This window comes from Arthrobacter sp. AG367 (assembly GCF_007828995.1).
Taxonomy (GTDB): domain Bacteria; phylum Actinomycetota; class Actinomycetes; order Actinomycetales; family Micrococcaceae; genus Arthrobacter.
The window spans coordinates 1,496,948-1,547,940 of the sequence record NZ_VIVE01000001.1; the positions used below are offsets into that span (position 1 = coordinate 1,496,948).

The 50,993-nt window shown below is 66.8% G+C and carries 40 protein-coding genes (1 of these 40 cut by a window edge); 14 read left to right on the forward strand and 26 right to left on the reverse strand.

Translation table 11 applies throughout. From position 1 onward, the window contains the following. Nucleotides 1-1,154: the 5' portion of a glycerol-3-phosphate dehydrogenase/oxidase gene (locus FB478_RS06925; RefSeq protein WP_056394166.1), read on the reverse strand. It extends 586 nt beyond the left edge of the window; 1,154 of the gene's 1,740 nt are visible here — the first part of the coding sequence; it begins with the start codon at nt 1,152-1,154; the stop codon falls past the left edge of the window. Between the two features lie 103 nt (nt 1,155-1,257). Continuing rightward, nucleotides 1,258-2,394: a GuaB3 family IMP dehydrogenase-related protein gene (locus FB478_RS06930; RefSeq protein ID WP_018769221.1), complete on the reverse strand. Its 1,137-nt coding sequence runs from the start codon at nt 2,392-2,394 to the stop codon at nt 1,258-1,260. A gap of 56 nt (nt 2,395-2,450) precedes the next feature. Here FB478_RS06930 and FB478_RS06935 point away from each other — a divergent pair, with 56 nt between their 5' ends. After that, the gene (locus tag FB478_RS06935) at nt 2,451-3,056 is read left to right on the forward strand and encodes a hypothetical protein (protein ID WP_144600002.1); all 606 of its coding nucleotides are present in this window, start codon (nt 2,451-2,453) and stop codon (nt 3,054-3,056) included. On the opposite strand, the gene FB478_RS06940 is transcribed toward FB478_RS06935, so the two are convergent. After that, a complete protein-coding gene (locus FB478_RS06940) occupies nt 3,053-4,912 on the reverse strand; it encodes an ABC transporter ATP-binding protein (protein WP_144600003.1) in 1,860 nt (619 codons plus the stop codon). The two genes, FB478_RS06935 and FB478_RS06940, sit on opposite strands and share 4 nt — an antisense overlap. 502 nt (nt 4,913-5,414) lie before the next feature. Here FB478_RS06940 and FB478_RS06945 point away from each other — a divergent pair. Continuing rightward, on the forward strand, nt 5,415-7,901 hold the full coding sequence (locus FB478_RS06945; protein ID WP_261377350.1) for a GH32 C-terminal domain-containing protein: 2,487 nt from the start codon (nt 5,415-5,417) through the stop codon (nt 7,899-7,901). A 68-nt stretch (nt 7,902-7,969) separates the two neighbouring features. On the opposite strand, the gene FB478_RS06950 is transcribed toward FB478_RS06945, so the two are convergent. Together FB478_RS06950 and FB478_RS06955 are read right to left on the reverse strand one after the other, a co-directional pair. Next, nucleotides 7,970-8,263 (reverse strand): putative quinol monooxygenase, encoded by a 294-nt coding sequence (locus tag FB478_RS06950; protein WP_018769217.1) that lies wholly within the window; start codon nt 8,261-8,263, stop codon nt 7,970-7,972. Between the two features lie 28 nt (nt 8,264-8,291). Further along, nucleotides 8,292-9,290: a LacI family DNA-binding transcriptional regulator gene (locus FB478_RS06955; RefSeq protein ID WP_056394177.1), complete on the reverse strand. Its 999-nt coding sequence runs from the start codon at nt 9,288-9,290 to the stop codon at nt 8,292-8,294. Nucleotides 9,291-9,454: 164 nt separating this feature from the next. Between FB478_RS06955 and FB478_RS06960 the strand changes: the two genes are divergently transcribed. The 4 genes from FB478_RS06960 to FB478_RS06975 all read left to right on the forward strand — a co-directional run bounded on the left by FB478_RS06960 (nt 9,455) and on the right by FB478_RS06975 (nt 13,472). Continuing rightward, complete coding sequence (locus FB478_RS06960; RefSeq protein WP_018769215.1) at nt 9,455-10,573, forward strand: substrate-binding domain-containing protein; 1,119 nt, start codon at nt 9,455-9,457, stop codon at nt 10,571-10,573. A gap of 24 nt (nt 10,574-10,597) precedes the next feature. Continuing rightward, nucleotides 10,598-11,644, forward strand: a complete 1,047-nt coding sequence (locus FB478_RS06965; protein WP_018769214.1) for an ABC transporter permease — start codon at nt 10,598-10,600, stop codon at nt 11,642-11,644. Then, nucleotides 11,641-12,435 (forward strand): ATP-binding cassette domain-containing protein, encoded by a 795-nt coding sequence (locus FB478_RS06970; protein WP_056394180.1) that lies wholly within the window; start codon nt 11,641-11,643, stop codon nt 12,433-12,435. The genes FB478_RS06965 and FB478_RS06970 overlap by 4 nt, the downstream gene beginning before the upstream one ends. 101 nt (nt 12,436-12,536) lie before the next feature. Continuing rightward, on the forward strand, nt 12,537-13,472 hold the full coding sequence (locus FB478_RS06975) for a carbohydrate kinase (protein ID WP_056394183.1): 936 nt from the start codon (nt 12,537-12,539) through the stop codon (nt 13,470-13,472). Between the two features lie 64 nt (nt 13,473-13,536). On the opposite strand, the gene guaB is transcribed toward FB478_RS06975, so the two are convergent. Together guaB and FB478_RS06985 are read right to left on the reverse strand one after the other, a co-directional pair. Then, on the reverse strand, nt 13,537-15,048 hold the full coding sequence (gene guaB, locus FB478_RS06980; RefSeq protein ID WP_018769211.1) for an IMP dehydrogenase: 1,512 nt from the start codon (nt 15,046-15,048) through the stop codon (nt 13,537-13,539). 227 nt (nt 15,049-15,275) lie between these two features. Beyond that, a complete protein-coding gene (locus FB478_RS06985; protein WP_395858338.1) occupies nt 15,276-17,354 on the reverse strand; it encodes an acyltransferase family protein in 2,079 nt (692 codons plus the stop codon). A 117-nt stretch (nt 17,355-17,471) separates the two neighbouring features. Here FB478_RS06985 and FB478_RS06990 point away from each other — a divergent pair, with 117 nt between their 5' ends. Further along, nucleotides 17,472-18,440 (forward strand): DUF389 domain-containing protein, encoded by a 969-nt coding sequence (locus FB478_RS06990; RefSeq protein WP_018769209.1) that lies wholly within the window; start codon nt 17,472-17,474, stop codon nt 18,438-18,440. Nucleotides 18,441-18,463: 23 nt separating this feature from the next. On the opposite strand, the gene FB478_RS06995 is transcribed toward FB478_RS06990, so the two are convergent. Continuing rightward, nucleotides 18,464-19,987, reverse strand: a complete 1,524-nt coding sequence (locus tag FB478_RS06995; protein WP_056394186.1) for an ATP-dependent DNA ligase — start codon at nt 19,985-19,987, stop codon at nt 18,464-18,466. Between the two features lie 56 nt (nt 19,988-20,043). On the opposite strand from FB478_RS06995, the gene FB478_RS07000 reads away from it, so the two are divergent. Beyond that, the gene (locus FB478_RS07000) at nt 20,044-20,646 is read left to right on the forward strand and encodes a dihydrofolate reductase family protein (protein WP_144600005.1); all 603 of its coding nucleotides are present in this window, start codon (nt 20,044-20,046) and stop codon (nt 20,644-20,646) included. A 68-nt stretch (nt 20,647-20,714) separates the two neighbouring features. Here FB478_RS07000 and groL read toward each other — a convergent pair whose 3' ends face one another. The 3 genes from groL to FB478_RS07015 all read right to left on the reverse strand — a co-directional run bounded on the left by groL (nt 20,715) and on the right by FB478_RS07015 (nt 23,331). Then, nucleotides 20,715-22,325 (reverse strand): chaperonin GroEL, encoded by a 1,611-nt coding sequence (groL, locus tag FB478_RS07005; protein WP_018769206.1) that lies wholly within the window; start codon nt 22,323-22,325, stop codon nt 20,715-20,717. A 79-nt stretch (nt 22,326-22,404) separates the two neighbouring features. Then, entirely contained in the window at nt 22,405-22,698 is a 294-nt protein-coding gene (gene groES, locus FB478_RS07010; RefSeq protein WP_018769205.1) for a co-chaperone GroES, read from the reverse strand. A gap of 252 nt (nt 22,699-22,950) precedes the next feature. Then, entirely contained in the window at nt 22,951-23,331 is a 381-nt protein-coding gene (locus FB478_RS07015; RefSeq protein WP_026265756.1) for a DLW-39 family protein, read from the reverse strand. 52 nt (nt 23,332-23,383) lie between these two features. Here FB478_RS07015 and FB478_RS07020 point away from each other — a divergent pair, with 52 nt between their 5' ends. Beyond that, nucleotides 23,384-24,613, forward strand: coding sequence for a class I SAM-dependent methyltransferase (locus FB478_RS07020; RefSeq protein WP_018769203.1), 1,230 nt, complete (start codon nt 23,384-23,386; stop codon nt 24,611-24,613). Nucleotides 24,614-24,617: 4 nt separating this feature from the next. Here the strand turns inward: FB478_RS07020 and FB478_RS07025 are convergent, their stop codons facing one another. Beyond that, on the reverse strand, nt 24,618-25,436 hold the full coding sequence (locus FB478_RS07025; RefSeq protein ID WP_261377351.1) for a shikimate 5-dehydrogenase: 819 nt from the start codon (nt 25,434-25,436) through the stop codon (nt 24,618-24,620). A 69-nt stretch (nt 25,437-25,505) separates the two neighbouring features. Next, nucleotides 25,506-26,954 carry a glycoside hydrolase family 3 protein gene (locus FB478_RS07030; protein ID WP_144600062.1) on the reverse strand — a complete coding sequence of 483 codons (1,449 nt, stop codon included), beginning with the start codon at nt 26,952-26,954 and terminating at the stop codon, nt 25,506-25,508. Nucleotides 26,955-27,340: 386 nt separating this feature from the next. Here FB478_RS07030 and FB478_RS07040 point away from each other — a divergent pair, with 386 nt between their 5' ends. Further along, a complete protein-coding gene (locus FB478_RS07040; protein ID WP_018769199.1) occupies nt 27,341-28,492 on the forward strand; it encodes a glutamate--cysteine ligase in 1,152 nt (383 codons plus the stop codon). Between the two features lie 118 nt (nt 28,493-28,610). Here the strand turns inward: FB478_RS07040 and tsaD are convergent, their stop codons facing one another. From tsaD to FB478_RS07070, 6 genes are read right to left on the reverse strand one after another with little or no spacing between them, the layout of a single operon-like run. Further along, a complete protein-coding gene (gene tsaD, locus FB478_RS07045) occupies nt 28,611-29,702 on the reverse strand; it encodes a tRNA (adenosine(37)-N6)-threonylcarbamoyltransferase complex transferase subunit TsaD (protein WP_018769198.1) in 1,092 nt (363 codons plus the stop codon). Then, complete coding sequence (gene rimI / locus FB478_RS07050) at nt 29,699-30,193, reverse strand: ribosomal protein S18-alanine N-acetyltransferase (RefSeq protein ID WP_056394254.1); 495 nt, start codon at nt 30,191-30,193, stop codon at nt 29,699-29,701. Before rimI ends, tsaD begins: the two co-directional genes overlap by 4 nt. A gap of 20 nt (nt 30,194-30,213) precedes the next feature. Next, nucleotides 30,214-30,885, reverse strand: a complete 672-nt coding sequence (gene tsaB, locus FB478_RS07055) for a tRNA (adenosine(37)-N6)-threonylcarbamoyltransferase complex dimerization subunit type 1 TsaB (protein WP_144600006.1) — start codon at nt 30,883-30,885, stop codon at nt 30,214-30,216. Then, the gene (tsaE, locus tag FB478_RS07060) at nt 30,879-31,493 is read right to left on the reverse strand and encodes a tRNA (adenosine(37)-N6)-threonylcarbamoyltransferase complex ATPase subunit type 1 TsaE (RefSeq protein WP_144600007.1); all 615 of its coding nucleotides are present in this window, start codon (nt 31,491-31,493) and stop codon (nt 30,879-30,881) included. Before tsaE ends, tsaB begins: the two co-directional genes overlap by 7 nt. After that, nucleotides 31,490-32,728, reverse strand: a complete 1,239-nt coding sequence (alr, locus tag FB478_RS07065; protein WP_144600008.1) for an alanine racemase — start codon at nt 32,726-32,728, stop codon at nt 31,490-31,492. The genes tsaE and alr overlap by 4 nt, the downstream gene beginning before the upstream one ends. Nucleotides 32,729-32,784: 56 nt before the next feature. Then, nucleotides 32,785-33,876: a PfkB family carbohydrate kinase gene (locus tag FB478_RS07070; protein WP_134163733.1), complete on the reverse strand. Its 1,092-nt coding sequence runs from the start codon at nt 33,874-33,876 to the stop codon at nt 32,785-32,787. A gap of 91 nt (nt 33,877-33,967) precedes the next feature. Between FB478_RS07070 and FB478_RS07075 the strand changes: the two genes are divergently transcribed. The 4 genes from FB478_RS07075 (at nt 33,968) to FB478_RS21325 (ending at nt 39,764) form a co-directional block, all read left to right on the forward strand. Further along, entirely contained in the window at nt 33,968-35,395 is a 1,428-nt protein-coding gene (locus FB478_RS07075; RefSeq protein ID WP_134163732.1) for a 6-phospho-beta-glucosidase, read from the forward strand. A gap of 76 nt (nt 35,396-35,471) precedes the next feature. Beyond that, nucleotides 35,472-36,737, forward strand: a complete 1,266-nt coding sequence (gene mshA, locus FB478_RS07080) for a D-inositol-3-phosphate glycosyltransferase (protein WP_018769191.1) — start codon at nt 35,472-35,474, stop codon at nt 36,735-36,737. A 156-nt stretch (nt 36,738-36,893) separates the two neighbouring features. Beyond that, on the forward strand, nt 36,894-38,570 hold the full coding sequence (locus FB478_RS07085) for a formate--tetrahydrofolate ligase (RefSeq protein ID WP_144600009.1): 1,677 nt from the start codon (nt 36,894-36,896) through the stop codon (nt 38,568-38,570). 591 nt (nt 38,571-39,161) lie between these two features. Beyond that, nucleotides 39,162-39,764 (forward strand): endonuclease domain-containing protein, encoded by a 603-nt coding sequence (locus FB478_RS21325; protein ID WP_261377352.1) that lies wholly within the window; start codon nt 39,162-39,164, stop codon nt 39,762-39,764. Nucleotides 39,765-39,987: 223 nt separating this feature from the next. Here FB478_RS21325 and FB478_RS07095 read toward each other — a convergent pair whose 3' ends face one another. The 7 genes from FB478_RS07095 to FB478_RS07125 form a co-directional block, all read right to left on the reverse strand. Next, the gene (locus FB478_RS07095) at nt 39,988-41,073 is read right to left on the reverse strand and encodes an inositol-3-phosphate synthase (RefSeq protein WP_018769188.1); all 1,086 of its coding nucleotides are present in this window, start codon (nt 41,071-41,073) and stop codon (nt 39,988-39,990) included. 159 nt (nt 41,074-41,232) lie between these two features. After that, the gene (gene mgrA / locus FB478_RS07100; protein ID WP_018769187.1) at nt 41,233-42,273 is read right to left on the reverse strand and encodes an L-glyceraldehyde 3-phosphate reductase; all 1,041 of its coding nucleotides are present in this window, start codon (nt 42,271-42,273) and stop codon (nt 41,233-41,235) included. A gap of 21 nt (nt 42,274-42,294) precedes the next feature. Further along, a complete protein-coding gene (gene treZ, locus FB478_RS07105) occupies nt 42,295-44,064 on the reverse strand; it encodes a malto-oligosyltrehalose trehalohydrolase (RefSeq protein ID WP_144600011.1) in 1,770 nt (589 codons plus the stop codon). Further along, nucleotides 44,061-46,388, reverse strand: a complete 2,328-nt coding sequence (gene treY / locus FB478_RS07110; RefSeq protein WP_144600012.1) for a malto-oligosyltrehalose synthase — start codon at nt 46,386-46,388, stop codon at nt 44,061-44,063. The genes treZ and treY overlap by 4 nt, the downstream gene beginning before the upstream one ends. Then, nucleotides 46,385-48,697, reverse strand: a complete 2,313-nt coding sequence (glgX, locus tag FB478_RS07115) for a glycogen debranching protein GlgX (protein ID WP_018769184.1) — start codon at nt 48,695-48,697, stop codon at nt 46,385-46,387. Before glgX ends, treY begins: the two co-directional genes overlap by 4 nt. Before the next feature lie 68 nt (nt 48,698-48,765). Beyond that, on the reverse strand, nt 48,766-50,349 hold the full coding sequence (locus FB478_RS07120) for an NAD(P)H-hydrate epimerase (RefSeq protein WP_144600013.1): 1,584 nt from the start codon (nt 50,347-50,349) through the stop codon (nt 48,766-48,768). Between the two features lie 15 nt (nt 50,350-50,364). Further along, a complete protein-coding gene (locus tag FB478_RS07125; protein ID WP_013601780.1) occupies nt 50,365-50,712 on the reverse strand; it encodes a holo-ACP synthase in 348 nt (115 codons plus the stop codon). Nucleotides 50,713-50,993: the final 281 nt, after the last annotated feature.

Sequence of the window (50,993 nt, forward strand, 5' to 3'; positions counted from 1 at the left end):
GCCACCACCACCAGGCCGGGGACAGGGTGTGCCACAACGTGCTCGCGGGACAGCTTGGCGGTTGAATCGTTTTCACCGGCAAGCAGCGGCCGGAGTCCGGCATAGACCCCTTCAACGTCCTCCCTGGTCAGCGGGCGCTTGAGCACCTGGTTGACGTGCTCCAGGACGTAGTCGATGTCCTTGCTTGAGGCCGCGGGGTGGGCCTTGTCCAGGTGCCAGTCGGTGTCCGTGGTGCCGATGATCCAGTGCCGTCCCCACGGGATGACAAAGAGCACCGACTTTTCCGTGCGCAGGATCAGGCCCACGGTGGATTGGAAGCGGTCGCGGGGAACCACCAGGTGGATGCCCTTGGAGGCACGGACCTTCAACTGGCCCCGGTCGGTCACCATGGCCTGGGTTTCGTCCGTCCAGACTCCGGTGGCGTTGATGACCTGCTTGGCCCGGATGCTGAATTGCGTCCCGTCCTCATGGTTCTCCACCTTGGCTCCGACCACCCGCTCGCCCTCGCGCAGGAAGTCCACCACCGCCATCTGGTTCACGGCGTGGGCGCCGTAGTACGCAGCGGTACGCACCAGGTTTGCCACGTATTTGGCGTCGTCCACCTGTCCGTCGTAGTACCGGATGGATCCCACGAAGGCATCATTCTTCAGGCTGGGGGCGGCGCGCAGGGTGCCGCGCTTGCTCAGGTGCTTGTGGAACGGCACGCCGCGGCTGTGTCCGCTGGAGATGGACATGAGGTCATAGAGCGCGATGCCGGCGCCCACGTAAGGCCGCTCGACAAACGGCTTGGTGAGCGGATACAGGAAGGGCACCGGGCGGGCAAGGTGCGGGGCGATTTCGGAGAGCAGCAGCCCGCGTTCCTGCAGGGCCTCCTTGACCAGGGCGAAGTCGAGCATCTCCAGGTACCGCAGGCCGCCGTGGATGAGTTTCGAAGACCGTGACGACGTGCCGGCAGCCCAGTCGCTTGCCTCGACGATGCCAACGCTCAGCCCCCGGGTCACGGCGTCCAAAGCGGCTCCCGCTCCGACGATGCCGCCGCCGACGATCAGGATGTCCAGTTCCCGGCCGGGTTCGGACGTGGCGCGCAACCGCTGGATGGATGCTTCCCTGGCTTCGGGGCCAAGGGCTCCGCCGTTTGCAGGAACACTCTTCATTGAACGCCTCCAGTGCCTCTAGTGCCGGTTGTAAACCCACACTACTTGCTGGCGGCGTGCTTTGGGCAGGGTGGGCGGCGCCCACCCTGCCCCGTCCAACGCGTCAGTTCCCTGCGTAGGGCGATACGACGACGTCGACCCGCTGGAATTCCTTGAGGTCCGAATAACCGGTGGTCGCCATGGAGCGGCGCAGCGCACCAATGAGGTTGGACGTGCCGTTGGTGTGGTGGCCGGGCCCGAAGAGGACTTCCTCCAGCGGACCCACGGTGCCGACGTTGGCGCGGTCACCGCGCGGCAGTTCCAGGTGGTGCGCCTCCTGGCCCCAGTGCCAGCCCTTGCCGGGTGCCTCTTCGGCGCGCGCCAGCGCGCTGCCCAGCATGACGGCGTCGGCGCCCATGGCGATGGCCTTGACGATGTCACCCGAGGTGCCCATGCCGCCGTCGGCAATGACGTGCACGTAGCGGCCGCCGGACTCGTCCATGTAGTCCCGGCGGGCGGCCGCGACGTCGGAAATGGCTGACGCCATGGGCGAGTGGATGCCCAGGGCGCGCCGCGTGGTGGTGGTTGCGCCGCCCCCGAAGCCCACCAGCACACCAGCCGCGCCGGTCCGCATGAGGTGCAGCGCCGGGGTGTAGCCGGCCGCCCCGCCCACGATGACGGGGACGTCGAGTTCGTAGATGAACTGCTTCAGGTTCAGCGGTTCGTGGTTCTTGGAGACATGCTCGGCGGAGACGGTAGTGCCCCGGATGACGAAGATGTCGACGCCTGCGGCCACGACCGTCTTGTAGTGCTCCTGGGTGCGCTGCGGGGTGAGCGATCCGGCCACGGTGACGCCGGCCTCGCGGATCTCGGCGAGGCGGGACGTGATGAGTTCCGGCTGGATGGGCGCCCGGTACAGCTCCTGCATCCTGCCAGTGACGGCTGGGCTGTTGGTTTCGTCCTGGAGCGCAGCGATTTCATCCAGAACAGACTGCGGATCCTCGTACCGGGTCCAGAGTCCCTCGAGGTCAAGGACGCCCAGTCCGCCCAGCTTGCCCAGCGCGATGGCCGTTGCCGGTGACATGGCGGAGTCCATCGGGGCCGCGATCACCGGCATGTCGAACTGGTAGGCGTCGATCTGCCAGGAGACGGAAACGTCCTTGGGGTCGCGGGTGCGACGGTTGGGGACGATTGCAATGTCATCCAGGGAGTAGGCACGACGCCCACGCTTGCCACGGCCGATCTCGATCTCATAAGTCACTGCTCTAGGTTATCCCAGCAGCCCCGTTGGTCCCGGCCGGTGGCTACAGTGGCATGATGGGCAGACGCTGGATCTTCGACGGGCACATCGCCGGCATTGGCACCACATCCGGACTGCGCGCGGTGGTTGGCATGTGGCAGGAGTCCCCTTTCGGGACCTTCTCGGACGTCATGGTGCAGGAACCCTCAGGTCACCGCCTGCTGCTTGCGCCGTCCGCCGACGTTGCCGGCTTCATAGCGTCGACCTACAGCTTTGATGAGGTGCGCATGGTGGACGTTGCTGCCGGACTGTCCGGCGGCGCGTTGGCGGTCGACGCCGGGCCGCTGGCAATCCAGGCAGTCACCGGGGCGAGGACCTACCTCGGTTCCGCGCTGAAGGCACTTCCCAGGCGACTTGCAGTCCATCCACGCTGGCTCTCCGCAGTCAGTCCGCTGGCCGCCCTGGCAGCCCGCGGTGCCCGCACCTACGGCACGGCGGGCAGCGGCAGGGCAGAGTTTTACGGGGTGACGGACCTGCACCACGTGACCTCCGCCGTCGTTTCATGGGAAGGCGCCGACGCCGGAGCGCTGGCCCCCATCCGGCCCGCCGTGACCTTCGGTTTCAGCAGCGTCCCGCCCAGGCCCAGTGTCGCGAGGGTGCGCACCACCATAGTGGAGGCCTAGTTTGCTGTAGGTTCCTCTACCGTCAGCTGGGATTCGAACATCCTGAAGTACCTGCCGCGCAGGGCCACCAGTTCCTTGTGCGTGCCCTGCTCCACGATTTCGCCGTCCTCCAGCATGTACACGACGTCGGCTTTCTCGATGGTGGCAAGCCGGTGGCTGATGGCGATGATGGTGCTGCTGCGGTCCGCGAAGAGCCGGGTGAAGATGCGGTGTTCGGCCAGGGCATCAATGGCGGAGGTGGGCTCGTCCATCACCATGAAGGACGCGTCCCGGTAGAAGTTCCTGGCCATGGCAAGGCGCTGCCACTGGCCGCCGGAAAGGCCGCTGCCCTTCCGGCCGCGCGGGTCCTCCATCCAGTTGCTGACGTGGTTGTCCAGGCCGTTGGGCAGCTTATTGATGAAGTCGAGCGCCTCGGCATCCGCGGCCGCCTTGCGGATGCGGTCATCGTCCCGCGGCGAGTCAACGTCGCCGAAGTAGATGTTCTCCGCCGCGGTGGCAAACTCGTATTTCAGGAACTCCTGGCTCAGCACCGCCAGGTGGCGGTGCCAGGAGGTGACGTCGACGGCGGCGAGGTCCACGCCGTCGAGCAGCACCTGGCCGGAGTCCGGACGGTAAAGGCCGGCCAGGATGCGGATCAGCGTGGACTTGCCGGCACCGTTCTCCCCCACGATGGCAATGTGCTGGCCTTGGCGGATGGTCAGGCTGATGCCCCTGATCACTTCGATGTCACTGCCGGTGTACGTGAAGCGGATGTCCTTCAGCTCGACTTCCTTCGGCGCTGCCAGCAACGGCGGCGCGTGCTCCGAGTGAACCGGCATTGCCATGAACAACTCGTAGTCCTTCAGGTTGGCGAGGTCTTCATCAATGGAGCTCAAGGAGGACACCAGGTTGTTTGCGGTGGACAGGGCGCGGCTGACGATCTGCTGCACATAGAGGAACTGGCCCACGGGCTGGGCACGGGCAATGATCTGACCCACCACCCAGATCAGCGACACCACCTCCGCACCGTACTGGAGTGCATCGGCGGCCAACTGCTTGGGGATGTAGCGCCGCTGGTAGTCAAGGCGCCGCCGCTCGTCTGCGTCCCGGAGCCGGGAGCGTAGGTCCATGAGGAAACCGACAATGCCATACAGCCGCATCTCGGCAATGTGCTGCGGCCGGAGGAGGTTGGTTTCAATCATCCGGCGTTGGCGGCGTGAGTCCACCTGCGTGTTCCAGTGCGCAATCTGTTCCCTGGACAGCTTGAACTGCAGGTACACGCTGGGCACGATCGCCACCAGGACGATCACGGCGATCCACCAGCTGACCAACAGCAGGGCGCCGATGGCCAGGATGACCGAGATGAGCTGCGTAAAGATAGCGGCAATGCGGTCCAGGACCCTTGCATAGGAGTCGGAGAACCGTTTGGCGCGGTCGTAGAGGTCCACGGTCTCTTTGTCGTCATAGCGCCAGAATTCGAGGGCGAGGAAGCGCTGATACATCTGGTCGCCCACAATGGCGCCCACCTTGAAGCTCATCAACTGCTGGATGTACCGGTCAACGCTGTTGAAGGCGCCCCAGAAGAGTCCCAGCGCCGCGGTGACAATGACGTAGACGATCGCAACGCGTCCGGCTCCGGCGTCGCCCGCGTAGGCTGCGGCCAGCGCGGTGGTGGTGAGGGACGCAAAGTAGGTGGTGACCAGGGGAAGAACGGCCGAGATCAGCGAGCCGAGCACCTTCATGATCACCGCGCCCGGGGATGCACGGAAACTGACCCGCAAGACCTGGGCCACGGCGCGGGCGTAAGGCCGTATGGCAAGCCGCCGGTGGGGTTCGCTCTTCGGGCTCAGTTCCGCCGGATGGCGTGATGGGGGCATGCCTCAAGCCTAGGGCGCCCACCGAAAGTTTGCGGTAGCCCGGAAGGGCGTTCGGCGCAGCCAACAACCGTTGCCGCAGGCCAGCTGGGGCTGGTTCTGCAGGTCCGTTCCCACCTCTTGCCCGCTGTCATGACAACGGTGTCTAGCTCCGTGCCGGTCAGACGGGCTCGAAAGCAGCCAGGTCCTTACCGATGCCGGCCGCCATAGTTCGTTGACTTGTCTCGTGGACTTAACCTACGCTCCGTCACGTATTGACATCGTTGTCTAAGTGAACGCGCGATGAAGGGCGACCTCAAAAATGCACAGAAAACAAAAGGGAAGCACGCGGCTCCTTTCGGCCCTGACGCTGACGGGTTTGATATTGACCGGAGCGTTGGCCGGCGCCGGACCTGCGATTGCAGGGAAGTCGGACGGGAATCCTCCCCCCGGGCCCACCACGGGCAGCACTTTGGGCCAGGAAACCTACAGGCCGGCGTACCATTTCTCGCCGGCCAAGAACTGGATGAACGATCCCAACGGAATGGTCTACCACAAGGGGATCTACCATCTTTTCTTCCAGCACAACCCGTCCGGAAACACTTGGGGCAACATGTCCTGGGGACATGCCACCTCCACTGACCTCGTTCATTGGCAGGAGCAGCCGCTCGCCATTTCCACGGATACCCAGGAGGACGTGTTCTCGGGCAGCGTTGTGGTGGACAAGAACAATACGTCCGGTCTGGGGACTACGGAGAACCCGCCGCTGATTGCGATTTACACCAGTGCCTACAAAGACGCCTCGCCGCACCGCGGGCTCCAGGCCCAGTCGCTGGCCTACAGCCTTGATGACGGACAAACCTGGACCAAATACAGTGCGGACCCGGTCCTGAACCGGAACTCCGCCAACTTCCGGGACCCAAAGGTGTTTTGGTACAGCACTGCCGAAGGCGGCTACTGGGTGATGGCGGCCGTTGAGGCCCTGGACCACAAAGTACTGCTTTACAAGTCAACCAACCTCAAGGACTGGACGGCCCTGAGCGAATTCGGGCCCGCCAATGCCACGGGCGGACTGTGGGAATGCCCCGACCTCTTCCCGCTGGCCGTTGACGGAGACCCGAACAACGTCAAATGGGTCATGGTGATCAATATCAATCCCGGCGGGGTGGCTGGCGGCTCGGCGGGTCAGTACTTCGTGGGCAGCTTCGATGGCGTCACGTTTACCTCGGAGACCACGAAACCCAGCGATGCGCTACCCTCCGGAACCCCCGTGGCGGGATTCAACGACGGCACATACAACGGGTGGGCCGTGAGCAATGAACCCGGCAACTGGAAGAACGGACCCTTCACTGACGCTCCGGCAGCCGGAACCCTGCCGGGCCAAAACCTCGTTGGCGGGTTCGTAGGCGCGGGCTTGGTAAATTCCTTCAACGACGGCGACTGGCCCCTGGGGTCCATGTCCTCGCCTGGCTTTACCGTAGACAGCGACTACATCAACTTCCTGGTGGGTGGAGGCCAGCATCCGCGGGCCTCCGACAAGCTGGACAATACGCCGCCGCCGGGAGACCTGCTGTTCAATGGCTTCGAGGTCCCGGACGGCACTACCCTCGCCGAAGCCGGCTGGACCGGCACGGGCGACCTCGCGCCGTCGTATCAGCCCGCCACGGCGGGAGGCGACTACTACATCGGCGCTAAACGCATCAACACCTTCGAAACAGGCGCGGCCCCGGGTGACGACCGGCAAGGCAGCCTGACCTCCCCCGAGTTCACGCTCTCCCGGAACTTTGTGAGCATGCTGGTGGGCGGCGGGCACCGTTCCCCGGAGTCCGGGCAAGTACTGGAGGCCCAGTTGCTGGTGGACGGGAACGTGGTGCGCACCCTGGCCGGGGACGACGCCGGCGCGCTCAACTGGAAGGGCTGGGATGTCTCCGAATTCGCGGGCAAGCAGGCCCGGCTTCGAGTCGTTGACCAGGCGACCGGCGGCTGGGGGCACCTCACCGCTGACCATGTCATGCTGACCGACCAGGCTGCGGTGCCGCGCTCGGACGAAACCACCGTGAACCTGGTGGTGGATGGCAAAGTGGTGCGCACAGCTACCGGTGCGAACAGTGAGGTGCTGGACTGGGCGTCGTGGAACGTGGCGGAATTCCGCGGCCGCCAAGCGCAGATCAGGGTCGTGGACAACAACCGGTTCGGCTGGGGACACATCCTGGCCGACGAGTTCACCGCTTCCCCGCAGCCGGCCCGGCCGCGCCTCAACAGTTATGACTGGCTGGACTACGGCCGCGACTACTATGCCTCGGTTTCCTTCGGCAACATGCCCGAAGATAAGCGGGTCATGCTCGGCTGGATGAACAACTGGGACTACGCCAACAGCATTCCCACTTTCCCATGGCGCAGCGCGATGTCGCTGCCCCGCGAGATCGGCCTGACGCAAACGCCGGACGGCCCGCGGCTGACGCAGCAGGCAGTGAAGCAGGTGGACGGGCTGGCCTCTGCACCCAGTTACCGGAATACCGCAGGCGGGACCATCACTCCCGGAACGCATGCCCTGCCTTCCGCGGCGTCGGGGGATGTGCAGCGGATCGATGTGACCTTCGCTCCCGGCACTGCGGCCAAGTCCGGGATCACCCTATTCGGAAACGGATCATCGTCCACAGCCGTCGGTTACGACGCCGCCACAAAAGAGGTCTATGTCGATCGCGCGAATTCGGGCAATGTCGGCTTCCATCCGCTGTTTGCCTCGGTCGATTCGGCACCGGTCAGCGTGGATGCCCAGGGAAATGTGACCCTCCGGATCTACGTGGACAGGTCCTCGGTGGAAGTCTTCGCCCAAGGCGGACTGCGGACAATCACCGATCAGGTCTTCCCTGCGGACGGAGCCAAGGAGGTAGCGCTGTTCGCCGAAGGCGGCGTTGCGCAGTTGAAGTCGCTCACCGTCACACCGATGAAACAGGCCATGTTCCTGGCGTCCCTCAAGGCGGTCAACGCCGGAGGGAAGGCCCGGGGCTGAGAAAGCAGGCTTCAGCATGCCCAGCCGGCGGCATCCGGTGGCCGGGCATGCTGAAGCCCCCGGCGAAACTATTCCACCGGCTGCAGCCAGGTCAGGACCGACCCGTCCTCTTCGATGTGCCGCGCCAGCTCGGCATTGAATGTGGCTCCGTATTCGGCGGTGATGTGCTCCTGGAAAGCGTCGTCGTCCCGGTACACCTCGAATACGAAGTACTCACGCGGGTTGGACTCCCGGGTATACGGAAGGAAATGTTCGTTGCCCGGCTCGCGGCGCACGCGCTCCGTCAGTTCCCGCATCATCTCCGCGACGCGTCCTTCGCTTCCGGGCTTGACGGTGAATTCTGCATACAGTGTTTTGGTCATGGGCTTGCTTCTTTCTGTTGTGGGTGGGTCAGTTCGACGGCGGCAGCTCGCCCGAGCCGCGCACGATCAGTTCCGAGGGGACAACATAAGCCTGGGGAGCGCTGTCGTCGCCGTCCATGCGGGCGAGCAACCGCTCAGCGGCGAGCTTCCCGATCCGGTCAGGATGCTGTGCGATGACGGTGATGCCCGGGTCCATCATGTCGGCGAGCGTGAAGTCGTCGAAGCCCACCAACGCCACCCGGTGGCTGGCTCCCCGTTCACGCAGTGCCCTCATGACGCCGAACGTCACGAGGTTCTGGCTGGAGAAGATGGCAGTAGGCGGGTTGTCGGACGCAAGGAGTTCGTGGGCAGCGAGCCGCGCTGATTCTTCGTCGTGCAGGCCATCGCGAACCGGAACAGAACCGGTGGCAACGCCCGCCCGGCCGAGTTCCTCCATGAAGCCCCTGCGGCGATCGCGGGCAGTCTGGATATCAGGGCGGTCACCCAGGTAGGCAAGTTTGGTATGGCCGTGCTTGAGGAGATGGGCTGCAGCCCGCGCAGAGCCGGCAGCGTTGTCGGTTACCACAGCGTCGGCCTCGATCCCCACCGGCTCGCGGTCGATGAAGACGAGGGGCAGGTCCCGGGAGTGCTCGGGGATGACGTAGGCCTGGCTCCTGGCAATGGGTGTCAGGACCATGCCATCCACCCTGCGCCCGAGGAACGCTCCCACCAGGGCCTTCTCCCGCTCGGGGTCGTCGTCGAGGCTTGCAGCGAACACGGCGATTCCGCGCTCGCCGAGGGCGTCTTCCAGTGCGCGGTGGATTTCGCTGCTGAAAGGGTTGGCAACGCTGGGCAGCAGCAACCCGATGGACAAGGTCTTTCGGCCGGCGCGACGCAGGCTCCCCGCCGCCATGTCCAATTGGTAGTGCAACTGCTGGGAAGCTCCCAGGACACGCTGGCGCGTGGCCTCCGAAACGCCGGGCTCGTCATTCATCACCCGGGAAACAGTCTTGATCCCAACGCCAGCCAAGGCGGCCACATGGCGCATGGTAGGTCGGTTCGTGCTGACCTCGGACTGGTAACGATTAGACATCGTTGTCAATACCTCGCTCTTCATCATCGATTCACACTTGACTCTACCCTGTGACATTGATTACATGAGCGATGACATCGTTGTCAGGCACGCTAAGTGCCCTGAGACCAGGAGATTCAATGTTGAGTTCCAAAACCCCGCGGCACACTGTTACTCGTTCCCTCGCCATCGGCGCAGTCCTGACCCTGGGCGCCCTCAGCCTCTCGGCCTGCGGGGGCAACTCTTCCGCAACAGGCTCCACCGACGGTACTTCCTCGGAGAAAATCGGTGTCTCACTGATCGTGAAGACCACGTCGAACCCGTTCTTCGTCTCCATGCAGGAGGGTGCGAAGAAGGCGGCTGCTACGGACGGCGTCGACCTCAAGCTCGCGGCAGGAAAGGCCGACGGCGACGAAGACACCCAGATCCAGGCAATCGAAAACGCCATCTCCAAGGGCGACAAAGGCATCCTCATCACGCCCAACGGCCCGTCCGTCGTCGACGCCCTGAAGAAGGCGAAGGACGCCGGGCTGTTCGTCATCGCACTGGACACCCCGCCGGACCCGGCCGATGCCGCCGACATCACCTTCGCAACCGACAACTTCGCCGCCGGCGAGCTGATCGGCAAGTGGACCGCGGCGCAGCTGGGCGGCAAGAAGGCCACCATCGCGCTGATCGACCTCTTCGACGACAAGGTTGTCTCGGTTGACTACAACCGCGACCAGGGCTTCCTGACCGGCCTGGGCGTTGACACCGCCGACAAGAAGAAGAACGGCGACGAAGCCAAGACCGGAAAGTACACCGGCGGCAAGGGCGGCGAGTACGAGATCGTGGGCAACCAGGCTTCGCAGGGCGCCGAGGACGGTGGCCGAACCGCCATGGAAACGCTGCTCTCCAAGAATCCGAACATCAACGTCGTCTACACCATCAACGAACCGGCCGCAGCGGGCGCCTTTGAAGCCCTGAAGTCTGCAGGTAAGGAAAAGGACGTGCTGGTGGTCTCCGTTGATGGCGGTTGCGCGGGCGTGAACAACGTCAAGTCCGGCATCATCGGTGCGACCGCACAGCAGTACCCGGTCAAGATGGCCGAACTGGGCGTCAAGGCAATCGTCGACCTCGCCAAGACCGGCAAGAAGCCCGAAAACTCTGCCGGCCTGGACTTCTTCAACACCGGCGTCGAACTGGTCACCGACAAGGCGGCTGACGGCGTCAAGAGCATCACGACCACGGACGCCACCCAGATCTGCTGGGGCAAGTAAGCCGGAACTGTGACAGGAGCAACGATGACCCAGCAACAAACCGCAGGCCCGCCGGTTACCGGGCCCACCGACCTGGCCGAGGAATTCCTCGACCGCCAAACTCCCCTTAGCCGCATCCGCAATGTGCTGCACCGCTACCCGGCACTGAGCCCGGCCATCGTCCTGATTGTGGCGGTGGTGGTGTTCGGCCTGCTCAATGACCGCTTCCTGCGGTTCGAGAACCTGTCCCTGATCACCCAGCAGGTGTCCGTCGTCGGAACCCTGGCCATCGCCCAGACCCTCATCATCCTCACCGCCGGAATCGACCTTTCCGTGGGCGCCGTGATGATCCTGGCCTCCATGGTGGTGGCGCAGTTGGCTGTGAACAACGGCATGCCAGGACCCATCGCACTGGTGGCGGGGCTCGTCGTCGGACTTGCCGCTGGGGCTGTCAACGGCTTCCTGGTGACCAGGTTCCGGCTCCCTCCGTTCATCGTGACGCTGGGAACCCTGAACATCTTCATCGCCCTGACCCTGCTCTACTCGGGCGGCTCCACGGTCCGTGGCTCGAGCATGCCGGGGCTCCTGACCTGGATGGGCAGCACGTTCCCCGTTGGGCCCGTTCGCATCTCCACCGGCGTGGTCATGATGCTCCTGCTCTATGTGGCGGTCGCCTTCATCCTGGGCAAGACGGCGTGGGGGCGGCACGTGTACGCAGTCGGCGATGACAAGGAAGCCGCCCGCCTGGCCGGTATCCCCGTCAACCGCGTCCTGATGAGCGTCTACCTCGCGGCCGGCGCGGTGCTGGCGATCGGAGCGTGGATCCAGATCGGGCGTACCAACGCAGCAAGCCCCAACGCCGGGGTGGACCTGAACCTGGACTCCATTACCGCCGTCGTGATTGGCGGGACCAGCCTCTTCGGCGGCCGCGGCTCCGTCTGGGGATCCCTCCTCGGTGCGCTGATCGTGGGCGTTTTCCGCAACGGGCTTTCCCTGGCCGGGCTGGACGTGCTGTTCCAAACCCTCGCCGTCGGCGTCCTCATCATCATCGCTGTGTCGATCGACCAGTGGATCCGAAAGGTGAAGTCATGACCTCCACCGGGATTGAATCCCCCAAGACCGAAACCCGGCAGCCGATCCTCCAGGCGCGGAACCTCGTCAAGACCTTCGGCAAGGTGGTTGGCCTTGACGGTGTCAGCCTTGAGCTGTATCCGGGCGAAGTGCTGGCCATCATCGGCGACAACGGCGCCGGCAAGTCCACCCTCATCAAGTGCCTCACCGGGGCCGAGGTTCCGGACTCGGGCGAGCTCCTGGTTTCCGGCCAGCCGGTGCACTTCAAGCGTCCGCAGGATGCCCGCGCGCATGGAATCGAAACGGTCTACCAGAACCTGGCGGTTTCGCCGGCCCTGGACGTGGCGTCGAACCTGTTCCTGGGCCGGGAGGAACGGGTGGCCGGACCGCTCGGGTCCATCTTCAGGGTCCTGGACACCAAGGGGATGCGCCGTAAGGCGAAGGAGGAGCTCAACCGCCTCGGAATTTCAACCCTTCAGGATGTCACCGTCCCAGTGGAGAACCTCTCCGGCGGACAGCGCCAGGCCGTGGCTGTGGCAAGGGCAGCAGCGTTCGGTTCCAAGGTGGTGGTGCTCGACGAGCCCACCGCGGCACTGGGCGTTCGGGAGTCGAACCAGGTCCTCCAGCTGGTCCGGGATCTGCGGGACCGCGGCCTTCCAGTCATCCTGATCAGCCACAACATGCCGCACGTGTTTGACGTTGCCGACAGGATCCACATCCAGCGTCTCGGCAAATGCGCCGCCACGATCACTCCGAAGTCGCACAGCATGACCGACGCGGTGGCCATCATGACCGGCGCCGCCACGGCCTGATCCGCGTTCGACCGCTTTCCTTCACTCCCCTTCCTGTTCGCGGACCTGCTCGCCTGCCCCGGGCGGCAGGTCCGCGCCCGTCTTCACGAAAGTTTGCTCCCATGCCCTACACCAGTGGCTCCGGCACCAGCGCCTCCACTCCCGATGTCATCGTGGTTGGCGAAGCACTCGTCGACGTCGTCCACACCTCCGAAGGAACGGCGGAGCACCCCGGCGGTTCCCCGGCCAACGTCGCCTACGGTCTGGCACGGTTGGGCGTGCGAACCAGCCTCCTGACCTCAATAGGCGACGACGAACGCGGCGCCCTGATCGAGCGCCACCTGGGCAGCGCCGGAGTTGCGCTGCTGCCAGGGTCGAAATCACCGGGCCGCACGGCTTCCGCCACCGCCACGCTAAGCGCTGACGGGTCCGCCAGCTACGAATTCGACGTTTCCTGGGAGCTGCCGCCGGTGCACCCCGCCACCTTTCCCAAGGTGCTCCACACCGGCTCGATCGCCAGCTTCCTGGCGCCCGGAGCCGGTTCCGTCAAGAGCCTCCTGGAACGGGCGCACCGTGAATGCCTGGTTTCCTACGATCCCAATATCCGCCCCGCACTCTTGGGCAGCCACGCGGAAGCCCTCGCTGTTTTCGAAGACCTGGCCCCCTTAGCGGACGTGCTGAAGCTTAGCGACGAGGATGCCCGGTGGCTCTACCCGGGGGTGACGTTCGAGGACGCCGCGGCGCGGATCCTGGAACTTGGTGCGGGCCTGGCTGTGGTCACCATGGGTTCAGCCGGCTCGCTGCTGGCAACACCCGCCACACGGGTGCACATTCCGTCCGTCCAAACGGTAGTGGCAGACACCATCGGAGCCGGTGATTCCTATATGGCGGCCCTGATCTACGGCCTGCTCTGCCGGAGCACCGATGGCTTGGCGCCGTCCGTCCTGGAAACCCTGGGCAGGATGGCATCCAAGGCTGCCGCGATTACGGTCAGCCGCCCGGGCGCCAATCCGCCCACCCTTGAGGAGCTGACGTCGGAACTGCAGCCGGCGGTATAGGGGCTTAAATGCGGAAGGAGGCGGGGAATTCCCCACCTCCTTCTGCAGCATTAAGCCACCGGGATCAGCGCGAACCGTAGTTCGGCGCCTCCACGGTCATCTGGATGTCATGCGGGTGCGATTCCTTGAGTCCGGCAGACGTGATGCGGACAAACTTGCCGCGGGCCTTCAGCTCCGGGATGGTCGGTGCCCCGGTGTAGAACATGGTCTGGCGCAGGCCCCCCACCAACTGGTACGCCACCGAGGACAGCGGCCCGCGGTAGGCAACGCGGCCTTCGATGCCTTCGGGGATCAGCTTGTCGTCGCCGGACACGTCCGCCTGGAAGTAGCGGTCCTTGGAGTAGGACGTGTTCTTGCCGCGGGACTGCATGGCGCCCAGGGAGCCCATACCGCGGTAGGACTTGAACTGCTTGCCGTTGACGAAGATCAGCTCGCCCGGGGACTCGTCACAGCCCGCCAGCAGCGATCCCAGCATGACGGTGTCGGCTCCGGCCACCAATGCCTTGCCGATGTCGCCCGAGTACTGCAGGCCGCCGTCGGCGATCAGCGGCACGCCGGCCGGCATGGCAGCCTTGGCGGATTCGTAGATGGCGGTAATCTGCGGGACGCCCACGCCGGCCACCACGCGGGTGGTGCAGATGGAGCCCGGACCAACACCCACCTTGATGCCGTCCGCGCCGGCGTCGATCAGTGCCTGGGCGCCTTCGCGGGTGGCAGCCTGGCCGCCGATGATGTCCACGTGGGCGGCCACGGGGTCGGACTTGAGCCGGCGGATCATGTCCAGCACACCCTGGGAGTGGCCGTTGGCGGTGTCCACGAACAGGGCATCGACGCCTGCGTCCACCAGGGCCATGGCCCGCTCCCAGCCGTCACCGAAGAAGCCGATGGCAGCACCCACGCGGAGCCGGCCCTCGTCGTCCTTGGTGGCCAGCGGGTACTGCTCGGCTTTGGTGAAGTCCTTGGTGGTGATGAGGCCCTTGAGCCGGCCCTGCTCGTCCACCAGCGGGAGCTTTTCGATCTTGTTGGTTGCGAGCTTGTGCGAGGCTTCCTCGCGGCTGATTCCCACGTGTCCGGTGACCAGGGGCATCTTGGTCATGACGTCGCTGACCAGCCGCAGCGGGAAATCGGACTCGGGGACAAAGCGGGTGTCGCGGTTGGTGACGATGCCCAGCAGGCGGTTGTCCTCGTCCACCACGGGCAGGCCGGAGACGCGGTAGTGGGCGCAAAGGTCATCAAGTTCCCGCAGCGTGGCCTCGGGACGGATGGTGAGCGGGTTGGTGATCATCCCTGACTCGCTCCGCTTGACCCGGTCCACCTGGTCAGCCTGGTCGGCGATGGACAGGTTGCGGTGCACCACGCCCAGGCCACCCTGGCGGGCCATCGCGATGGCCATGCGGGATTCCGTCACGGTGTCCATTGCGGCGGAGAGCAGAGGGGTCTGCACCGTGATCCGCTTGGAGATCCGCGAGGAGGTGTCTGCTTCGGACGGGATCACGTCGGTGTGGCCCGGCAGGAGCAGGACGTCATCGTAGGTCAGGCCGATGAAGCCAAAGGGGTTGTGTTCGGGCTCGGTCATGAGTGCGCCTCTTACCTTGGTTGCTGGGTCACGGGTAGGGGTTGCAGCCGATGACCAGCCCGTTATTACGGAACTGGCCTGTGCAGACGATCCTGCGGGACCACCGTGCAGGACGGCGTTCCGGGGGCAGAAAGTGTTGAGTAAATATTAGAACCTCGGCGCCGATCCCCCTATTCCACGCCGGTAATGTGAGCAACCGCACGCCCCCACCCACCCTTAGGGCCGGCTCAGCTCCAGCCGGTTGCAGCCAGCAGCCGCTGCTCGAACATGGGGATCATGGTCTCCACATAGGTTCTGGTCAGGTGGTTGTCGTCCTTGTAGACGTACACGTTCCCCACCACCGCAGGGCAAACGCCCCGGGCACAGATGAAGTCACTCATGTCCATCAGGTGCAGCCCGGGCAGCTTGCCGCGGTAGTTCTCCAGTGGCGATGGCTCCACCAGGGACTCGGCGAGCGATGGATTGCAGGCAGCCGCGCCGGCGCCGTTCCGTTGGGCGCACTGGGGCATGTTGAAGGTGAATCTCGGGTTGTCGCGGATTCCCACGATCTCGATTCCCGCGTCGGCGAACGGCTTGACGCCGTCAAGGTACCCCGGCACCTCCGTTTCGAACGGGGCATCCTCATGGGTCAGCGTTGCCACGGTGAACACCGCATCCGGGCGGTGTTCCAGGACGTAGGCGGAGCTGGCCTTGTTGTAGGCGTTGCATTCGGCATTCCTGGTCACCGATTCGGCGCCGAACCGGCATGCGGGCATCAGGAGGGTGACCAATTCCCACCCACGCGCGGCCGCCACGGGAGCCAGCGCTGCCAGGTACTGCTGGGCATGGGAGTCGCCCAGCACCACGATGCGCCGGGTGGACGGTTCCTCCGGAAGCTCCTGCCGGCACCCCTCCAGGATGGGATCGCCCGTGGCGTTGGCACCTGTGCAGGGCGAGTCGATCCCGGCCCAGTCGTTGTCCAGGGCGGTGGGTCCGGGGATGGTCCTGGCCCTGGGCGCGGGCGTGCTTTCGTTCTCCGGCGTGAGCGCCAGGGCCCCCGGCGTCAGCTCACGGGGCTGTGCCGCCGTCGCGCTTTCCTCTGCGGTGAGCGATGTCTGCCAAACCGCCACGGGACCAGCCAGCAAGGCACCGCAGGCAACAATGACGACGGCGGTCCGCCAGGCGCGAAGCTTGGGCCAATGCCAGTCGCGCAGCGGCTTTTCAACAAAGCGGGTGGTCAGGACAGCGAGCACGATGGAGGCAGCGACGATGCCCAGTCCCTGCTTGAGGTTGGGTGACTCCACGCCGGTGGCCGCGAGCGCCAGCACCAGGACCGGCCAGTGCCAGAGGTAGAGCGCGTAGGAGTTGTCACCCAGGGCGACGGCGGGGCGGCTGCTGAGGAGCCGGTCTACGCCGAACCGGCTGCCGGTTTGCCCTGCGATGATGATGGCCGCCGCGGCCAGTGTGGGCCAGAGTGCCACGTACCCGGGAAAGGACCGGTCGACGGTCAGGACCAGCCCGCAGGACACCATGGCTGCCAGTCCGGCCCAGCCCAGGGCCACCCGCACCACGCGGCCGGGCTTGACGTAGGGCAGCGCCAGTGCCAGCAACGATCCCAGCGCAAACTCCCAAAGCCGGGCGCGCGTATCGAAGTAGGCGTAGGCCTGGTTGCCGGCGGTCTGGTCAATGGAGTAGGCAAGCGACACCGCCAAAACCGTTCCAAAGACTGCGCCGAGCAACCCTCGGTAGGTCAGCCCCTGCAGGCGGGGAACCCGGCGCAGCCGGTTCAGCAACGCAGCGGTCGCGGCAAAGATCAGTGGCCACAGAATGAAGACCTGTCCCTGGATGGACAGGGACCAGAAGTGCTGCAGCGGACTGGCTCCGGCGTGGTCCTGCGCGTAGTAGTCCACTGCATTGTCTGCCAGGAGCCAGTTCTGCCGGTAAAGGAGGGACGCCCAGGCCTGGTCCAGCACCTGTGGCCAGCGGCCCTGCGGCAGGATCAGCCAGGTGCCTGCCAGCACTCCAAGGATCACCACGACGGCGGCCGGCAGCAGTCGCTTGAAAAGGTGCAGCCAGTGCGCCATCAGCTTGAAAGGGTGGCCGGATTCGGCTTTGCGGACGAAGGAAAGCGTGAGCAGGAACGCCGAGATCAGCAGGAAGATGTCCACGCCGCCGGACACGCGGCCCAGCCACACGTGGTACGCCACCACCATCAGGACAGCCAGGGCCCGGAGCCCCTGGACCTCGGGGCGGAAAGTGGGCTTCCGTTTCCTGTTCGCGGCACTGGACGGGGGTTCAGGTGCCTTCGACGTTTCCGTTATCGACACTAGAACCTCTCAGGACGCCCGCCAGCCAAAGCATCAAGCCTAGCCAAGGCGGTCAGCAACGGCCAGTCAACGCACTTGTTCGGACTATGCTGGGCCCAATCATTGAAGGGAGACGGCGTGGTTGTCCAACTGCGGATTTGCGTGCCCGGCGAGCTGTCCGCCGTGACGCTGAAGACGTGCCGGGACCAGCGGGGCGCGGCAGAGGTTGCGCTGGTTGCGGGTGCGTCGGTGGTCCCGGAAGGCGACGTTATCGAGGTCCTGATCGCCCGGGAGTCAGTGGAGGAACTCCTCGAGAAGCTGGAGATCCTGAAGGTCCAGGACGTTGGATCCATTGCCATGTCCACGCCGGAATTAGTCCTGTCAAAGAAAGCCGACCGGGCGGAGCGGGCCGCCCCCGGGGACGGTGCGGACGCAGTGATCTGGGACGACGTGACGCGGCAAACCGGAGAGGACTCCCGCCTGACATGGAACTTCCTCGCCTTCCTGGTGCTCGCAACCCAGCTTGCCGGGATCGGCATCGTGACGGACTCCCCCATCGCGATTGTGGGAGCCATGGCGGTAGGTCCCGAGTTCGGACCGCTGGCCGCCCTCGCCGTCTCGCTTGCCACCCGGCAGTGGAAGCTTGGCCGCCGTGCTGCCATTGCCCTGGGTGTCGGGTTCCCCGTGGCCATGCTGCTGGCGGCACTGACGGCGTGGCTGTCGGTGCCCCTCGGTCTCTTCCCGCGGGATGCCCTGGACAAGGGTTCCGCGGTGGAATTCATCTACCATCCGGGTCCGTATTCGCTGATTGTTGCCGTCCTGGCCGGCATCGCGGGAATGCTCTCCATCATCGGCCGGCGCTCCGCGGCCCTGATCGGGGTCTTCATCTCGGTGACCACCGTTCCGGCGGCAGGGTACGTTGCGGTGGCCCTGGTCCTGGGGGAATACCAGAAGGCTGCGGGCTCGGCGCTCCAGTTGCTGCTCAACCTCGTGGGCATCGTGGTGGCCGCCCTCGCGGTACTGCTTTTCTACCGCATGGTTTCCAGGCGCGTGCCGCACGGGGTGGCACGGAACCTGAGGCGCCAGCGGAGCGGGGCCCGCAACTAAGGAGCCTCCGCATTCACGGTGCGCTACGGCCGCAGCAGGGCGCGCAGGGTCTGGATCGTGTCTGCTTCGGCCGCAGCCTTGTCATCCCGGTAGCGCTTGACCCGGGCAAACCTCAGGGCGATGCCGCCGGGATAGCGCGGTGACTGCTGCACGCCGTCGATGGCGATTTCCACCACCGTGACCGGCTCAACCCACACCGTGCCGGCCGTGCGCCGCACCTCAAGCTCCTGGAACCTCTCCGTCTGCCATCGCAGCAGTTCGTCGGTGAGGCCCTTGAAGGTCTTGCCCACCATGACGTAGCCGCCGGGTTCTCCGAACTCCCCAGCGGGGTCAAGGGCGCCCAGGTGCAGGTTGGACAGCGTCCCGGTGCGGCGCCCGGACCCCCATTCGCAGGCGAGCACCACCAGGTCGTACGTCAGCACCGGCTTGACCTTTACCCAGTTGGCTCCGCGCCGGCCGGCCGCGTAGGTGGAACCGATGGCCTTCACCACAACGCCTTCATGGCCTGCGGCAAGCGCCTCCTGCGACACCCGTTCCGCAACGGCGGGATCGGCCGTGACCTCCCCCGGTATCCGGTGCTCCGGCGCGATCCGCTCGAGCTCACTGATCCGGGCGGACAGCGGCTCATCAAGCAGGTCCCGCCCATCGATATGCAGCACGTCGAAGAACCAGGGATGCAGCACCGTCTCACGCGCGGCATCCGCACCGAAGCGCGCCATGGTTTCCTGGAACGGCCGCGGGCCGCCTTCCTCGTCCAGGGCCAGGGTTTCGCCGTCAAGGATCACGTCCCGCAGCGGCAGCCCGCGAACCAGGTCCACCACCTCGGGGAGCCGGTGGGTGACGTCGGCGAGGTTGCGCGTGTAGATGCTGACGTCGTCGCCGGACCGGTGCACCTGGATGCGGGCGCCGTCGAGCTTGTATTCCACCGAGGCCTCCCCGGTCGCCTCCAGGGCTGCGCTGGGACTGGCCGCGGTGGCCGCCAGCATGGGCTGCACGGGGCGGCCAACCACCAGGCCGACGTCGTCCAGCTCGGCTTCGGTGCCCGTGATGGCCAGCAGGGCTGTTCCGCCCAGGTCGCCCGAAAGCATCGCAGCGCGCCGTACGGCGGCAACGGGCTTCCCGGCAGCGCGGGCAACGGCATCCGTCAGCACTCCCTCCAGGGCTCCTATACGCAGCTCGCCAAGCAGGACACCTGCAATGAAGGCCTGCTCAGAAGCAGTGGCTGCCGCCATCAGCGTCCGGAGGGTGGCCGCGCGCCCCGCGCCCGATCCGGTACCCGCCGTGGCAAGCAGCCGGTCCAGGGCAGCGTCGAGGTCGGCCAGGGTGAGGGTTGGTTCGACGGCGGGTTCCTCCTTGGCCGCCGCCACGGCACTCCATCCGACGCCCACGCGTCCCTGGCGGGGCTTGGCAACCAGCCAGCCCACCGCCGTCGGGATTTCCGCCGGCTCAAGCCGGCCCAGCAGCTGGGCCAGCGCATCCACCTTGGCCAGCCGGGAGCGGGTGGAGGTGACGGCCTCCGCGGTGTTGACGAGCTCAAGGAGCAGCATGGCACCATCCTGCCACGGCACTGGACAGGGCCGGAGCCCCGTTCCAGACTTGGTGGATGGGCAACATCGTCGCGAACCTGTTCATCACCCTGGACGGCGTCTACCAGGCGCCCGGCGGCCGCGAGGAAGACAGCGAGGGCGGGTTCAACCTTGGCGGCTGGCAGGCACCGGTCTCCGACGACGAATCCGGCGCCGCCATCGCGGCTGGAATAGCGCGGATGGATGCCCTGCTCCTTGGCAGGAAGACCTACGACATCTTTGCCGCCTACTGGCCCCAGCAGTCCGGGGACATCGCGGACACGCTCAACCGGATACCCAAGTTTGTGGTGTCAAGCTCCTTGTCCGATCCGGCATGGGCCGGCACCACCGTGCTGCCGGATGCCGCGGCGGCGGGCGGGCTCCGGGACGAGTACCAGCAGGTGCACATGTTCGGCAGTGGCGTCCTCATCCGGTCCCTGCTGGAGGCGCAAGTGCTGGACCGCCTTCATCTCTGGCTGTATCCGGTCACCCTGGGGCAGGGCAAGCGGCTCTTCGACGCCGGGACGGTCCCCTCAACATTCCTGCTCGCCGAGCCGGTACGCAGCTACCCCAAGGGAGCCGTGTCGTTGGTCTACGAGCCTGCGGGCGGAGTCGAAACCGCCGAGATGGCGGCTACGTAGCACCCGGAACACAGAAAACCGGCCCAGCTGGTGCTGGACCGGTTTTCTGTATGTGAAGACGGGCAGGATCAGTGGCTGTGGCCTGCGTGCTCGTCCTCTTCGGCCGGCTTCTCCACGACAAGGGTCTCGGTAGTGAGAACCAGCGCGGCGATGGAGGCCGCGTTGCGGAGGGCTGCACGGGTGACCTTGACGGGGTCGATGACGCCCGCAGCGATCAGGTCCTCGTACTCGCCGGACTTGGCGTTGAACCCGTTGTTGATTTCCAGGTCGGCAACCTTGGAGGTGACCACGTAACCGTCGAAGCCGGCGTTCTGGGCGATCCAGCGCAGGGGCTGGACCAGTGCGCGGCGGACAATGCCGACGGCCGCGGCAGCGTCGCCTTCGAGGGCGTTGACGGCGGCATCCTCATCCAGTGCCTTGAGGGCGTGGATCAGGGCCGAGCCACCGCCGGCCACGATGCCTTCTTCGAGGGCAGCGCGGGTGGAGGACACTGCGTCCTCGATGCGGTGCTTCTTTTCCTTCAGCTCAACCTCGGTTGCGGCACCCACCTTGATGACGCCGATGCCGCCGGCCAGCTTGGCCAGCCGCTCCTGGAGCTTTTCGCGGTCCCAGTCGGAATCGGTGCGGGTAACCTCGGCGCGCAGCTGGGCAACGCGTGCGGCCACGTCCTCGGCCGAGCCTGCGCCGTCGACGATGGTGGTGTTGTCCTTGGTGACGGTGATGCGGCGGGCCGTACCCAGCACCTCCAGGCCAACGGTGTCCAGGCTCAGGCCCAGCTCCGGGGAGACAACCTGCGCACCGGTGAGGGTGGCGATGTCCTGCAGCATGGCCTTGCGGCGGTCGCCGAAGCCGGGAGCCTTGACGGCAACAACGTTCAGGGTGCCGCGGATGCGGTTGACGATGAGCGTGGACAGGGCCTCGCCCTCGACGTCCTCGGCGATGATGAACAGCGGCTTGGAAGCCTGCAGTGCCTTTTCCAGCAGCGGCAGGAATTCCTGGATCGAGGAGATCTTGCCCTGGTTGATCAGGATAAGGGCGTCCTCGAGGACTGCTTCCTGGCGTTCCGCGTCGGTGACGAAGTACGGGGACAGGTAGCCCTTGTCGAACTGCATGCCCTCGGTGAGGACCAGTTCGGTCTGGGTGGTGGAGGACTCTTCGATGGTGATGACGCCATCCTTGCCCACCTTCCCAAAGGCCTCGGCGAGCAGTTCGCCGATTTCGTCGCTCTGGGCCGAGATGGCGGCAACGTTAGCCACCTGGGTGCCTTCGACCGGGCGGGCGTTTTCGAGCAGGCGGGCAGCCACGGCTTCAACCGCAACTTCGATGCCGCGCTTGATCTGGCCGGGAGCGGCGCCGGCAGCAACGTTGCGCAGGCCTTCCTTGACCAGGGCCTGGGCCAGGACCGTGGCGGTGGTGGTGCCGTCGCCGGCAACGTCGTTGGTCTTGGTGGCTACTTCCTTGGCCAGCTGCGCGCCAAGGTTCTCGTAGGGATCGTCAAGTTCCACTTCACGGGCGATGGTGACGCCGTCATTCGTGATGGTGGGGGCGCCCCACTTCTTGTCCAGGACGACGTTGCGGCCGCGGGGGCCGAGCGTCACCTTGACGGTGTTCGCGAGCTTATCGATGCCGGCCTCAAGGGACCGGCGGGCAGCGTCGTTAAACGCAAGCTGCTTTGCCATGGTTTTGTCCTTTCAAAGACAGAAACCCCGCACTGCCGGCCAGCATGAGCATGGCCGGCGGCACGGGGATCCGGAAGAGTTACTTGACGACGACAGCCAGGACGTCGCGGGCGGACAGCACCAGGTACTCGGTGCCGCCGGTCTTGACTTCGGTTCCGCCGTACTTGGAGTAGATGACGACGTCGCCAACGGCAACGTCAACCGGAACCCGCTGGCCGTCTTCGAAGCGGCCGGGGCCTACTGCAACAACTTCGCCTTCCTGCGGCTTCTCCTGGGCGGAGTCCGGGATGACCAGGCCTGAAGCCGTGGTCTGCTCGGCTTCGAGCGGGCGGACAACAATACGATCCTCAAGAGGCTTAATAGAGACCGACACTCGGACCTCTCCTTTTCGTCAGCAAAATTCGTGGACTGGAAAGCTTTCCGCCGTGGCTGGCAAACCGTCGTCGCGGTGCCGGCAGCAGCCTGGCTGGCAGCTCTTCATGTGTTAGCACCCTCCTAGGGAGAGTGCTAATGAAGACTCTATGTAAGGGTTAGCACTCGGTCAAGGTGAGTGCCAACGTTTCGTCATCGGCGTAAGCCTTTCGGGCTCCGGCCGACGGCGGTCCAGGGCGGCAAACATGCTTCCCTAACGGCCCAGGTCGTCGAAGTCCACGTCCTCGCCACCGTCGGCCTCGCCGCCTCCCTGCTGACGTTTCCGGTAAAGCACCCAACCGGCCCCGGCTGCGGTGAGTACGGCAACAACGAGGAAGAAAATGCTCCCGGCCCGTGCGCCGTCGTACAACCCGCGGATGTCCCGCGCCTCCTGCGTGTTGTCGTGGATGTCGTTGCCGCCCACCGAATAAACGGTGGCGTTGAACGTGTCCAGCAGGAAAATGATCACCAACAGGGCGATGCACACCACGGCCACCACGGCCGCGGCGATCAGGGCTGGACGGGCAAACCTAGCCACACCGCGGTCCCTGGGTCGATGTTCGCCGGTCTCCCCTGGGGCTGCGCTGTCATCCATGGTTTCAACAGTATCCGCATCCCGGCAGCCGTCCTCCACTAGGCTGGAAACCATGCCCCACGCTCCCCAGGACCAGATCGCACCCCTGTTGACCCCCGAAGGCTGGGAGTTGCTGGCATCGCTGGGCCCCTACCGCGAAGAGGACGCGTTTGAGCTCAATTCGGCGCTCCGGAAAGCCGGCCACCCGGGCGAACTTGTATCCGCCGTCCTGACGCAGTCCAGGCTGCGGACCAGGGCCGAGGCGAAGTTTGGTGAGTTCGCCCGCCAGATGCTTTTCACCCAGGCAGGCCTTGAGCAGGCCACCCGGCTGAACGTCGCCGCACACCACGCGCAGCGGTTCGCCGCAGCCGGGATCCGGCACGTGGCGGACCTGGGCTGCGGTCTTGGTGCCGACGCCATGGCCCTGGCTTCCCTGGACATCACCGTCACCGCCGTGGAGATGGATGAAACCACCGCCGCCTGCGCCACCATGAACCTCATCCCCTTCCCCAATGCCACGGTGGTCCACGCGGACGCGGCATCGGTCCCGCTGGAGGGGATCGACGGCGTCTGGCTGGATCCGGCACGCCGCGTCACTTCCACGTCGGGGACCAAGCGGATCTGGGACCCGGAGGCGTTCTCACCGCCGTTGTCCTTCGTGGAGTCGCTGGCGGCCGGGGGGAAGGCGGTGGGCGTGAAGATGGGCCCGGGCATGCCCCACGAGTCCGTGCCCACGGGATGCGAAGCCCAGTGGGTGTCGGTGGCCGGGGACGTGACCGAGGTGACCCTCTGGTTCAACGCCGTGCGCAGGCCCGGGGTCCGCCGGGCTGCCCTGGTCCTGGGGTCCCAGGGGCCCGCCGAGCTGACCAGCGCAGAGGACTTCGGCGCCGGCCCGGCCGCTCCGGTGGGACCCGTGGAGGGTTACCTGTACGAACCCGACGGCGCCGTGATCCGTGCCGGGCTGGTTGCCGACGTGGCGCTGCAGCTCGGCGGGCACCTGGTGGATGAACACATTGCCTACATCTGTGCCGCGGAACTTCTGGACACCCCGTTCGCCAAGGCTTACAGGGTCCTGGAAGTCATGCCCTACAACGTCAAGGCACTCAAGGCCTGGGTGAAGGAGGAGGGGATCACCGTACTGGACATCAAGAAGCGCGGCACAGCGGTGACCCCGGAAGAGCTGCGGAAGCAGCTCCTCCCGCAGGGCAAGGGTGCCGCAAAAAAGGGTTCCGCCAGGACGGCCACGCTGGTCCTGACTCGCATCGGCGAGGACCGCGTGGCCATCGTGGTGGAACCGGTGTAAACGCCTACTGGGCGCGCATGAACTCCTCGGCTGCCCGGACCTGTTCCGCGGTGGGGCGCACTCCCGTGTACAGCACAAACTGTTCCAGGGCCTGGATGGTGGCAACCTCCGCACCGGTGATGACGTGCTTGCCTGCCGCGCGGGCGCCCCGGATCAGCGGCGTCTCGGCGGGCAGTGCCACCACGTCGAAGACCACGCGTGCGGCCTCGATGGCCTCCGCGGGGAAGGACAGGCTGTCCGCTTCGGCGCCGCCCGCCATGCCGATGGGGGTGACGTTGATGATCATGTCCGCCGTCCCGCCGTCGAGCGCTGCACGCCACTGGAAACCGTACTGGCCTGCGAGCGCACGCCCGGCGGCCTCGTTCCGGGCGATGACGGTGACGTCCTTGAAACCGGCGTCCCGGAGCGCGGCGACGGTGGCCTTGGCCATCCCGCCCGCCCCCTGGACCAGCACGGAATAGTCGGTGGGGACCCCGTTGGATGCCAGCAGCTGCTCAATGGCCGTGTAGTCGGTGTTGTACGCCTTGAGGTGGCCGTCGGTGTTCACGATGGTGTTCACGGAGTCGATGGCCTTGGCGGACGGGTCCATCTCGTCCACCAGCGCGATGACGTCTTCCTTGTACGGCATGGAGATGGCACAGCCGCGGATGCCCAGGCCCCGCACTCCGGCGATGGCCTGTTCCAGGTTGGTGGGCGCGAACGCCTTGTAGATCCAGTTCAGGCCCAGCTGCCCGTACAGATGGTTGTGGAAGCGGGTCCCGTTGTTGCTGGGGCGGGCCGACAGCGAGATGCAGAGGGTCATGTCTTTATTCAGAATGGGCACCAGACCATTAAACGCGTTCCAGCCATCGTGCGGGGTCCCCGGTCCGGGGTCCGGGGCAGGAGCCAGAGGTCAGGGGCAGCCGGTTCCCGCGGGGAAAGGCCCGGCGGCGGCGGGCAGCTTCCCGGGAGCAGGCGCCTTTCCTGCCAGCACGGCCACCAGCGCATCAAAGGCGGCGTCGGTGCGGCCGTACAGCGCCAGCTTCACCGGAGCCGTGGAGTTTTGGAGCGGCCAGGGGGCATCCAGGGCCACGGCAATGTCCCCGGCCGCTGGATTCCCGCCGAAGCCGATGAGGTTCACCAGCGGTCCTGATCCAACCGCGAGGCCGGCACGTGCGGCGGCGGCTTCGAAGCGCTCCCGGTCCCCCGGTCCCCCGCCGGCCACGCGCACCGCACCGGGCACCAGGGGTCCGCTGCAGGGACCGGAGACAACCGTCACGGCCGACGCCGAAACCCGCGCCGACAACGCCGCACCGCTTCCGGCCGGGGCACCTGTGCCGGCTGTTCCGGCAGGCGGCGTGGTCCGGGCATGCCAGATCATCATGGTGGCCACCCGCTGCGCGGCCTCATCCAGCCGGGAGGCGGGAAGCGTGCCGGCGGCCAGGGCCTGGAGGATGGCGGCGTGCGCCTGTTCCACGTCCGCGGGCATCAGCAACAGGTCGGCGCCGGCTCCCAAAGCTTTTACGGCTGCTGCGCCGGCGGGGTACTGCTTGTCCACGGCTCCCATGTTGAGGGCGTCCGTCACGGCTACACCTTTGAATCCGAGCTCCCTCATCGCGGCGTAGCTCGGTGCGGAGAGCGACGCCGGCACACCGGGCTCCAGCGCAGGCACAGCGATGTGGCCCGTCATGACGACCGGCAGGCCCGCGGCCACGGCCGCCTGGAAGGGTTTCCAGTCCCGGGCCCGGAGCTGGTCGATGCCGGCCGGCTGGACCGGGAGGCTGAGGTGGGAGTCCGCGGTCACCGAGCCGTGGCCGGGAAAGTGCTTGACGGTGGGAAGCACGCCGGCGTCCAGCATGCCCTGGGCGAAGGCGACCCCGTGGGCTGCGGCGGCGGCAGGATCCGCGGACATGGAGCGCGCGCCGATGGTGGGGTCGCTGGGCCCGATGGTCACGTCGGTATCCGGCGCGAAGTCGAGGTCGAATCCCAGCGGCACCAGCTCGCCGGCCAGGCCCTTTCCTGCTTCCCGGGTCAGGGCCGGGTTGCCGGCCGCTCCGTAGCTCATGGGCGTGGGCCATTCAGTCAGGGGCTCCCCCAGGCGTGCCACGGCGCCCCCTTCCTGGTCCACGCCGATGATCCCGGGCCACCGCCGGCCGCCGGCGGCGACAGCCTGCTGCAGCCGCTGGTTCACCGCGCCCATGGCGGCAACATCCACGTTCCCCTGCGGATCGCGTGGCACGTTGTCGCCCATGATGATGGATCCGGCCAGATGCAGCCGCTGGATGAGCGCGGCGTGCGCCTCCACCTGGTTGCCCTTGAAGAACGGGAGCAGAACCTGGCCCGCCTTCTCCTCCGGAGTCATGGCTGCCACGGCCGCGACGGCGGCGTCCTGGTCGCGCTGCTCCGGGCCCCACCCCAGGGGGCGGGAGCCTGCGTCAGGTGAGGCAGAAGCGGTGGGAGGCGCCGTCGTCGTACTTGCCGATGCCGAAGGGGCCCCGGTGGGCCCGGAGGACGACGACGGCGGGGCTGCGGTTGGGGAGGCTGTGCAGGAGGCCAGCGCCAGGGCCGACAGGGCCAGGAGGAGCGGGAAGGATTTGGCGGGAGTGGTTTTGGCAGGTCTGTGACGCGTGGGGAACGGGGCCATCAATACGATGCTACCCCTGCACTAGACTTGAACCACCCGTTCGCCTGCCGGCATCAGCCTGTGAGCGGCATCAGCCAGCGGCAAACCGGACAGTGAGGAAACGTGTGAAGATCGACTTCGCCCCATCGAGGCAGTCAACCCTCGGTGTCGAGTGGGAGCTTGCCCTGGTGGACGGAAAGACGGGCGAGCTCGCATCCGTGGCCAACCAGGTGCTCCGCGGAGTTGCTTCCCGCCACCCGGAACTCAACGAAGACGACGAGCATCCGCACATCAAGCAGGAACTGCTGCTGAACACCGTGGAACTGGTCACCGGCATCTGCGAAACAGCTGCCGAGGCCAAGGAAGACCTCAGCCGGTCCGTTGCCGCCGTCCGCGAAATCACCGATCCCATGGGCGTGGAACTCTTCTGCGCCGGCAGCCACCCGTTCAGCCCGCCGCAGCTGCAGCCCGTGACGGACAAGGCCCGCTACGCCAAACTCATCGACCGCACCCAGTGGTGGGGCAGGCAGATGGTCATTTACGGCGTTCACGTGCACGTAGGACTTGACCGCCGGGACAAGGCACTCCCCGTCCTGGATGGCCTGGTCAACTACTTCCCGCACTTCCAGGCGCTCTCAGCATCCAGCCCCTTCTGGGGCGGCGAGGATACCGGCTATGCCTCCCAGCGGGCCCTGATGTTCCAGCAGCTTCCCACCGCCGGCCTGCCCTTCCAGTTCAAATCCTGGGAGGAATACGAGTCCTACGTGCAGGACATGTTCACCACCGGCGTGATCGACACCATCTCTGAGATCCGCTGGGACATCCGGCCCGTGCCGGCGCTTGGCACCATCGAGATGCGCATCTGCGACGGCCTGGCCACGCTGGAGGAAGTGGGTGCCATTGCGGCCCTCACCCAATGCCTGGTGGACGAGTTCTCCACCACCCTGGACAACGGCGGCACCATTCCCACCATGCCGCCCTGGCACGTGCAGGAGAACAAGTGGCGCGCCGCCCGGTACGGCCTGGACGCCATCATCATCCTGGACGCCGCAGGGCGGGAACAGCTGGTCACCGAGCACCTGCTGGAGACGCTGAACCGGCTGGAGCCGGTGGCGGCCAAGCTGCGCTGCGCCGACGAGCTTGCCGACGTCGAGAAGATCATCCGCCGCGGCGCCGGGTACCAGCGACAGCGCCGCGTGGCCGCAGAGAACGGCGGGAACCTCCAGGCCGTGGTGCTGGACCTGGTCAAGCAGATGCGGAACGGCCCCACCGCGTAACGTGCTCCTGCCGAAGTGGGGCACTTCGGCACGGACACGCCGGCCGCCATCGTGATGTACGACGGCGGAGCCCGCCAAAGTGCCCCGCGACGGTTCGCTTTCGCCCGGCGCTCTGCCGTCAGGCCGGCAGCGACACCGATGTAACCGGCATTGACGAGTCCGGGGCGAAGGCGATTCCACTGGGTTCGACGCCGGCCATCACCAGCTGTGCGCCGAGGGCGGCCACCATGGCGCCGTTGTCCGTGCAAAGGTCCAGGGGCGGCACGTGCAGCCGGATGCCGGCGGACGCGCACCGCTGCCCGGTCAGTTCCCGCAGCCGCGAGTTGGCCGCCACTCCCCCACCCAGCAGGACATCCTTGATGCCGTACTCGCGGCAGGCCAGCACCGCCTTGGACGAAATCACGTCCACCACGGCTTCCTGGAAGGCGGCCGCGATGTCAGCCACGGGGATCTCTTCGCCGCGGGCCTCAAACTGCTCCACGCACCGGGCCACTGCCGTCTTGAGGCCGCTGAAGGACCAGTCATACCGGTGCGGCCCCGGCTCATCCGCCGTGCCCATGTACTTGGGCTGGGTGAGGCCGCGGGGGAAGCGGATGGCCTTCGGATTGCCGCCGCGGGCCACCTTGTCGATCGCAGGGCCGCCCGGGTAGCCAAGACCCAGGATGCGTGCCACTTTGTCGTAGGCTTCACCGGCGGCGTCGTCGATGGTGGAGCCCAGGAGCTCCACGTCGCTGGTGATGGTCCTGATCCGCAGGATTTCGGTGTGGCCGCCGGACACCAGCAGGGCGCCCAGGTTCTCCGGCAGCTCCTGCTTCCGGCCGTTGGCGCGGTCATCCAGCAGCCCCACGCCCACGTGCGCCACCAGGTGGTTGATCGCGTACAGCGGCTTCCCGGTGGCGACGGCGAGCGCCTTGGCAGCGCAGACACCCACCATGAGTGCGCCGGCCAGCCCGGGTCCGGATGTGACGGCGATGGCGTCCACCTCGTCAAGGCTCACACCTGCGTCGGCCAGCGCCTGATCGAGCGTGGGGACGAACGCGTCCAAGTGGGCGCGCGAGGCGATCTCGGGGATGACGCCGCCAAAGCGGACGTGCTCGTCCATGGAGGAGGAGACGGTGTTGGTCAGGAGGGTGGTGCCCCGGACGATGCCCACGCCGGTTTCGTCGCAGGATGATTCGATCCCCAGCACCAGGGGCTGTGAGCGGTTCATTGCCGGCCTGCTTCCGTTGCTTGGTGGCCATCAGTTTCCGGTGCGGCCAGCTGGAGCCGCATGATGAGCGCATCCACGCCGTCGCGGTAGTAGCGGGGGCGGATGTGGATCTGTTCGAAGCCGAACCGGACGTACAGCTGCTGCGCCCGCGGGTTGTCGGCGCGGACCTCGAGCAGGACATCGGCGGCACCGCGGTGCCTGGCCTCGGCGATGAGTTGGGTGAGCAGCCTGCTGCCGATGCCCCGCCCCTCGTAATCAGGAACGACGGCGATGGTCTGGATGTCGGCGATGGGCTCGATGCACATCAGCCCGGCGTAGCCCACGATGCCGTCGGTGGTCTCCGCCACAAGGTAGCGGCGGGTTTCCGGCTGGGAGAGTTCATCCAGGAACATCTGCACGGGCCAGGCGTCGATGGGGAAGAGCTTGTGTTCCAGGGCGCCGACGGCGGGTACATCGCCCAGGGTCATGTCGCGGACGGTGACGCCTGCCATGTGGGGTTCCGGGGTGGTACTCACAGTGCACGCTTCCGTGGTCCGGGTACCTGGGCATCTGATTCGCGCAGGTACAGGGGTGTGGTGTCCAGCAGGGCCTCCCCGGCAGCCAGCCGCGCCAGGGCAAACTGGCCAAGATACAGGGCGTCGGGCTGCTCCCCCGCGAACTCGGGATCGGCTTGGAGGACGTCGGCGTAGAGACCTGCGCCCGCGCCGAAGGCGGGCAGGTCCGGCAGGTCGGCGGCGAAACCAACATGGGGGCCGTCCTCCAGCAGCGGCAGCTGCCCGTCACCCAGGCTGTAGCGCGCCCAGTAGACCTCTTTCCGGCGGGCGTCGGTGGCCACCAGGAACTCCGGGACGGCGGCGGTGGATTCGGCTACCTCCAGGGCCACCGCGTCCAGGCTCATCAGGCCGTGCAGCGGCTTGCCCCAGACGAACGCCAGCGTCCGGGCGGTGGCAATGCCCGAGCGCAGCCCGGTGAAGGGGCCGGGGCCTACGCCCACCACCAGCGCATCGATGTCCTGCCCGGTGACGCCGGCTTCGGACAGCATGGTGTGGATGCCGGGAGCGAGCACCTCGGCGTGGCTGCGGGTGTCCTCCGTGGAGAAGCTGGCCACCACGCCTTCGGGGGCTGCATCGGACACCAGCGCGGCGCTGGCCACCGCGGAAGTGTCAATCGCAAGGATCAGCATGGGGCGTTTCCTTCCGGCCCGCCCAGCTCCGGCCCGCCCAGCTCGGGGGCACCCAGTTCGGGGGCAGTTGCCCAGCGCGGCCCGTAGCCACGCATCACGATGGTGCGGGGCTCGTCGGTGTCTTCGCCGTCGAAGTCCAGGCTTCCACCTCCACTGCCGGCGGCATCCAGCCCGATGGCACGGAGGAGGTCGATCTCCAGCCGGCTCTCGCTGAGGTGCTCCACCCGGTCCTGTCCCCACTCCACCACGGTCACGGACGAGTCCATGGTGTTTTCGAGGTCGATGTCGTCGATCTCCGCTGCGGAACCCAGCCGGTAGGCGTCCACGTGCACAAGGTCGGGGCCGCCGGGACGCGGACCATCCGGCAGGTTCGGGTGGATCCGGACCAGCACAAAGGTGGGTGAGATGATGCCTGCGCGGACACCCAGCCCCTCGCCCAGTCCCTGGGTGAAGGTGGTTTTCCCGGCACCCAGCTCACCGGAAAGCACCAGCAGGTCCCCGGCCCGCAGCACCTCCGCCAAACGTGCGCCGAACGCGTGCGTCTGTTCCGCCGTCGTCGCCGTGAACGTCTTTTCCCAGTTGGCAGCCAACTGTCCGGCCGCGCTCATGCGGCCCCCGCCGAGCCGGGCGCGCCCACCAGGCCGTGGCCGGTGCCCGCCGGCTGGTCCTCGTTGATGAAGCGGCGCGGAACACGGGGGCTGATGCGGGTAACGATTTCATAGTTGATGGTCCCCGCGGCGCGTGCCCAGTCCTCCGCGGTGGGCCCGCCGTCGGCGCCGTCCCCGAACAGTTCCGCTTCCGCACCCTGCAGGTCAGTTCCGGATGCCTCCGGCCCAAGGTCGATCACCATCTGGTCCATCGCGATCCGGCCCACCACGGGATAGGTCTTCCCTGCGACGCGGACGGGTCCACCGGTGGCGACCCGGGGGACGCCGTCGGCATAGCCCACCGGAATCAGGGCCAGCGTGCTCGCCGTCCTGGTGCGGTAATGCAGCCCGTAGGAGACGCCCTGCCCCTCGGGCACGTCCTTGCACTGCGACACGAGGGTGCGCAGCGTCATGGCGGGCCGGAGTCCCAGTTCTGCTGAAGTCTGCCCGTCAAACGGCGACAGCCCATAGATGCCCAGGCCAACCCTGACCAGGTCGAAGTGGGTGTCCGGGCGGGACAGGGTGGCGGGAGTGTTGGCAAGGTGCCGGACCTCGGGATCCACGCCCGCGTCCTCGGCAATGGCCAGCGCCTCCCGGAACGCGGCCACCTGCTGGTCCGTTTCGGGCCGCTCCGGTTCGTCGGCCACGGCCAGGTGGGAGAAGATGCCAACTACGCGCAGCAGGCCCTGGTCCTGGTATTCCACGGCCTCCCCCACCAGGCGGTCCCAGGACTCGGGGGTGGCTCCGTTCCGTCCCAGCCCGGTGTCCACCTTGAGATGCACCCGTGCCGGCCGCTCCTGCTCACGGGCCGCGGCCACGATGCGTTCCAGCTCCCACCCTGAGCAGCCAATGTCGACGCCTGCGGCCACCGCGGCACCGAAGTTGCTGTCCGTGGTGTGCAGCCAGGCGAGAAGCGGCGCGTCGATGCCGGCGGCGCGCAGCGCCAGGGCCTCGGAAATGTGGGCCACGCCGAGCCAGGCCGCGCCTGCCTGCAGGGCTGCGCGGGCCACGGGGACGGCGCCGTGCCCGTATGCATCCGCCTTGACGACGGCCATGACTTTCGCGGGGGAGGCAGCGGCGGCAAGCCGGCGGACGTTGTGCCGGATGGCGTCCAGGTCGATCACGGCCGACCGCTCGTGGCGGGGGTCCGGCCCGGAGGCAGCGCTGAATTCACCGGTTGTTGCGGGGTAGGTCACCTAAGTGATTCTAGTGCGGGCACTTCGCGCCGAATAATCAGGGCCTCCAACGCCGCCTAAGCATCCGACAAGTGCGCGATGGTGGCGGCCGCCCTGCGCTGGGCTGACAGCGGCACGTCATCGATGATGTCAGCGAGGAACCCGAAACGCCGCAGCCACTGGCTCGTCTGCCGTTCGGGGCGGGCGTTGGCTCGTCTCCACCAGTCGGCAATGTCGCCCCAACCCGGCGCCGCCAGCGAGCCGCCCACCTCCTGCACCGCCATGGACGCGCACAGGTTGGCAAAGCGCAGCCGGTCCCCCAGCGGCCACCCGGCCAGGGTGCCCACGATGAAGGCTGCGTCGAAGCAGTCGCCGGCTCCGGTGGGGTCGTGCGCCTTGACCGGAAGCGACGGGACCCATTCTTCCTCGCCGGTTTCCGAGTCCACGGCCATGGCGCCCTGCGGGCCCAGGGTTACGACAGCCACCGGAACGTGGTCCGCCAGCGCGTACAAGGCGCTCCACGGATTGTCCTTGCCCGTGAACGCCATGGCCTCGCGCTGGTTGGGCAGGAAGGCGTAGAAGTACTGCAGGTTGTCGAGCCTGACGGGCGCCCATTCCCCGCTGGGGTCCCATCCAACATCGCCGAACAGCTTTACCCCGCCGGCGTGGGCTGCGTGGGCCCACGGCTCCACTTCCAGGCCCACCTCAGCGATTCCGGCGAGGGCCTTGGGCGGGTCTCCGATCAGCTCGGAATTTGTCACCGGCGCGGAGTGCCCGTGGGTCACCAGGGACCGGTCCTGGTCCACGCAGAGGGACACGGTCACCGGGGAGTGCCAGCCCGGGACGCGTCGGGAAAGGCTGAGGTCCACGTGTTCCTGGCCGGAAAGGATCTTCCAGTTGAAGTCCCCGTACCCGTCGTCGCCGAAAGCAGCTGCCAGCCCGGTGCGCAGCCCAAGCCTGGCAGCGGCAATGGCCTGGTTGGCCACCCCGCCGGGGCAGCTGCCCATGCCGTCGCTCCAGATTTCCGTGCCGGGTTCGGGCCCGTGGGGCAGGCCGGTGAAGATGATGTCCTGGAACACGGTCCCGGCCAGCAAGAGGTCGAATCCGGGTTCGGCGGGTGAACGGACGGCAGCCAGGGGGTCGTAGGGGCGTGCTGGGATGGCGTCCATAGTGCGCAGGATACGCCGTGCCGCACCGCTGCGGTAGGGGCCTTGGTCGGGCGTGGACAGGCCGCGGGACACCCCGCCTACACTGCATGGTATGCGGCTTCTGATTGCCGGCGGCGGGGGTTTCCGGGTGCCGCTGATATACCGGGCCCTGGTGTCCGGCCGCTTTGCCGGGCTGGTCACCGAGCTGGTGCTGTACGACGTCGATCCCGCGCGCCTTGATGCCGTCACCGCCGTGCTGGAGCGCATGCCGGTGGGTGAAGGTGCCCGTGTTCCGGTCCACGCCACCACCGATCCTGCCGAAGCACTGCCCGGCACCACCGTGGTGTTCGCCGCGATCCGGCCGGGCGGTACAGCGGGGCGCGTTGCGGACGAGAAGGTGGCGCAGGACCTAGGGCTGCTGGGCCAGGAGACCACGGGGGCCGGGGGAATTTCGTACGCTTTGCGGACCATTCCGCAGATGCTTGGCCTTGCCCGGCTGATGCGGGAGCACTGCCCTGACGCGTGGCTGGTCAACTTCACCAACCCAGCCGGGATGGTCACCGAGGCGCTGCTTCCCGCCCTGGGCCACCGGGTCATCGGGATCTGCGATTCTGCCGGCGGTCTGGTGCAGCGGGCGGCGGCCGCTGCCGGGGTGCAGTTGCCGGAGGGACGGCTCGACGGCGTGGGCTACTACGGGCTGAACCACCTGGGCTGGCTGTACCGCCTGGAGTCCGGCGGCCGGGACGTGCTGCGTGGCCTTTTGGCGGATGCCGGCGCACTGCAGTCGTTCGAGGAAGGCCGCCTTTTCCCGCAGCCGTTCCTGGCCCAACTGGGCATGCTTCCCAACGAGTACCTGTATTACTACTACCAGCGCGACGCAGCCCGGCACGCGATGCAGGCCATGGCGCAGACGCGGGGCGAGAGCATCCACAGCCAGCAGCAGGAGCTCTACCCGCGGCTGGCTGCTGCCGGGCCGGACGCCTACCGGCTGTGGGAGGAGGCGCGGCGCTCCCGCGAAGAGGGCTACCTGGCCGAGGCCCGGCACGACGGCGAGCGCCGCGCCGAGGGGGACCTGGCCGGGGGCGGCTATGAACGGGTGGCGCTGGCGGCCATGCGGGCCCTGGCCGGCCGCGGGGACACCCAACTGGTCCTGAACACCCGGAACACGACGGCACCCGCCGGGACACCTGAAGGCCACCCACCCGCCTCCGCCACGGCTGCCCCGCCCGCGCCACAGCCTGCCATTCCAGGCCTCCCCGCCGACGCCGTCGTCGAGGTTCCCTGCACGGTGACGGCCAAGGGCGCCGTGCCCCTGCCACAGCAGGCGCCGGACGGCCCGCAGCTCCGGCTGCTCCAGCGGGTCAAAGAGGTGGAACGGCTCGTGGTCCGGGCCGCCGGCACCGGAGCCCGCGAGGCAGCCCTTGAGGCTTTCGCCCGGCACCCGCTCGTGGATTCGCCGGACCTCGCCGCGAAGCTTCTGGCTGGTTATGAGCAGGCTTTCCCGGCTTTGGGGAAGATCTGGGAAGGCGGCGGGCGTTAGGGGAAGGAGTAATGTTTTATCGAATGCGCACTGAGCCGGCTCCCCTGATACCCGCCGGCGGCCGGAAGGAGGTCCCGTGGCACTGATCCGCAGGGTCGCGCTGCTCTCCCTCCACACCTCCCCCATGGAACAGCCGGGCTCCGGTGACGCCGGCGGAATGAACGTCTATATCCGCGAGCTGGCCTCCGCCCTGGCCGAGGCGGGCGTGGAAGTGGAGATCTTCACACGCGCCACCTCAGCCGACCAGCCCGCCGTCGAACATCCCGATCCCGGCGTCTGCGTGCACAATGTCCTGGCCGGGCCGCCGAAGAAGATCCCCAAAGAGGAGCTGCCGGGGTTGCTGCACGCCATGGTGGCCGAGATCGAACAGATCCGCCGCCGGCAGCCCCACGGCCGCTATGACGTCATCCATTCGCATTACTGGGTGTCCGGGATCGCCGGGCTGGAACTGTCCGAACTGTGGGGCGTGCCGCTGGTGCACACCATGCACACCATGGCCAAGGTCAAGAACCTGCTCCTTGAATCCGGCGAACAGCCGGAGCCGCGCCGGCGCGAGGTGGGCGAGCACCGCATCGTGGACGGCGCGGCACGGCTGATCGCCAACACCAGCTCCGAGGCAGCCGAGCTCGTTTCCCACTACGGCGCCACCTACGACCGCATCGACATCGCCCCGCCCGGAGTGGACCTGGCCACCTTCACGCCGGCATTCCGGGCGCGGTCCCGGGCCCGGCACGGCATCAGCCCGGACACCTTCCATCTGGTGTTCGCCGGCCGCATCCAACGGCTGAAGGGCCCGCAGGTCCTGGTCAAGGCGGCGGCGCTGCTGCGCAAACGCCGGCCGGACATCGACCTGCGCGTCACCATCCTGGGCGCCCTGAGCGGCAACAAGGAATTCAACCTGCGCTGCCTGGTTGCGGAGGCAGGAATGGACGACGTCGTCACGCAGCTTCCGCCGGTTAAGGCACCTGAGCTGGCGTCCTGGTTCCGTGCGGCGGACGTGGTGGTGATGCCTTCCTTCAGCGAATCCTTCGGGCTGGTGGCACTCGAGGCCCAGGCCTGCGGTACGCCCGTCGTGGCCACCCGCGTCGGCGGGCTGTCCCGCGCCATCTTCCACGGCCGGACGGGGCTCCTGGTGGATGGCCACCATGCCGCCGACTGGGCCGATGCCCTCGAAGCCCTGTACGACGACCCCGCCACCCGCGAAGACCTGGGCCGCGCCGCCGCCATCCGCGCCCAGAACTCCGGCTGGCAGCGCACAGCCGCCATCACGCTGGAAAGCTACCATGCCGCCGTCGAGAATTTTGTGGGCCGGCGCCTGGCCCCGGTGGTTCCCGCTTCCTGACGTTCCTGTCCTGGTTTCCTGCCCGGCTTTTCCGTCATGGGCTTTTCCTTTTCCTTCGCGGGCGCCCCGGGTGCTGTTAGCTTAGGGGCAGGCCTCCGGCGCCTGCCGGCGCCGGAATGGACTGGGCAGGATGAAGCTGCGCAGGAAAGGACAACGATGTCTGCTCTCCCTTCTGATCTCGAGATAGCCCGGGCTGCCCGGATCCGTCCCATTGCGGACATCGCGGCTGCCGCGGGGGTTAATCCGGAAGCCCTGGAACAGTACGGGCGGTTCAAGGCCAAGATCGATCCGGCCAAGCTCGATGCGCCGGCTCCCTACGGCAAGGTGGTGCTGGTCTCGGCCATGTCCCCCACGCCCGCCGGCGAGGGCAAATCCACCACCACCGTGGGATTGGCGGATTCCCTGGCCAGGGCCGGCCGGAAGGTGATGATCGCGCTGCGGGAGCCCTCGCTGGGTCCGGTCCTGGGGATGAAGGGCGGCGCCACCGGCGGCGGCTATTCGCAGGTGCTGCCCATGGATGAGATCAACCTGCACTTCACCGGCGACTTCCATGCGATCACCTCGGCCAACAACGCCCTGATGGCGCTGGTGGACAACCACATCTACCAGGGCAACGCGCTCAGTATCGATCCCCGCCGCATGACGTTCAAGCGGGTGCTGGACATGAACGACCGCGCCTTGCGTGAAGTGGTCATTGGCCTGGGCGGGCCTACCCAGGGGGTGCCGCGGCAGGACGGGTTCGACATCACCGTGGCCTCCGAGGTCATGGCCGTCTTCTGCCTGGCCAAGGATCTGGCGGACCTGCGCTCCCGGCTGGGCCGGATCACCTTCGGCTACACCTACGACCGGGTACCCGTAACGGTGGCGGACCTGGGGGTGCAGGGCGCCTTGACGCTGCTCCTGAAGGAGGCGGTCAAACCCAACCTGGTCCAGACCATCGCCGGCACCCCGGCCCTGGTCCATGGCGGCCCGTTCGCCAACATCGCGCACGGCTGTAATTCGTTGATTGCCACCCAGACCGCCCGGCGGCTGGCGGACATCGTGGTCACGGAGGCCGGTTTCGGCGCGGATTTGGGGGCCGAGAAGTTCATGGACATCAAGGCCCGGTACGGGGGCCTGGCGCCGTCGGCAGTGGTGGTGGTGGCCACGGTGCGGGCGCTGAAGATGCAGGGCGGGGTGGCCAAGGACCGGCTGGCCCAGCCGAACCTGGCTGCCCTCGAAACAGGGGTGGCTAACCTGCGCCGGCACGTGCGCAACGTGGAGAAGTTCGGGGTCACCCCTGTGGTGGCGATCAACAGGTTCTCCTCCGATTCCCAGGAGGAGCTGGACTGGCTGCTGGCCTGGTGTGCTGCCGAAGGCGTGGCGGCGGCCGTGGCGGACGTGTGGGGTCGCGGCGGCGGCGGTGACGGCGGCGACGAACTGGCAGCGTTGGTCCTCCAGGCTGCGGAGGGGCCCAACAGCTTCCGGCACCTCTACGCCCTGGGGCTGCCGGTGGAGGACAAGATCCGGACCATTGCCCAGGAGATCTACGGCGCCGACGGCGTGGATTTCTCGGTTCCGGCGTTGAAGCGGCTGGCCGATATCGAGCGGAACGGCTGGAGCGGGCTGCCGGTCTGCATGGCCAAGACACAGTACTCGTTCACGGACGATGCCTCCCGGCTCGGTGCCCCGAAGGGCTTCACCATCCATGTCCGGGACCTCCTGCCCAAGACAGGTGCGGGCTTCATCGTGGCGTTGACCGGCGCGGTGATGACCATGCCCGGCCTCCCCGCCGTCCCGGCAGCCCTGCGCATGGACGTGGACGCGGACGGCAACCCGGTAGGCCTCACCTGACACGCCCGCTCACCTTTGGCAGCACAACACCAAACCCCCGCTCACCTTTGGCAACACATCCCCAAACCCCCGCTCACCTCTGACAACACATCCCCAAACCCCCGCTCACCTCTGGCAGCACAACATCAAACCCCCGCTCACCCCCTTCCGCGGCGAGCGTCGGGCAAAACGGCGAACCGGCACGGCCTGTGGATAACTCAACACGGGTATCCGCCATATGCATGACAATGCAGTATGCGATCCCGCCTTCCCTTGCCTGTGCATCTGGCTGGCAGACCCTTCACGCTTGAAAGCTCAAGAAGCGCCGGACTGGACCACAACCGCCTGCGTCACAACGACGTCGAACACATCAGCCGGGGCCTCTACCGCCCTGCTGCATGGGACTTCTGCCTCGAGCATGCTGCCCGCGCATTGTCGGAGGCGACGCCCGGCGCATGGATTTCCCATGTGACAGCGGCGCGCCTCCAGAGTTCGCTCCTGCCCGCTTGGTTGTCCGACTCCAGTGAACTTCACCTAAGCAAGCCCACGCTGCTTCCGGGAGCCCGCAGGAAAGGAATTCACGGCCACCGGCTCATTGTGAAGCCTGGCGAGGTGGAGTTCGTCGAGGGGATATGGATCAGCACACGGGCACGGACATGGCTGGACATGTCACGGCTACTGCCGTTGGCAGACTTGGTGGCTATGGCGGACCAACTGGTACGGCTGCCCCGGCCTGAACTGGAGGGCAGGGAGGGCGCCTACTCAACAATTGAGGAACTACGGGACATGGTTGCCCGTCATCCAAACCTTCAAGGGGTTGTGCGTGCCCGGCAGGCACTGGACTTGGCGCGGGTTGGATCGGACTCCGCGCCCGAGACCTTCCTCCGGTTGGCCATGTTTGACGCTGGTCTCCCGGAGCCAGAGCTGCAGCTGGCACTTTATCCTGGAGACCCTCGATCGCCGTCTGCCGACCTCGGATTTCGGCAGCGAAGAATTGCTATCCAGTACGACGGCGGCCATCACCTTATGGAAGCCCAGCGACTAAGCGATCGGCGCAGGGACAAGGCCTTCGAAGCGGCCGGGTGGACTGTCATCATCGTCGACAAGGCCGATCAGAAGGACAGCTTCGCTGCCGCTATCAGAAAGATCAGGCGAGCCGTGAAGAACTCTGTGGCGGATGCGACGGTGGCGTCGGGGTTCGCAAACGGGGACTAGTTGAACGGGGCTCACTTTCAGCTGGGATCGACTGAACGTTCGCCGGTGAGATGCGAGCGGGCGTCCCCAGAATAGTCGTCAAAAGTGAGCGGGCGTCATAGAAAAATCCGCCAAAAGTGAGCGGGCGTCGCCAGAAAAACTGCAGGAAGTGATGGGGCGTTTTAAATGGCGGCGCTCCCCCACCCCGGAGGGTGAGGGAGCGTCGGCAACGAGGTGTGGAGTTCTAGCGCTCCACGTCGCCGCGGATGAAGGCTTCCACCTTTTCGCGGGCGAGGTCGTCGTTGAACTGCTCCGGGGGGGACTTCATGAAGTAGCTCGACGCGGACAGCAGCGGGCCGCCGATGCCACGGTCCAGGCCGATCTTCGCGGCGCGGATCGCGTCGATGATCACACCTGCGGAGTTCGGGGAATCCCAGACCTCCAGCTTGTACTCCAGCGACACGGGGGCGTCGCCAAAGTTGCGGCCCTCCAGGCGGACGAACGCCCACTTGCGGTCATCGAGCCACTGCACGTAGTCGGACGGACCGATGTGCACGTCCTTGGCCGCCAGCTCGGCCTCAACGTTGGAGGTCACGGCCTGGGTCTTGGAGATCTTCTTGGACTCCAGCCGGTCACGCTCCAGCATGTTCTTGAAGTCCATGTTGCCGCCAACGTTCAGCTGGTACGTCCGGTCCAGGGTCACGCCCCGGTCCTCGAACAGCTTCGCCATGACCCGGTGGGTGATGGTGGCGCCGATCTGGCTCTTGATGTCATCGCCCACGATCGGAACACCCGCGGCAGTGAACTTGTCCGCCCACTCCTTGGTCCCGGCAATGAAGACCGGCAGCGCGTTCACGAACGCCACGCCGGCGTCGATCGCGGCCTGCGCGTAGAACTCGGCCGCTTCCTGGGAGCCGACGGGCAGGTAGCAGACCATAACGTCAACGGCAGCGTCCTTGAGGGCCTGGACCACGTCCACGGGCTCTTCAGTGGATTCCTCGATGGTCTCGAGGTAGTACTTGCCCAGCCCGTCCAGGGTGTGGCCGCGCTGGACGGTGACACCGGTGGGCGGGACGTCGGCGATCTTGATGGTGTTGTTTTCGCTGGCCGTGATGGCGTCGGCAAGGTCAACGCCGACCTTCTTGCCGTCAACATCAAACGCGGCGACGAACTGAACGTCACCCACGTGGTACTGGCCGAACTCAACATGCATCAAGCCCGGAACAGTCTCTGCGGGATCGGCATCCTTGTAGTACTGGACGCCCTGCACCAGCGAGGCGGCGCAGTTGCCCACGCCAACGATTGCAACACGGATGGGATGTGAAGACACAGAACTCCTTTGGGGACAAACGTCAGCCGGCCGGGTTTGCTTCGCAGACAGTACGACGGCGGCCGGCTGGCTCGGCGCCGCGCGGCGCCTTTTCATACTACCCAACGCAGCGGGACCGGGCGCAGTGCACCCGGTCCCGCTGCGTAAAGAGAATCACCGTCAGGCGTTTTGCTTCCAGAGGTTGATGTCCGACTCAACCGCAAACTCGTCAATCGCGGTCAGCTCTTCATCCGAGAAGCCGAGGTTGTTGATGGAGGACAGTGTGTCCTCCAACTGCTGGACGCTGGAGGCGCCAACCAGTGCCGAGGTGACGGGCGAGCCCTTGGGCTGGTCGCGCAGAATCCAGGCGATGGCCATCTGGGCCAGGGTCTGCCCCCGGCCTTGGGCGATCTTCCGCAGTCCGCGGACCCGGTCCAGTTTTTCCTCGGTGATGGAGTCCTCCGAGAGGAAGCGCGCCTTGGCTGCCCGCGAGTCGTCAGGAATGCCGTGGAGGTATCGGTCGGTGAGCATGCCCTGCGCCAGCGGCGAGAAGGCGATGGATCCGGCGCCCACCTGGTCCAGGACCTCGTACAGGTTGGGTGAACCGTCCTCGGTCCAGCGGTTCAGCATGGAGTAGCTGGGCTGGTGGATCAGCAGCGGCGTGCCCAGTTCCTTGAGGATACGGGCGGCCTCGAGGGTCTGCTCCGGCGTATAGGAGGAAATGCCCGCGTACAGTGCCTTGCCGGAACGGACGGCGTAGTCCAGGGCACCCATGGTCTCCTCCATCGGTGTTTCCGGGTCGGGCCGGTGGCTGTAGAAGATGTCCACGTAGTCCAGTCCCATGCGCTGCAGCGACTGGTCCAGGCTGGAGATCAGGTACTTGCGCGAGCCCCATTCGCCGTAGGGACCGGGCCACATGTAGTAGCCGGCCTTGGTGGAGATGACCAGTTCGTCGCGGTAGGGCTTGAAGTCGTCCCGCAGGTGCCGGCCAAAGTTGGTCTCGGCGGACCCGTCCGGCGGCCCGTAGTTGTTGGCGAGGTCGAAGTGGTTGACGCCCAGGTCGAAGGCGCGGCGGAGGATGTCCCGCTGTTCCTCGAAGCGCTTGTCGTCGCCGAAGTTGTGCCACAGTCCCAGCGAGATGGCCGGGAGCTTCAGGCCGCTGCGGCCCACCCGGCGGTAGGGCATGGATTCGTAGCGGTCGCCTGCTGCAATGTAGGTCATCAGTTTCTCTCTTCCGTCGGTTCAGGCTTTGAGGATCGCAGCGCTCCAGGGCGCCAGTTCCAGGGACCCGCCGTCCAGTGTGGTTCCGTTGTCCGTGGCCAGCAGCACGCTGCCGGCGGCCTCGTCCAGCCGGACCTTCGAGTCCCCGAAGTTCACCAGGACCTCGACGGATCCGCGCCGGAACCGCAGCCAGCCCGCGTCGTCGTCGAACTTAACTTCCGTCCCGCCGAAGCCAAGCCCCGCCAGTTCCGGATGCCCGCGGCGCAGCGCCGTCAGCGCCCGGTACAGCTCCAGGAGCCGCGCGTGGTCGCCAGAGGTGGCCTCGGCCCAGTCCAGCTTGGACCGGCGGAAGGTTTCCGGGTCCTGCGGGTCAGGCACGACGGCGGGATCCCACCCCATGCGCTCGAATTCCTTGATGCGCCCTTCCGCGGTGGCCTTCCCGAGCTCCGGTTCGGGATGGGAGGTGAAGAACTGCCATGGTGTGGTGGCGCCGTATTCCTCGCCCATGAACAGCATGGGGGTGAACGGGGAGGTCAGCGTGAGGACCGCGGCCACGGCGAGCTGCCCGTAGGACAGGGACTGCGAGAGCCTGTCCCCCGTGGCACGGTTGCCGATCTGGTCGTGGTTCTGGTTGCAGACCACCAGTGCCGCGGGGTCCACCAGGGCGGCGTTGATGGGCCGGCCGTGGTGGCGTCCGCGGAAGCTGGAATAGCTGCCGTCGTGCAGGAACCCGTCCTTCAGCACCTTGGCCAGCACGGCCAGGGATTTGAAGTCGGAGTAGTAGCCGGTGGTCTCGCCGCTGACGCTGACATGCACGGCATGGTGGAAGTCGTCGCTCCACTGCCCGGCCAGTCCGTACCCGTTGACGTCACGGGGGTAGAGCAGGCGCGGATTGTTGAGGTCCGATTCTGCGATGAGCGTCTTGGGCAGCCCGGTCCCGGCTGAAATCGCGTCGCCCAAAGCCCCCAGGTCCTCCAGGATGTGCACCGCGCGCTCGTCCCGCAGCGCGTGCACGGCATCGAGGCGGAGCCCGTCCACGTGGTAGTCGCGCAGCCAGAGAGCGGCGTTGTCCAGGATGTACTCGCGGACCACGTCCGAGCCCGGCCCGTCCAGGTTCACCGAGTCGCCCCAGGTGTTGGCGTCCCCCTGCTTCAGATAGGGGCCAAACCTGGGCAGATAGTTTCCGCTGGGGCCAAGGTGGTTGTAGACCACGTCCTGGATGACGCCCAGTCCGGCGGCATGGGCGGCGTCAACGAATCGCTGGTACGCAGCCGGCCCGCCGTAGCCTTCGTGCACGGTGTACCACTGGACGCCGTCGTAGCCCCAGTTATGCGTGCCGTTGAATCCGTTGACCGGCAGCAGCTCCACGAAGTCGATGCCCAGGTCCACCAGGTAGCCCAGCTTCTCCGCGGCGGCGTCCAGGGTTCCTTCGGGGGTGAAGGTGCCCACATGGAGTTCGTAGATGACGGAACCCTGCAGGTCCTTGCCGCGCCAGCCGGAATCCTGCCATGCATAGGCGGCGGGATCGTAGGTCCGGGATTGCTCGTGCACGCCGGCGGGAAGCCGGCGGGACCTGGGATCCGGGACGGGGGTGGTGTCCCCGTCCAGCAGGTAGCCGTAGTCCACGTCGCCGTCCGCGGGCGCGTCGGGGGCCGTCCACCACCCTTCCGATCCCGGCGCCGTGTCCTTCTTCTGCATGGGATATTGCCGGCCATCGGCCAACAAAACCACCGATGAAACGTCCGGCGCCCAGACATCGAAGCGCTCAGGTCCAACGTTGACCAGGGTCATGCCTTCTCTCCATCTTCGGGTACCAGCAGGGCCACCGGGTAGGTACCCAGCACATCTGCCACCAAAACCGGGCCCGGCCCGTAGCTGGCTCCCGTAAGTTCGTCGCGCATGGCAGTGGAAAGGTCGACGGCGGTGTCCCGCCACCCGCCGCCGGCTTCCAGTCCGGCGGGGAGCCGGGTGGCAAGCGTGAGGGCGCCGGAGGAGGCATCGGTTCCGCGGTTGAATGCGAGCAGGTGCCCGGCAGCCGCGCCGGTGGCTGGGACTGGCGTGTAGCCCTGGAACAGCTCCGGCCGGTCCCGGCGCAGGCGGAGTGCCCGTGAGGTGACCAGGAGCTTGCTGGCCTCTGTGCCCTCGTCCGGCAAGGTGCCGGCGTCGAGCTTTGCCAACTCAGCCTGCCGGGCACCAAAGTCCACCGGCCGGCGGTTGTCCGGGTCCGTCAACGAACGTTCCCAGAACTCGCTGCCCTGGTACACGTCCGGCACGCCGGGCATGGTCAGCTGGACCAGCTTGGCGGAAACCGAGTTGGCGGCGGAGAAGGAGTCGATGCGGGCCACGAAGTCCGTCACCACGTTGGCGACCTTGGCGTCGTCGAAGACTGCGTCCACGGCGGCCTTCACCGCGGCCTCGAAGTCCCCATTGGGATTGGTCCAGGTGGTGGAGTTCCCGGCCTCCCGGGCCGCCTTCTCGGCGTATCCCTGAAGCCGTTCCCGGCTTGCCGGCCAGGCACCGATGATTGCCTGCCACAGCAGGTTTTCGTACGGGCCGTCCGGGATCGGCGCCAGGCCGCGAAGGCTCTCCAGCGTTTCCGCCCACTCCTGCGGCAGCTCGGCGATGACCGAGATCCGTGCCCGGGCATCCTCGCTGCGTTTGGTGTCGTGCGTGGACAGGGTGGTCATGGACAGCGGGAGGTCCTGCTGGCGCCGCTGCATCCGCTGGTGGAATTCCTCCGGGTCCACGGCGAACTCGGTGGGTTCAGCGCCCACCTCGGTCAGGGTTCCAAGGCGGGTGTAGCGGTAGAACGCCGTATCCTCCACGCCCTTGGCCATGACCATGCCGGAGGTCTGCTGGAACCGGATGGCGATGGCGTTGGCAGGATCCAGCAGCATTGGAAGGAGGGTTCCCACCGCCACTTCCAGGTCCGGCCGGTGGACTGCCGCGGATTCGCATGCTTCCTTGAGGGCATCGGAGCCCACGGGCAGGTACGAACGGTACACCGGGAAGGAGGCGATAATCTCCGCGATGGCGTCGGCTGCCTGGTCCAGGGCGAGGCCGTAGGACTCCGGGACCAGCCGGGCCAGCCGCAGCACTTCCGAGCGCAGGATGCCGTCGGCAATCATGCGCTTGGTGCCGCGGATCATTGCGGCATAGTCCGCGGGCTCTGAGGAGCCCCGCAGCCTGGCGTCCAGTGCGTCCAGTGCCTGCTGCCCCGCGGGGTCCACAAAGACCCGGTCCACGTCCGCCAGCGCGTCGTATCCGGTGGTGCCTTCGCACGCGAACTCCTGCGGCAGCACCTCGCCCGGTTCCAGGATCTTCTCCACCAGGACGTAGGCGCCGCCGCTGAGGTCCTTCAGCCAGCGGAGATAGCCGGTGGGATCGGCGAGGCCGTCCGGGTGGTCCACGCGGAGCCCGTCCACCAGGCCCTCGGTGAACCAGCGCCCCACCTCGGCATGCGCTTCCTGGAAGACCGAGGGTTCTTCGACGCGGATTCCGGCGAGCGTGGTGACCGCGAAGAAGCGCCGGTAGTTCAGCTCGGCGTCGGCGCGGCGCCAGTCCATCAGCTGGTAGTGCTGGCGGCTGTGCACGTCCTGCGGGGAATCACCGTCGCTGTATGTGCCTTCGGCCAGGGGGAACCGGTGATCGTAGTAGCGGAGTTCGCCGTCCTTGACCTCCAGCTTGTCCAGGTCGGCGTCGGAGCCCAGCATGGGGAGCCGGACCTTTCCGCCGCCCAGGTCCCAGTCGACGTCGAAAGCTTCCGCGTAGGGTGATTCGCGGCCCTCCTTGAGCAGGGACCACCACCACGGGTTCTGCGGAGGGGATGCCACGCCCACGTGGTTGGGCACGATGTCCACCAGGACGCCCATGCCGTGCTCGCGCGCTGCCCTGGACAGGGCCAGCAGCCCTTCAGGGCCGCCGCGGTCCGGGTCCACGGCGGAGGGGTCGGTCACGTCATAGCCGTGGTCCGAACCTTTTTCCGCAGTGAGGATGGGCGACAGGTACACCCAGTCCACGCCGAGGTCCTTCAGGTACGGGACCTGGTTGGCGGCGTCGAACAGGGTGAAGCTGCTGCGGATCTGCAAACGGTAGGTGGAGACGGGTGTCCTCATGCCTCGGTTGCCTTCGCAGCCTTGGTCTCCTCCGCCTTCGCAGCCTTGGCGTCCTCGGCTTTGGCTGCCTTGGTTTCCTCGGCCTTTGCCTCGCTCGCTTCCGCGGCCTTGGTCTGGGCCTCCACCATCTCCTCCTGGGCTTCCTCGTGCTCTACCCTGGACGCCAGTGAAGCGGCAGCGGACGTGTCCACTTCAGCTTCCGGGCCGGAGTAGGCGCGCAGCACCACCATGGACTTCGCGTCCAGGGTCAGCGTTGCCTTCGCCTTGAGCGGTTCATACGCGTCAGCCTGGGCCGCGGTGTCAATCAGGACCTCCCAGTACTGTGAGTACTCCTCGTTGGGAAGGCAGAAGTCCACGGCATCGTCGTGGGCGTTGAAGGCCATGATGAAGCTGTCGTCCGTGATGCGCCGGCCGCGTGAATCCTGTTCCTGGATGCCGTCGCCGTTGTAGAACACGCCGATGGTGCGGCCGAAGCCGCTCCCCCAGTCCTCCGGCAGCATTTCGGTGCCGTCCGTCTTGAGCCAGACGATGTCCGGCAGCTTTTCGCCTTCGCCGCGGCGCACCGGCCGGCCGTCGAAGAAGCGGCTGCGGCGGAACGTCGGGTGGTCGTGGCGGAGCTTGTTCACGAAGGCGGTGAACTCCACCAGCGGCTGGTCCATGGCTTCCCAGTGGATCCAGCTGAGCTCGGAGTCCTGGCAGTAGGTGTTGTTGTTTCCCTGCTGGGTGCGGCCCAGCTCGTCGCCGTGCAGCAGCATGGGCACACCCTGGGAGAGCAGCAGCGTGGCGATGAAGTTCCGCTGCTGGCGGGCGCGCAGGGTAAGGACCTTGTCGTCGTCGGTGTCGCCTTCAACGCCGCAGTTCCAGGAGCGGTTGTGCGATTCGCCGTCGTTGTTGCCCTCGCCGTTGGCCTCGTTGTGCTTCTCGTTGTAGGAGACCAGGTCCCGCATGGTGAAACCGTCGTGGGCGGTGACGAAGTTGATTGAGGCCACCGGACGGCGGGCGGAGCTTTCATAGAGGTCGGCGGAGCCGGTTAGCCGGGAGGCGAACTCGCCAAGCGTGGAGGGCTCGCCGCGCCAGAAGTCGCGGACGGTGTCGCGGTACTTGCCGTTCCATTCGGTCCACTGCGGCGGGAAGTTGCCCACCTGGTAGCCGCCCGGGCCCACGTCCCACGGCTCGGCGATCAGCTTCACCTGGGAAACTACCGGGTCCTGCTGGATGAGTTCGAAGAAGGTGGAGAGCTTGTCCACGTCGTAGAACTCACGGGCCAGGGTGGAGGCAAGGTCGAAGCGGAAGCCGTCCACGTGCATCTCCGTGACCCAGTAGCGCAGGGAGTCCATGAGCAGCTGCAGCGAGTGCGGGTGTCGGACGTTCAGGGAGTTGCCGGTGCCGGTGTAGTCCATGTAGTGCTTGAGGTCGTTGTCCACCAGGCGGTAGTAGGCCTGGTTGTCGATGCCCTTGAAGGACAGCGTGGGGCCCAGGTGGTTGCCTTCGGCAGTGTGGTTGTAAACGACGTCGAGGATCACTTCGATGCCGGCGCGGTGCAGGTCGCGGACCATGGCCTTGAATTCCTGGACCTGGTGCCCCACGTCGCCGGTGGCGCTGTAGGTGTTCTGCGGGGCGAAGAAGCCGATGGTGTTGTAGCCCCAGTAGTTGCTGAGCCCCTTTTCCACCAGGGTGCCGTCGTTGACGAACTGGTGGACGGGCATGAGTTCGATGGCCGTGACCCCGAGCTTCTTCATGTGCTCAATGACCGCAGGGTGGGCCACACCGGCGTAGGTGCCGCGCTGTTCGTCCGGGATTTCCGGGTGGAGCTCGGTGAGGCCCTTGACGTGGGCTTCGTAGATCACCGACTCGTGGTACGGGATCCGCAGCTGGCGGTCGCCGTCCCATTCGAAGAAGGGGTTGATGACCACGCCGTGCATGGTGTGCGGGGCGGAATCGGCGTCGTTGCGGGAGTCGGGGTCGCCGAATTCGTAGGAGAAGAGGGCCGGGTCCCAGTCGATCTGGCCCTGGATGGCCTTGGCGTAGGGATCCATCAGCAGCTTGTTCGGGTTGAAGCGGTTGCCGCTGGCGGGGTCGTAGGGACCGTGCACGCGGTAGCCGTACTTCTGGCCGGGCTGGATGTGCGGCAGGTAGCAGTGCCACACGTAGCCGTCCACCTCGGTCAGTTCGATGCGCGTTTCGGTCAGGTCATCAGCCAGGAGGCAGAGTTCGACCCGCTCGGCCCGTTCGCTGAACAGGGCGAAATTGGTGCCGGTGCCATCAAAGGTCGCTCCCAGCGGATAGGCAGTTCCAGGCCAGACTTCCATCGTGCTCCTCATCTTGTGGTCAGCAGCAGAGGGCATCGGAACGCCCCGCTGCTGGTGCGAACTAATGCCTACCGTAGTGGTTGGCTGTGACTATTACGTTTCCAGGCTCCATATTTACTAAGCATGCTGACTTTACCCCAAATTTCGGGTATGGCATTCGCGACGCCGCCGGCCGTGATCGGACCACCTGTCACCGCCTCCGACGCCGCCAGCCCTGCCCGCCCGTGCAGCGCGGCGCCCAGTGCGGCAATGGCGGCCCACCGCCCCTCCGCCGCTATGCCCACCTCACTGAAGCGGCCGACGTCGGGCCCCGCCTGGGCGAGCAGCGCACCAATGACCCCGGCCAGGACGTCCCCACTGCCTGCAGTGGCGAGCCAGGGCGTGCCGTCCGCCTGGCTGAAGGTCTCTCCCCAGGGTGCCGCCACGAGTGTGGTGGCGCCTTTGAGCAGGACGGTGGCTCCCGTACGGTTGGCGGCCTGGCGTACGGCGGCGAGGGTTCCGGCTTCCACGGCTTCCCGGTCCTCCCCGCCGCCCAGGCGCTGGAACAGCGACGCCAGCTCGCCGGCGTGCGGGGTCAGCACCATGTGCGGGGCGAGCATGGCCGGCAACGCGGGCAGCGCGCCGGCGTCGGCAACGACGGGAAGTCCGGACGCGATGGCATCGCGGGCACGCGTCAACTGGTCGTGGTCCTGCGGGCCCATGCCCGAGCCCACCAGCCACGCCTGCACCCGGTTGTCGGCCACGCTCCCCGTGCTGCACACCACCTCAGGACAGGACTGCCGGACGAGGTCGGCCACGGCCGGGGGACCGAGGTACCGCACCATGCCGACTCCTGCGGCCAGGGCGCCCCGGCACGCCAGGACTGCGGCGCCGGGATAGTCCTCGGATCCGGCCACCACTCCCAGCACTCCGCGGGAGTACTTTTGGGCCCGCCGTGCAGGACGGGGCAGGAGGTGGGCCAGTTCGGCATCCTCCAGCCGGCGAAGGGGCGGCTGCGGCAGGTGCTCCTCGATCCCGATCGGCACCACCAGGACGTGTCCCGCATGGTCCGCGCCCGGGTCCGCCAGCAGGCCGGCCTTCGCTCCCCCGAACGTTACGGTCAGGTCAGCGGAAAGGACCGGCCCGGCTGCCTCGCCGGTATCGGCGTCCACGCCGCTCGGGAGGTCGCAGGCCACCACCAAACCGCTCCTGATGCCGTCACTGACAGCCTGGACCAGGTCTGCAGCGCTGCCCCGCAGCCCGCCTTTCGCTCCGGTCCCCAGCACGGCGTCAATGACGACATCGGCCGCGGCAGCTTCCGCCGCCAGTCCCGGGATTGCAGATTCAGTGAGCCGGTGCACCCGGCCGCCGGCGCGCTCGAATGCCGCAAGGCCAGCCGGATGGGCGGAATCGCCGGTGAGTACCGCCGTCGTGCGCATTCCGCGGGCGGCAAGGAAGGCGGCTGCGAACAGGCCATCGCCACCGTTGTTGCCCTTGCCGGCCAGCACCACCACGCGGGCACCGCTAAGGCGGCGGCCCCGGGACTTGAGTTCCTGGACGACGGCGCCGGCCAGGCCGTGTGCGGCGCGCTGCATGAGCACGTCCCCCAGGCCGGTGGCCAGGAGGGGTTGCTCGGCGGCCCGGACCTGCGTTCCGGTGTAGGCGTTGATCATGCGGCGGCTGCCTGGTCAGCCTTCGGCCAGGACCGTGGCGGTGGCGATGCCGCCGTCGTGGCTGATGGACAGGTGCCAGCGCTTGACGCCTTTGGCCTCGGCAACCGCAAGGACGGTCCCCTTGACCTGGACGGTGGGTCCGTTGTGGTCAAGGCCGATCCAGCAGTCCTGCCAGTTCATGCCGGCGGGCGCACCGAGGACCTTGGCCACGGCTTCCTTCGCGGCGAACCTGGCTGCCAGGGAGCGGGTGTTCAGTTCCCGTTCCGCCGGCACGAACAGCCGGTCCCTCAGGCCCGGCGTCCGTTCCAGCTGGCGGCCGAACCGCTCGATGTCTACTACGTCTACCCCGATGCCAACGATCATGCGCTTCATTCTACGGGGGCGCGCCTGGCCGGAAGCGGGTGCAGGGTGCGGTTTGACCCCGGAAATTGCGGTTGTCCGCCATCAGCGCAAACACCTGGTTTTGGCACGGCAGGGTTAACGGTGAAAACCCCGGGCCACTGGTTCAGTGGGCCCGGGGCTTTCAGCTGTTCATTGGCTGGCTGTTACTCGACGGTGACGCTCTTGGCGAGGTTGCGGGGCTGGTCCACGTCGTAGCCCTTGGCTGCCGCGAGTTCCGCGGCGAAGATCTGCAGCGGGACGGT

Bases quoted from the DNA above. Each gene is read 5' to 3' on its own strand.
- tsaD (WP_018769198.1), bottom strand. From the start codon at position 29,702: ATGAACCGCTCACAGCCCCTGGTGCTGGGGATCGAATCATCCTGCGAC.
- FB478_RS06975 (WP_056394183.1), top strand. From the start codon at position 12,537: ATGCCCTACACCAGTGGCTCCGGCACCAGCGCCTCCACTCCCGATGTC.
- tsaB (WP_144600006.1), bottom strand. From the start codon at position 30,885: ATGCTGATCCTTGCGATTGACACTTCCGCGGTGGCCAGCGCCGCGCTG.
- FB478_RS07120 (WP_144600013.1), bottom strand. From the start codon at position 50,349: ATGATCAACGCCTACACCGGAACGCAGGTCCGGGCCGCCGAGCAACCC.
- FB478_RS06955 (WP_056394177.1), bottom strand. From the start codon at position 9,290: ATGCGCCATGTGGCCGCCTTGGCTGGCGTTGGGATCAAGACTGTTTCC.
- FB478_RS07075 (WP_134163732.1), top strand. From the start codon at position 33,968: ATGCGGCTTCTGATTGCCGGCGGCGGGGGTTTCCGGGTGCCGCTGATA.
- FB478_RS06950 (WP_018769217.1), bottom strand. From the start codon at position 8,263: ATGACCAAAACACTGTATGCAGAATTCACCGTCAAGCCCGGAAGCGAA.
- FB478_RS06935 (WP_144600002.1), top strand. From the start codon at position 2,451: ATGGGCAGACGCTGGATCTTCGACGGGCACATCGCCGGCATTGGCACC.
- FB478_RS07125 (WP_013601780.1), bottom strand. From the start codon at position 50,712: ATGATCGTTGGCATCGGGGTAGACGTAGTAGACATCGAGCGGTTCGGC.
- mgrA (WP_018769187.1), bottom strand. From the start codon at position 42,273: ATGACCTACATTGCAGCAGGCGACCGCTACGAATCCATGCCCTACCGC.
- tsaE (WP_144600007.1), bottom strand. From the start codon at position 31,493: ATGAGCGCGGCCGGACAGTTGGCTGCCAACTGGGAAAAGACGTTCACG.
- treZ (WP_144600011.1), bottom strand. From the start codon at position 44,064: ATGACCCTGGTCAACGTTGGACCTGAGCGCTTCGATGTCTGGGCGCCG.
- FB478_RS07020 (WP_018769203.1), top strand. From the start codon at position 23,384: ATGCCCCACGCTCCCCAGGACCAGATCGCACCCCTGTTGACCCCCGAA.
- guaB (WP_018769211.1), bottom strand. From the start codon at position 15,048: ATGACCGAGCCCGAACACAACCCCTTTGGCTTCATCGGCCTGACCTAC.
- FB478_RS06965 (WP_018769214.1), top strand. From the start codon at position 10,598: ATGACCCAGCAACAAACCGCAGGCCCGCCGGTTACCGGGCCCACCGAC.
- FB478_RS06995 (WP_056394186.1), bottom strand. From the start codon at position 19,987: ATGCTGCTCCTTGAGCTCGTCAACACCGCGGAGGCCGTCACCTCCACC.
- groL (WP_018769206.1), bottom strand. From the start codon at position 22,325: ATGGCAAAGCAGCTTGCGTTTAACGACGCTGCCCGCCGGTCCCTTGAG.
- FB478_RS06970 (WP_056394180.1), top strand. From the start codon at position 11,641: ATGACCTCCACCGGGATTGAATCCCCCAAGACCGAAACCCGGCAGCCG.
- FB478_RS07000 (WP_144600005.1), top strand. From the start codon at position 20,044: ATGGGCAACATCGTCGCGAACCTGTTCATCACCCTGGACGGCGTCTAC.
- FB478_RS07030 (WP_144600062.1), bottom strand. From the start codon at position 26,954: ATGACTCCGGAGGAGAAGGCGGGCCAGGTTCTGCTCCCGTTCTTCAAG.
- rimI (WP_056394254.1), bottom strand. From the start codon at position 30,193: ATGGCAGGCGTCACCGTCCGCGACATGACCCTGGGCGATGTACCCGCC.
- FB478_RS07085 (WP_144600009.1), top strand. From the start codon at position 36,894: ATGTCTGCTCTCCCTTCTGATCTCGAGATAGCCCGGGCTGCCCGGATC.
- glgX (WP_018769184.1), bottom strand. From the start codon at position 48,697: ATGGAAGTCTGGCCTGGAACTGCCTATCCGCTGGGAGCGACCTTTGAT.
- FB478_RS06960 (WP_018769215.1), top strand. From the start codon at position 9,455: ATGTTGAGTTCCAAAACCCCGCGGCACACTGTTACTCGTTCCCTCGCC.
- FB478_RS06945 (WP_261377350.1), top strand. From the start codon at position 5,415: ATGAACGATCCCAACGGAATGGTCTACCACAAGGGGATCTACCATCTT.
- treY (WP_144600012.1), bottom strand. From the start codon at position 46,388: ATGAGGACACCCGTCTCCACCTACCGTTTGCAGATCCGCAGCAGCTTC.
- FB478_RS06940 (WP_144600003.1), bottom strand. From the start codon at position 4,912: ATGCCCCCATCACGCCATCCGGCGGAACTGAGCCCGAAGAGCGAACCC.
- FB478_RS07015 (WP_026265756.1), bottom strand. From the start codon at position 23,331: ATGGATGACAGCGCAGCCCCAGGGGAGACCGGCGAACATCGACCCAGG.
- FB478_RS07070 (WP_134163733.1), bottom strand. From the start codon at position 33,876: ATGGACGCCATCCCAGCACGCCCCTACGACCCCCTGGCTGCCGTCCGT.